The sequence below is a fragment of the Ochrobactrum sp. RH2CCR150 genome (assembly GCA_014138095.1).
In the GTDB taxonomy this organism is placed as follows: Bacteria; Pseudomonadota; Alphaproteobacteria; order Rhizobiales; family Rhizobiaceae; genus Brucella; species Brucella gambitense.
On sequence record JACGXE010000020.1, the window covers coordinates 1 to 57,671 of the forward strand.

Genomic DNA, 57,671 nt, shown 5'->3' on the forward strand with positions numbered 1-57,671 from the left:
GCTCTCTGGTGCCGCTACTGCTATGGCACGACGGACAGCGGGGCGGTCATCGAGCCGAATGATCCGTCATGGGATCGCCTGACCAAACAGGCAGCGCTTGCCAAGGCCGATCCGGCTGCGTGGCTTTCCATGGATGATATTTTCGGGGCGCTTGCTGCCAATCCTGCCTATGTCGCCGCATTCAGTGCAGCACTGAAAGCAATCTGGCAGAATGGTACGACCGAGACACTGGAACGTTACCTTGCAGGTCAGCAGCTCTGACTAGAGAGGAGCGGCAATCAGATGCCCGGTTGCGGCGTGGCGCATGACTTCCATCGGCACGCCGTAAATCTCTTGTAGCCGCTTGGGCTCCATCACGCCTTCAGGTGTCGACTGGGCGATCAGGCGGCCGCTGTGCAGCGCAAAAATGGAATCGCAAAAGCGCGCGGCCATGTTCACATCGTGCAGCACGATGAAAACGCTCAATTCCTTTTCCTGCGACAGCTTGCGTACCAGCGACAGAACTTCGAGCTGATGGGCAATATCGAGCGCCGATGTCGGCTCATCGAGAAGCAGGCACTGCGCATCCTGCGCCACCAGCATGGCCAGCCAGACGCGCTGGCGTTCACCACCGGAAAGCGTATCGACAAGCCGGTCGGCAAAGGGTGCGATGCCGGTCAGCTCGATAGCCTCTTCCACCTTGGCCCGGTCGGTCTCGCCAAACCGGCCCAATGCGCCGTGCCACGGATAGCGACCAAGCGCGACCAGTTCCTTGACCAGCATTCCCGATGCGGATGCCGTTTGCTGCGGCAGATAAGCAAGCTTGCGTGCAAATTCGCGGTCGCCCCATTGGTCGAGACGCTTGCCGGCAAAATGAATTGCGCCGCCCGAAGCGAGCTGCTGTCGGGCCAGGATTTTGAGCAGCGTCGACTTGCCGGAGCCATTATGTCCGATCAAAGCCGTCACGCTTCCTGCCGGTATCGACATGGTCAGGGGCTGCAACAAGGTGCGCCCGGCAACCGAAAAGCTGACATTCTCAAGTTCGAACAAGTTGGAAGTCATCAATCTCTGTCCTTTTGGCAGATGGAAGCCATGCAATAACGCGGCTTTTCGAAAGTTGCCACAAAAACATGAGTGAGTTATACATATTTTGAGCATGTCAAAACGCAAAGCCGTCTCGCATGTGCAGGAAATGCTCGCAATCGTGGCCTTGGGAAAGATCAGTTGGGTTTCCATCCGCATATGAAAAGCCGGATCGAAGACGTCACTTTGCTTGACGATCTTCATTATCGCGTCTGGAACGGCGCGATTGCCGACGTGTGGTCTGTCGAATGCGGTCCCGGCGCGCGCGGCGAATATGTTTCGCAAGCGCCACGCCTGTTTCTCGTCTGCGAAAGTCAGGGCGCGCTCGATATCCGTCCCGGCAGCAAGGGGCGTGCGGTCGCGCAAGGCGTGAACCCGTCGCGCCTCTGCTATATTCCGGCGGGCATGACGATCTGGAGCGAGAGTGCAAGGCCGGGCAAGCTCAAGCATCTCGATCTGCATCTGGACATCAACACGCTTCAGCAGCGCTTTGGCGGTGCGCTCGACAGAGCTGCGATTGAGCGTCCACGACTGTTGTTTTCCAATACCAAGATTGAACAGATCGGCGGGCTTATGGCGGAGGAGTGCCTGTCCAATGCGCCGTTGCACGATCTCTATGGCGAAGGCCTGATCAACGCGCTGGTTGCGGAATTGTTTGGAGCGGAAGTGCAACCGCGGGCGGGGGCGAGCAAGCTTTCTCCGTGGCGGCTGCGGCGCGTGACCGATTTCATCGAGGATAATTACGCGCGCATTATCCGCTTGCAGGAACTGGCCGATCTGGCAGGCTTGTCGGAGACGTATTTTTGCAGCGCCTTCAAGGCATCGACTGGGGTTTCGCCGCACAGCTGGCAGATGGAGCGGCGCATTGCGCGGGCGCAAGTGCTGCTGCTTCAGGCGCACACGCCATTGCCGCATATTGCGGCGCTGGTCGGGTTCTCCGATCAGGCCCATTTCACCCGTGTTTTCAAGAAACAGACCGGCACTACACCTGCCGCTTGGCTGAAGCAGCAATTGTAATATCGCAACAGTCTCGATTGCTTTTTTACCGCGCGCTGAGATGAGCTGAAAATCGTTCAATTTGGCGGAAGAATGAACAATCCCGCCGCATAATCTTGATATAAGCACTCATATTAACGAGCCCGTCTGCGGGGTCGCGGGAGCCTGTGAAGGTTCGCGTTTTTATCCTTTGAGGGGTCACATCATATGCCGTCGATGAAGCATAATCTTCTCGTCCTGCTGGCAAGCGGTACCGCGCTTGCCGCCATTCCTGCATTTGCGCAGGAAGCCGCCAAGCCCCTCGAGCTGAACACGGTTGTCATCCAGTCGGATGGCAATGGCGGCACCACGCGCGCCGAAGCTCTCGGACCGGTCAAGGGCTTTGTCCCGCGTGCGACGACCACCGGTTCGAAAGACAGTGTTGCAATCGACAAGATCCCGCAATCCGTATCGGTTGTCGGTCGCGATCAGATGGATGCGCTCGGCGCGCAGAAGATCGACGAAGCCTTGCGCTATACGCCCGGCGTGCTGGCGCAGCCTTTCGGCGTCGATAACGACACCAACTGGCTTTACATTCGCGGCTTCGATGCGACGGCCAACGGCACCTATCTCGATGGGTTGCAGAATTTCAGCTACGGCTTCGGCGGCTATTTCATCGACAGTTTCGGGATCGAGCGCATCGACGTCCTGCGCGGCCCGGCATCCGCCCTTTATGGCGGCGCCAATCCGGGCGGTATCGTGAACTATATCAGCAAGCGCCCGACCGGAGAGCGTCTGCGCTATCTCGAGGCAGGCATCAACAGCTATGGCAATGGCTATCTCGGCTTCGACATTGGCGACAAGGCAACGGAGACGGTCAATTACCGCGTCAATGGCAAGATTCAGGGCGGCGACAACTACACGGATTTCTCCAAGGAATTTCGCGGCGTCATCTCGCCGAGCATCGAATATAAGCCGGATGAATCGACCAGCCTCACCATTCTGGCCAACTATACTCATCTCGACCTGACACATGATGGCGGCTTTCTGCCTTACTATGGCACGGTGGTGCCGACAGAGTTCGGCAAGATTTCGCGCAAGGCCAATTTTACCGAGCCGGATGTCGATTCCTATGACCGCGAGCAGCTATCGATCGGCTATGAGTTCGAACATACATTCGACAGTGACTGGACGATCCGCCAGAACGTCCGCTACGGCTTTGCGCATGTGAAGGAGCACAGCCTCTATCCATATGGATATGACGGTTTCCTTGATCAGCCGACGGCGGGTAATCCGTATCTGTCTCGCATCAACTTCAAGCACGATACGACGGTAAACACCTTCCAGGCCGACAACCAGCTTGAAGGCAAGGTGACGACCGGGGCCATCGACCACAATCTGCTGTTCGGCGCGGAGTACCGGTATTTCCGCATCGACCAGATGCAGCAGACCGGCGGCGCGACGATCATCGACGCCTATAACCCGGTTTACGGTGAGCCGCAGGGCCCGATGTGGGATCCCTATATCGATCAGGATCTGCGTCGTAATCAGGTGGGTGTCTATGCGCAGGACCGCATGGAATTCGGCGATGGATGGATACTGACGCTGAACGGTCGCTATGATCATGTCTGGACCGAGGCTTCGGGTCTGCCGAGCTTCGAATATGACACGGGCCGTTTTTCGGGTCGTGCGGGTCTCGGCTACGAATTTGAAAACGGCATTACGCCTTATGTCAGCGCCGCGACCTTCTTTAATCCGATCATCGAGACCCTGTATGACGGCAGCTATGCCAAGCCTGAAACTGGTGTTCAGTACGAAGCGGGTGTCAAATATCGTCCGGAATTCTTCGACGGCCTGATCACCGCGTCCTTCTTTGATCTGACCAAGGAAAACTCGCTGACCGGTTCCAGCTTTGCCCGCGAACAGCTTGGCAAGGTTAATTCGCGCGGCTTCGAACTTGAAGTGCAGGCCAATGTTGCCGACGACTGGAAGGTCACTGCGAGCGTTACCGCCTATGATCTGAAGGTCAAGGAAAACGCTTCGGATGAATCGCTTGTCGGCAAGCGCCCTTATCTTCTGCCGGAACAGCAGGCTTCGCTCTTCGTCGAATACAAGGTGCCTGAAGGCGTGCTCAAGGGCGTCACGCTCGGCGGCGGCGTGCGCTATGTCGGTTCGTCCTATGCCGACGAGCAGAACACGCTCAAGGTGCCAGCTGTGGCACTTGCCGATTTGAAACTCGGCTACGAAAAGGATAATTGGGGCATTGATCTCAACGTGACCAATCTGTTCGACAAGGATTATGTCGCTGGATGTCAGGGCGTCTATGTCTGCGGTTATGGCGAAGGCAGGAAGGCTTTGCTCAAGGTGCACACCAAGTGGTGATGCGCCGGTTCTGGCCGCGCGTTCCGTCATGACAGTCACCCGTCGCACGGTTCTCGGTTTTGCAGGCGCCCTTTTCGTGGCGCCTGCACTGCGTTCGGCCCATGCCGCATCAACGCATTTTGCCGTGATCGACTGGGCCATGCTGGAGACCGCGCTGGCCATCGGCGCTGTGCCGGCAGCAGCGTCAGAACTGCGCCAGTACCGGCAGATGCAGCTTGAACCGGTGGTGCCGGAAAGTGTCGCCGATCTCGGTTTGCGCGGCGCACCCAATCTCGAGCTGCTGCGCATGATCGAGCCGGATCTGATCGTCGCGTCCAACTTCTATGAATATCAGCGTGCAGCCCTTGAACGCATTGCGCCGGTCTTCGCGCCGACTGTCTACAGCGCGGGTCAACCGCCCTATGCAATGCTGGAAGAGGCGACACTGAACCTTGGCGAAAAGCTCGGTCTGGCTGCCGAAGCCCGCGCCTTTGTTGCGACGGTCGCGCGCGAGATTGCCGAGGCGCGCCAGCATTTCGCATCAGCTTCCGGGCATAAGGTCTTCGTCATCAGTCTGGGTGATGCCCGCCATTTTCGCGCATTTGGTCGCGATAGTCTGTTTGGCGACGTGCTGGTTCGGCTTGGTTTCGAAAATGCGTGGGCGCAGGACACAAGCTATTCAGCCGCAGCGCCGGTGGGGTTGGAGCAGTTGGCCCAAACGCCGGACGCATCCATCGTGGTCATCGGCCCGACCGATCCCGAAACGCTCTATCGTTTGCCGCAGAATTCCCTATGGAATGCGCTGCCAGCCGTCCGTGATAAGCGCGTGCTGTTCCTGCCACCGCTCGACCATTTCGGCGGACTGCCAGCGGCACGCCGCTTTACCCAGCTTCTCCGTGAATACTGGAAGGCCAGCCTATGACGGAGAATAGATTTGCAGGCATCAAGCCGATCCTGTTCTGGGGGCTGCTCGCCCTTGTCGCGGCTCTTATGGCCGCCTTCGAGTTCACGCGTGCGTTGAATGCCCCTGCCAGTTCGCCTGAATTACTGGCGCTGCATCGGGTCATTGCATTCGACACCGTTCTGCCGCGCAATGCCATGGCGCTGATCTGCGGGGCAGGTCTTGGGCTTTCGGGTTTGCTGTTGCAGCAGGTCTTGCGCAATCCCCTCGCCGAACCTTCGACACTCGGCATTGCTGCCGGGGCGCAGTTCGCCATGACGGCTGGCATGCTCTATCTGCCTGTGGCGTTGATCTCCCGCGAATGGCTGGCACTGGTGGGCGGTCTGGCAGCGGTCAGTCTGGTGCTGGGGCTCAACTGGAAACGCTCGCTGGAACCGGCTTCTGTCATTCTCTGCGGCATGATCGTTTCGCTGACCGCAACGGCGGCAAGCACGGCGCTCATTCTGGCCAATGGCGAATATGTCTTTTCACTGTTCGTCTGGGGTGGCGGCTCGCTGGAACAGCAAAGCTGGGGGCCGGGCGTTTCAGTTGGCCTTCGGGTTCTGATCGGCGGCGGCGTTGCCTTCTTCCTGCTGCGCCCACTGACATTGCTGGCGCTCGACAATGCCAATGCGCGCAGTCTCGGCCTGTCGCTGGCGGCAAGCCGCCTTCTGGTGATTGCCATTGCCGTCTGGCTGGCGGCCAGCATCACCGCCGAGGTTGGCATATTGGGCTTTGTCGGTCTGGTCGCACCCACGCTGGCGCAGCTGTCCGGCGCGCGGCGTCTCAAAACAAAGCTGATCGTAGCACCTGCCATTGGGGCAGTTTTGCTCTGGCTGACTGACGGCTGTGTCAGCCTGTTGCAAACTGTCACCGGCGACCGCCTGCCGGTGGGCGCTGCGACCGCACTGCTTGGCGGTCCATTGCTGCTGTGGATGCTGCCGCGTCTGCGCATGTTCGAATGGCCAGCCGGTCAGAGCGAAACGAACGCGGTTCGCCTGAAACGCACGGGGCTTTTCTTCGCCGTTCTGCTTGTACTTGTCCTACTTGCTGCTGCCATTACGCTCAGTCTCGGTCGGGGGCAGGACGGTTTTGTCCTTGCCCGTGGTGAACTGTTCGACGCGCTTTTCGACTGGCGCTTGCAAAGGCTTGCTCTGGCCGGGCTCTCGGGCGGTATGCTGGCATTGGCCGGGGCCATTCTCCAGCGCATGACCGGCAATTCGCTCGCCAGTCCGGAAATTCTGGGCGTCGGCCTTGGTGCGGGTGGCGGTCTGGCGGTGGTTCTGCTGCTGCCGGTTGCGGGCCTGTCCATGCAATGGTTCGGCGCTTCCATCGGGTCGGTACTGGCGCTGATCTTCATTCTGGCCGTTGCAGCGCGCAGCGGCTTCGGCGCTGAAAAGCTGCTTCTGGCCGGTGTCGGACTTGGCGCGATGGTCAGCTCCATTCTGACAGCCATTATTGCAACCGGCTCTCCACAGGCCTTTGTCCTGCTCGGCTGGTTAAGCGGCACCGGCGCGCAGGCGACGCCGATGCAGCTTTGGCTGGCGGCAATCGCATTGGCGGCGGGGTTTGCCCTTCTGCTCACCCTGTCGCGCTGGCTCGATATTCTGCCGCTCGGTTCGGTGACAATGCGGAGTCTTGGTCTTTCGCTCATCCTGCCGCGTCTTGTGATCGTGCTGATTGCAGCGCTTCTGACGGCCATCGCGTCCATGATGGTTGGGCCGCTCTCGTTTGTCGGGCTGATTGCTCCACATCTGGCGCGCAATGTCGGCCTGCATACGCCGAAGCGCTTCCTGACGGCATCCATGCTGATCGGTGCTTTGATGATGGTCAGCGCAGACTGGCTCGCGCGGATGGTGGCCTTCCCCTATAACCTGCCGCTCGGCCTGTTCGCCTCGCTTCTGGGTGGGGCCTGCTTCATTGCGCTCCTGGCGCGCCGCAGTTCCCTATAAAATGTGATATTTTTGATACATGCGGTTTGGAAAGCTTGGCTGTCCAGCCCCTGTTCGCAGGCTGATGGAACGCTGGCTTATCAGTGGAAGCCTATGTTTTGTTTGTAAAAACATGACTATTCAACACATGATTTTATCTGACTCGTTGGAATACTTCTAAATCACTGTGATTGCATGAGATTTTGCGAAACGCTATTGCCGATGCAGAGCAATATGTCTGCGGGGATCGCGATAGAATGACCTCACGGCTGTGGGATCTGACTGAACTTTACGAGAGCGAACAGGTTGGTCTGCGCGCTTTCGTGCGGCGCATCGTCGGCAATACGGCGACCGCGGAAGATGTCGTCCAGCAGGCCTTTCTCAACATGCTGTCGCGGCCGGATGACGGCTCACGCGATGGTGCTCCGGGCGCGGCCTATGTCAAACGCGCCGCACGCAATCTGGCTCTCAATCACCTGCGCGATGCGCGCCGCCGCTCCGATGTGGAGATTGAAGATGACGCGCCGGAGCGTTATGCCGACAGCACGCCTTCGCCGGAAATCACTGCACTTTATCGCAGCGAGCTGCGCCGTCTTTTGCAGGCCATTGCAGACTTGCCGCCACGTCGCCGTGAGGCTTTCGTCCTCAACAGGATCGAAGGCCTGACTTACGACGAAGTTGCCGAGCGTATGGGAATTTCGCGCAATACGGTTATAACCCAGATTGTGGCGGCTCTAGCCGAACTCGACAAACGGCTCTCCGCCTAGGAAGAGCCAAGGCAGTTGTGGACAGGCATGAAGGATTTCGAGACCGACCCGGTTTTCATGAAGGCGCTGGAATGGTTCGTGCTTTTGCAGGATACCGCCGTCAGCGCTGATGACCGGCGCGCGTTCTCGACCTGGATGGCATCCGATCCGGCGCACCGTGTTGCTTATGAGCGTGCGCAAGTCCTGTGGCAGCGTTTCGATGCTGTAAAACCCGAATATGACAGGTACAAGGGCTCGAACCGCGTCAGCAGGCGTGGGGTCGTTCTGGGCGGGCTTGCGGCGCTGGTGTTGGCGCCGGGCGCCTATATGCTGTCGCGCCCTGGTTTGTTTGCGACCTACAAGACTGGTGTGGGCGAGCGCCGCAGCTTTACCCTTGCCGATGGCAGCACGGTGGTGCTTGGCAGCTATTCCGCCCTTTCGGTCGATTTTTCCGACAAGCGCCGCGATCTGGTGCTGCATCAGGGGCAGGGCTTTTTTCAGGTTGCTGCCGATGCGGCGCGCCCTTTTGTAGTTTCCGCCAAAGGCGGCACCATCACCGCGCTGGGCACGGCCTTCGATGTCAAGCTGGACGAAGATGCGGTTACCGTTTCCGTGGTTGAACATGCGGTGTCGGTGGCCTTTGGCGATACCGCGCCGGTGCGGCTCGACGAAGGCTGGCAGCTGACGTTCGGAGGTGACACTATCGCCGCGCCGCACCGCGCCGACAGTCAGATTGTCGAAGCATGGCGCAATGACCGCGTGATCTTCGAAGATGTGCCGCTGCGCCGTGTGCTGACGGAATTGGAACGTTATCGCCGGGGTAGGATTTTCCTGACCGATGCTGAAATCGGCAATATGCCAGTAACGGCGATTTTCGATACGCGCGATGCGGAAGCGGCGCTTGCCACCATTGCGGAAACCCTTCCCGTCAAGGTTATGAACGCTTCCGGCTGGGTAACAGTCGTCACGCGACGTTAACCTGACAAAAATTATCAAAAATATTTTCCAGTCCGATCATTAGTTTGCGCTTCCGAGGTGTCTAACCATCTGAGGGGCTGCTTGGCGGCCGCCATGAAACGGAGTTTCTCGCCCGTCGGCGGGGGTGTCAGACATTGGGGATTGCAGCATGCGCGTGGATAAGACGAGCGGGATTCAGACAGGGATTGGCCAGGGACGCGCAGCTATTCTTCTCAAATCGAAGCTATCCTTGCATCTTCTGGCAGCAAGCGCGCTGGTTGCCGCCGCTTCGTTTGCGACAAGCCCGGTCTGGGCGCAGGCGGCAGGTGCCGGGCAACAGGTGCAGCGCATTTCCTTCGATATTGCCGCCCAGCCTTTGTCCAAAGCTCTGGTGCAATATTCCAACAATACCGGCGTCCAGCTTTTCTACGATGCCAATATCGTGCGCGGCAAGAACTCGTCCGGTGCGAAAGGCTCGCTCACCCGCTCGGAAGCGTTGAACAGCATCCTGTCCGGCTCGGGCCTCTCCTATCGCCTTCGCGGTAACACCGTGACCATTTCCACCCAGCAAGCAGGTGATACGGGAGCCGTGGCTGTGGACGGTTCGCTGCTTCTCGACACGATCACCCTGCAAGGTGCAACAGCGGGCGATACGTCGGGCAGCGTCGTGGTCGAAAATTCCAGAGGCGCAACCAAGACCGATACGCCCTTGATTGAAGTGCCGCAGTCGGTTTCGGTGGTCAGCCGCAAGCAGATCGAAACCCAGAATGCCCAGAGCGTAACGGAAATCCTGCGCTATGTGCCGGGCGTGACCATTGAAACCTATGGCCCCGACCCGAAGGGCTATGACTGGATCCTGATGCGGGGCTTCAACGCCCAGTCCACCAGTTCCTATCAGGATGGTCTGCGACAGCTCTCCAACAGCTACACCTTCTTCCGCACTGACCCCTATGAGCTGGATTCGATTGAAGTGTTGCGCGGCCCGGTGTCGTCGCTCTATGGCCAGAGCGATGCGGGTGGTCTGGTCAATCGCGTCACCAAGAAGCCGCAGGCCGAAGCCTTTCATGAAGCCTCGGTGGAATATGGCAGCTATAACCGCAAGCAGTTTGGCGTCGATCTGACGGGGCCGGTCAATGAAGACAAGACACTGCTTTATCGCATGATCGGCGTGGTGCGCAAAAGCGATACGCAGTTCGAATATTCCAATGGCGACGAGGTCAAGGACGACCGCTACATGTTCGCACCGTCGCTCACCTGGGCGCCGGATGCCGACACGTCGCTGACTGTTTCCGGCCAACTATTGCGTGACGACAGCGGCGGCAGCGTTCTGCCTGCCACGATCAGCAATCTTTATCCGAACTCCCCGAATATTCTGGTCGGCGATCCCGACTTCAACAGAAGCGTGCAGAAGCAGGGCAGCATCGGCTATGAGTTCGAACATCATCTGAACGACACCTGGACGCTGAAGCAGAACCTGCGTTACGGTCAGGTCAGCTTCCTTCTCGACAATGTGCTGGCGCTTGGTCTTGGACCAACGGGGATTACCCGGCAGGCGCGTCGTTTCGACGAGAATATGAGCGGCTTCGTCGTGGACAATCAGGCAGTAGCCGAATTTGAAACCGGCAATATCGCGCATGAAGCGCTGTTCGGTCTCGACTATTCCTATTCCGACTCCGACGTCTCGCAATATCGCGATCCGGCGCCAAGTCTCAATCCGTTCAACCCGTCTTACGGCATTCCCATCGCCGTGCCGACGACACTGACCCAGAGCTATCGCCAGAAATACAATCAGACCGGCATTTATGCGCAGGACCAGATCAAGTTCAACGACAGCTGGATCGTGACGCTCGGCGGTCGTTATGACTGGCTGAATCTCGACAACCACAATCGTCTCGATGACAGCGATACGGATCAGAATATCGGTAAGTTCAGCGGTCGTGCAGGCATTACCTATGTCACGCCTTGGGGCATTGCGCCTTATGTCAGCTATTCGGAATCCTTCGTTCCAAATCTCGGGACGGACAATAGCGGCAACACCTTCGACCCATCGGAAGGGCGTCAGTGGGAAGCAGGCGTCAAATACCAGCCGAAGGAATTCGACGGCCTGTTCACGATGGCATGGTTCGACATCGTGAAGTCGAATGTGGTTTCCTACAGCTATCTCGATGGTCCGCAGGCAACCGGCGAAGTCCATTCGCGCGGTCTGGAGCTGGAAGGCAAGGTCAACCTTTCCTATGGCTGGGACTTCATTGGGTCCTATACCTACACCCATACCGAAATCACCGAAGACGCCGTCGCCTATATCGGCAAGCAGTCCACAATGGTGCCTGAGCATCAGGCCTCGGCATGGCTCAACTACACGTTCAACAGCGGCGCTTTGGAAGGTTTGAGCCTTGGTAGCGGCGTGCGTTATGTCGGCTCCAGCTATGGTGACAAGGCCAATACGGTCAAGGTTGATGGCCGCACCTTGGTCGATGCCGGTGTGAGTTACAAATACAAGGACATGACCTTCCAGCTCAATGCGACGAACCTCTTCGACAAGAAGTACTTCACGACCTGCGAAGATACCGTGAGCTGCTATGAAGGCGACCGTCGCTCGGTCATTGGCCGGGTGAAGGTCAGTTTCTAAGGCGAATGCTTTGCTGACCCGTCGCCAGATATTACTCGGCTTGTTGTCGGGATCGGGCCTCGCGCTTTGCGCGGGGCCTTCCGGCTTTCTGCATCAGGCACGGGCAGGGGATGCAGCGCGCATTGTGTCGATAGATTGGGCGGCGGCAGAAGCCATGCTGTTTTTGGGCATCGTGCCGGTGGGGCTCTCTGACACAAGTTTTTACCGTCAGCGCATGGCGTCGCCGGTCTTGCCCGACACTGTTGCCGATGTCGGCCCATTCTGGGAAATCAATCTCGAAGCGTTGGCAGAATTGCGACCCGATTTCATCATCGCCACCGACTATAATATGGTCATGACACCGCGCATCGCGGATGTGGCGCGGGTGGAGCTGGTGCCAAGCATTACTACCCCCAATGTTGAGCGCTATCAGCTTGCCGTCGATATTCTCAACCGCGTGGCCCAACTGTGCGGCGTGCCGCGTTCCGGTGCAGATGCGATTACGCAAATGGCAGAGGACCGCTTTGCCGAGGCGCGGACAAAGCTTGCCGGGCACGATCATCCTGTCGGGATCATGCTGCCCGATATTGGCGGGCGCGAGATGACCATGTATGGCGCGGGTACGCTACCAGATGCCGTGCTGCGCAAGCTCGGCCTGGCCAATCTATGGACAGGGCCGGTCAACGGAACCGGCATGGCGCGCGCCGGTCTCGATCGGCTGATGGACAACCCCGATGCGGCATTTCTGGTGGTCGATATTCCATCGCAACGGCTCCAGACGGAGCGTTCGCTGCAACAAAACACCATGTGGAAATTGCTCGCGCCCGTACGCAACAAACGCGTTGCCTGGCTGAACCAGTTCCACCCCTTCGGCGGTGTGGCTTCCGCGGTGCATCTTTCGGGGCTGATCGCGTCTGCCCTGACGCAGATGCCGGAAAAGGCGTGAGGTTTTGGCGATGAGTATCGGCTCCGTTTCATCCGGCCACGAACACGCGCAACGGCGTTTTCCGCTTCGCTGGCCAGTGCTGATTATTGCCTTGGTTCTGGTTCTGCTGCTTGTCGTTCAGGGCTTTCTCAGCATTGCAAAGCCTGCGGAATGGTTGCGCATTTTCATCGCGCCCGATCTTGACGATCCGCGCCATGTGATCGGTTTCTACAGTTTTCTGCCGCGCCTTGCCGTAGGGCTTCTGGTAGGTGGAGTTCTGGGGTTGGGCGGTGCCGTTTTCCAGACTGTGCTGCGCAATCCGCTGGCAGAGCCGGGCCTGCTCGGCGTTGCATCCGGTGCACAGATCGCCCTCGCTTTGGCGCTGGTTTTTGCACCCGGCCTGTGGACCTTCGGCAGCGAACCCATCGCGCTTGGCGGAGCCGCCGTGGCGCTCGGTATTTCCCTGCTGGTTGCTTCGGCAGGGCGGTTCTCATCCACGACCGTCGTGCTGGCGGGGCTGATGGTGGGGCTTTACTGCAACGCTGTTTTCAGCCTGCTTGTCCTGTTCAACCATGATTATCTGATCAATCTTCTGACCTGGCAGGCGGGTTCCCTGCAACAGGGCGGATGGGAGGTCTTCCTCTATCTTCTGCCGCGTTTGCTGCCATTGGCTGGACTGATCCTGTTGTTGCAGCGACCGCTCAACCTCCTGTCGCTGGGCGATGGTCAGGCCAAGGGGCTCGGCGTATCTCCGGCCTTCATGCGGCTGACCCTGTTGGCTGCCGCTGCGGCGATGGCTGCAATCGTCACCAGCAGCCTCGGACTGATCGGGATGGTGGGGCTTGCCGCACCCAATCTGGCGCGCGCTTTTGCACCGAGCTATGACGGGCGGCGTCTGGCATGGTCGGCCATTCTGGGGGCGCTGCTGCTCGTGGGCATTGATCAGCTTTTGCGGGCAATTACGCCCTTTGTCGGCAATATTCCGGCGGGCGCTGCTGCGGGCCTCTTCACCGGGCCTTTTTTGGTGATCCTCGCAACCCGCGTGCGGCTTGGCAGCGCGCCGCAAATGGGAGAACCGGCATCGGAAACCAACGCTCTCAAGCATCCGGGAAGAGCGCTGCTCGTGCTTTGCGGTCTGTGTATTGTGAGTGCAGCTTTGTCATTTCTGGTGACGAAGAACGCGCAAGGCTGGGCTTTCAGCCTGCCCGATGTGTCGGACATGGCGGCAAGCTTCTGGCGCGTACCACGCATTTTTGCGGCGGCCGGTGCTGGCGTGTGTCTGGCTGTTGCCGGGGTGATCCTGCAGGGCACATTGAGAAACCCGATGGCGAGCCCCGATCTGTTGGGTATCGGCTATGGTGCAGGTGTCGGTTTGGCTGTCGCGGTTCTGTTTCTGTCCAATGCCGGTGGCATGTCCAAACTGGCGGTCGCCTCCATAGGAGCATTTGCCGTTCTGGCGGCAATTGCGCTAATCGGCAAGCGCATGGCGTTTCAGCCGGAGCGGGTTCTGCTGGTGGGGGTCGGTCTTGGCAGTGCTTTCCACGCCTTGATGATCCTGCTTCTCGCCAGCGGTAACCCGCGCGTGGCCGGGCTTTTGAACTGGTATTCAGGATCCATGGGCAATGTCGGGAGCAGCGACGCCATTCTGGTTTGTGTCTGTGCGCTGGCCGTTTTCCTCGCGGCGATGCTTTTGAAACGCCCGGTTGAGATATTCCCGCTTGGCGATACCACCACCCGCGCCATCGGATTGAAGGTGCCGCAAAGCCGTGGGATTTTGCTGCTGATAGCCGGTGTGGCGACGACAGCCGCGACACTGACCGTCGGTCCCATCAGTTTCATCGGGCTGATGGTTCCGCATTTCGTGTCGCTGCTTGGCTTCCGCACCATTGGGGTTCGCTTGATCGCAGCGGCGCTGGTCGGCGCGCTGATGTTGATCTTCGCCGACTGGCTGGGACGCAATATCGCCTACCCATGGCCGATGTCGCCGGGTCTCATAGCGTCTCTGTTGGGCGGTATCTGGTTCCTTTGGCTGCTCTATCGCAGGAAAGGGATCGTCAGCTAGACGCGCCTATCTTGGGGGTGACTCGAAGTACGCGCCAACCGAGCAGCGTGAAGCCGATAGATAGCAGTAGGTTGATGATGTTGAAGAAACAAAAGGCCGCATAGGCGGTGGTGCTGACCCCAAGCGCTGCGGCCATATAAGCACCGCAGCTGTTCCATGGTATCAACGGCGAGGTCACGGTTGCGCTGTCGCCGAGCACGCGGGACAGGAGGGCAGGCGCCAGCCCGCGATTGGCAAAGGCCTGTTTGAACATGCGTCCGGGCAGGGCAATCGAAATATACTGATCGGACGTGACCACATTTGTCAGCACGGCGGTCCCGGCAACGGTGGTGACCAGACCTGCATCGGATTTGGTACGGCGGATCATCGGGCCGATCAGGCGATTGAGAATGCCTGCATGTTCGATCACCGCGCCGAAGGCGAGTGCGGTAATGACAAGCCAGATGGTCGTCATCATGCTGGCCATGCCGCCTCGGCTGAGGATGATGTCAATATCGTGGTCACCCACGGAACTCGTATAGCCGGTGGCAAGCGCCAGCCATGCGCCTTTCAACAGCGCGAGCGCGCTGGGCAGCGTGGCGTCATTGGCAAAAGCGATCACGCGCTGCGGGTCCATGATGACGCCTTGCACCGCTCCGGCCAGAGCGCCGCTGAAGATCGCCACGACGGGAGAAACTCGCGCGACCGACAGCACGAAGACCAGCAGCAGGGGCAGGAAAGCCCAGAGAGAAACCTGAATCTGGCTGTCGATCTTTGTGAGCAGAGAACTGGCGTCAAAATCGTTCTGCTCACCCAAAAAGCCAAACAGCACAATCGCCAGAAGCAAGGACGGGATCGATACCCAGAGCGATTCCCTGATGTGGTCGAATATTTCCGAACCGGCGGATGCCGCCGCCAGATTGACCGTATCGGAGAGCGGCGATGCCTTGTCGCCGAAATAAGCGCCGGAAATGACCGCTCCCGCCGTGATGGCCGGTGATAGCTCCATATGGGCCGCAACACCCATCAGACCGATGCCGATGGTGCCCGCGACAGTCCAGGAACTGCCGATGCTGAATGCAACAGCGGCGCAAACGACGGCTGTCGTTGCATAGAAATAATCGGGATTGAGAAGTTTCAACCCGTAATAGACCATGGAAATGATTGTGCCGCTGAGCGCCCATGTTCCGATCAAAGCGCCGACCGCCATCAGGATGAGAATGGCCGGTAAGCCGGCTGAAATCCCGTCGACGACGGATGCGCGGACAGCCGACCATCGCGACCCGTTCTTGTAGGCGACGCCTGCTGCGATCATACCGCAGATGGCAAGGGCGATCTGGTTTGGGCCGGACGAAGCCTCGTCACCGAACAGATAATAGGAGAGGGCAAGGAAGACGATGAGCGCGATACATGGCACCAGAGCATCCAGCATGGATGGAGGACGGACGCCAATTGTTGAACCCTGTTCGCTTTCGCTCACTTCATGGTCTCCCCGATAGCGAATTGAGTGTAGGCTCAAGTGTAAATAAAGAAAACTCCGATCTTTCATCAAAGATCGGAGTTTCAATACTTAATTCAATGCCATGTTAGTTTTGAAAAGCCCGTGTTGACGATCGTACCCTTCTTGCCATCGACAATAGCGGGAATGTCAGCCAGCGCGCCAATGGCGGCGGAGTTTCCCGTCGCTCTGGCGAAGTTGCAGGCGGCATCCACCTTTGGCCCCATCGAGCCTGCGGGAAACTCATATTGAGAGAGTGCTTCCGGTGTCGCTTCGTGAATGCCCTTTTGCGTCGGCTTGCCCCAGTCGGTGAAAACCGCCTCGGCGTCGGTCGCCATGATGAAGAGGTCGGCATTGAGTTCCCGGGCGAGAAGTTCGCTGGCCAGATCCTTGTCGATGACAGCCTCCACGCCACTGAGCGACCGCTCCTTGCCCTTCTCATACATGGTGGGAATGCCACCGCCGCCCGCGCAGATGAGAATGGTGTCCTTTTCAAGCAGCCATTTCAGCGGGCGTATCTCGAAGATCCGCTTCGGCAGCGGCGATGGCACAACCCGCCGCCACTTGTCGCCGTCCTGCTTGAAGGTCCAGCCTTTTTCGCCACGGATGCGGTCGGCATCTTCTTTCGAATAGACCGGGCCGACGAACTTGGTCGGGTTCTGGAAGCCGGGATCGTCACCATCCACCTCAACCATGGTGAGGACGGTGGCAATCGGAATATCAAACGGCAGAACATTGCCAAGTTCCTGTTCCAGCATGTAGCCGATCATGCCTTCCGTCTGGGCGCCAAGCACGTCCAGCGGATAGGCCTCATCGGGCTTGTAGGCTGCGCCTTGCAAGGCAAGCAGCCCGACTTGCGGACCGTTGCCATGGGTGATGATGACCTGATGGTCCTTGGTGACCGGCGCGATGGCCTCGACAGCGGTGCGGATATTCCTGCGTTGCACCTCGGCTGTCATCGGCTCGCCGCGCCGCAAAAGGGCGTTGCCGCCCAATGCGATGACGATGCGCATCCTCAATCTCCAATCGTTGCCACAAGCAGGGCCTTGATGGTGTGCAGGCGGTTTTCCGCCTGTTCGAATGCGATATTGGCGTGGGATTCGAACACTTCGTCCGTCACTTCGAGGCCATCTGAAATGCCGAACTGGTCGGCGATCTGCTTACCCACCACGGTCTCCGTGTCGTGGAATGCAGGCAGGCAGTGCATGAATTTCACCTGCGGATTACCCGCAGCCTTCATCAACGCTGTATTGACCTGGTAGGGCTTCAGAAGCTTGATGCGTTCTGCCCAGACTTCCTTCGGCTCGCCCATTGACACCCACACATCGGTATGGATGAAGTCCACGTCCTTGACCGCAGCCTTGATGTCATCCGTGATGGTCAGCTTCGCGCCCGATGCCTCGGCGAGTTCCTCGGCGATCTTCCGATATTCTTCAGAAGGCCACAGTTCCTTCGGTCCGCAGATACGGACATCCATGCCCATCAGGCAACCGACGATCATCAGCGAATGGCCCATATTGGAGCGCGTGTCGCCGACATAGGCATATTTGATCTGGGGGATCGGCTTGTCGCTGTGTTCCCACATCGTCAGCACATCGGCCAGCATCTGGGTTGGGTGATATTCGTCGGTCAGGCCGTTATAGACCGGAACGCCGGCATATTTGGCCAGTGTTTCCACGCCGGTCTGGGATGAGCCGCGATATTCGATGGCGTCATACATGCGGCCCAGAACACGCGCGGTATCCTTGAAGGATTCCTTGTGGCCGATCTGTGATCCGGCCGGGTCGAGATAGGTGACATTGGCGCCCTGATCGGAGCAGGCGACCTCGAAAGCGCAGCGGGTACGTGTGGAGGTCTTTTCGAAAATGAGGCAGATTTCCTTGCCCGACAGGTGCTTTTGTTCGGTGCGGGCATATTTGGCGCGCTTCAGATCGCGTGCCAGATCCAGCAGGAAGCGAAACTCGCGCGGCGTGTAATCCTGCACCGTGAGAAGCGAACGATTGCGCAGATTAAAGCTCATGATACGTCTCCAAAATTTTATAACGTTGCGATGAGTGTCCGGTGATCAGACCGGATCGCGCCAGATGGGGCAGGTCATGCAATGCCCGCCGCCTCGACCACGGCCAAGCTCCGAGCCGCGAATAGTGATGACTTCAACGCCAGCCTTGCGCAGCAGCGTGTTGGTGTAGGTGTTGCGGTCGTAGGAGACGACCACGCCAGGTTCCAGCGCCACGACGTTGTTGCCATCGTCCCACTGTTCACGCTCGGCCTCATAAGCGTTGCCGCCTGTTGCTACCGAGCGCAGTTTCTTCAGCTCAAGCGCTTCCGCGACCACCTCCAGAAGATGCTTGGTTTCTGGACGGACGACGAGTTTGCCATCGTCGCCGGGATAGATGCTGAAGCAACGGATCTGGTCCACCACTTCGCCGAAAATGGTCACGAGGTCGCGGTCGCAGAAGCTGAACACCGTATCGAGATGCATGGCCGCACGGCTCTTCGGCATTACGCAGGCGATAACGCGGGTCGCGGCGTTTGCGGTGAACAGTGCTTCGGCTACCTGGCCGACGGCCTGATAGGTCGTGCGTTCGCCCATGCCGATCAGCACGGTGCCATTGCCGATCGGCATGACGTCGCCGCCTTCCATCGTGGCATTGCCGTGGTCTGCGTCGAAGTCGCCGCACCAGATCTTGAAATCGCCGTCCTTGAATTCCGGATGATATTTATAGATAGCGCGCTGGATCAGCGTTTCCGGCTGACGTGCTGGCCAGAACATCGGGTTCACGGTCACGCCGCCATAAATCCAGCAGGACGAGTCGCGCTGGAATAGCGTGTTGGGGATTGGCGGGATGATAAATTCCGTACCGCCTAGCACGTCGAGCATCAGTTCCTTGCCCCATATGTCGGGCAGGTCGGAGACGGCCACGCCGCCGATGAGAAACTCCGCAAGGTTTTTCGACGGCAGTTCGTCCAGCCATGGGCGCATGGAATTGGCAACATTGCGTCCCACCTGATTGGGGAGAATGCGCCGGTCGAGTACGAATTGCCGCGCTTCCTTGTCGTTCAGCGTTTCAGCGAGCAGGTCCTGCATTTCCAGAACTTCCACGCCGCGTTCGCGCATTTTGAGCACGAAGTCGAAATGGTCCTTCTGTGCTTCGTGGACCCAGATCACATCATCGAACAGAAGGTCATGGCAATTGGCTGGGGTCAGTCGTTGATGCGCCAGCGAAGGGCTGCAAACCATCACCGTGCGCAGCTTGCCGACTTCCGAATGCACTCCAAATTGTCTCATCTCGATACTCCTGTTTGGAACCAGTGAACTGGGCGGGAAGGCCTTGGCCGGTCCGATTACGTCATCTTGAAAGCCGGCAAAGGATCATTTCCACGGATGAACGTGTCAGAACGGTGTGATGACCCCCGTCCACATCAGATAGATTGCGACCAGGGCCAGCAGGGTGATGCCTGCGGCAATCCCTATCTCGTGTCCTTCGAAGATCGGCTCGCCATGTTCCTTGCGGGCTTTGGCGTAAACCAGAATGCCGGGTGCAAAAAGCACCGTGCACATCAGCAGGAAACTCAGTCCCGCCGCATAGACGAGCCAGACGCCGTAAAGCGTCGCGATCAGGCTTACCCACAGGTCGCGTCGTCGCGCCTTGCTGTTGGCGCCGTATGTTTCGCCGCTGAGTGCAAGTTTCAGGGCGAAAGCGCCTGAGAACACATAGGGCGGCAAGATGGCGACTGATGCGATGAAGTAGAAGAACTGGTAGGCGCTTTCTGAAAAATAGGTGAGCAGCAGGAAGAACTGGATCGCAAGGTTCGTTGCCCACAAGGCGTGGGCGGGCGAGCCGTTCTTGTTCTCCACAGCAAACCATTTCGGAAATGTACCGTCGCGACCGCAGGAAAATGGGATTTCCGCGCAAAGCAGAGTCCATGACAAAAATGCGCCGCCAACCGAAATCAGAAGGCCGACATTGATAAGCAGTGCGCCCCAATGCCCGACAAGCGGCTCGAACACACCGGCCATGGATGGCACTTTCAGCCCGGCAAGTTCCGGCTGGCTCATCAGCCCGGTCGACAGCAGCGAGACCAGCACATAGATGCCGAGCGCGCCGAGAAAGCCGATGACGGTTGCGCGCCCCACATCCTTGCGGTTGGCCGCGCGGGCCGAATAAACGCTGGCGCCTTCGATGCCGATGAACACCCAAAGCGTCACCAGCATGGTGCTTTTGATCTGGTGCGTGATGCTGCCAAGGGTCGCTTCTTCACCGCGACCCCAGAAATTGAAGGTGAACTTGTCCCAGTGGAAGGCAATGATGGCGATCAGGATGAACAGCATCAGCGGCACAAGTTTCGCAATCGTGGTGACGATATTGACGAACGACGCCTGTTTGATGCCGTAAAGGACGAGCGTGTGGATCAGCCAAAGGCAGATGGAAGCGCCAATGATAGATGGCAGGTTGGACCCGTCGCCGAAAACCGGGAAGAAGAATGACAAAGCCGAAAAGATTGCCACCGCATAGGCAACATTGCCGAGAAAGGCGCTGAGCCAGTATCCCCAGGCGCTGTTGAAGCCGATAAACGATCCGAAACCGGCTTTGGCATAGGCGTAAGGACCAGCATCGAGATCAGGACGCCGGTTGGCCAGCGACTGATAGACCTTCGCCAGCATCAACATGCCGATGCCGGTGATTGTCCAGCCGATGATCACCGCGCCGGGCGACGCTGCGCGGGACATGTCCGATGGCAGATTAAAAACGCCCCCGCCAATCATCGACCCCAGGACGAGCGCAATCAAAGGAAATAATGTCAGTTTGTGCGGTTCTTTTTCCACCGCAACCTGTCCGCTGTGCGTATCGGCCATGCAACTCTCCAATCCTGCGCGATTATGAGCATGAAACGAATTTTCGCAGACAATGATATGAGAGCTGGTCTCGCGTCATTGATCTCGATCAAGCGTATAATTATTATTTATCAACTGTTATGAAGCTTGATTTCGCAATGGAAATTAGTACGAATTAAATAAAGTCAAGAAAAGGTGTTAAAATCTTTTATTTAGAATATTTCTATAATTAGAAAATCAATATGATAAACTGTTAATCAGCTAAACAATTCCATGAAATATTTATATCACAGGGTGCTGACTCAAAATATATTTATCGAAGACTGCAAGAATCCAATGAGCGGTGCGGCATTCTAGCCACATACACTCATGCTTCTGGATCAAACTATTTTTTAGATAGCCGACGAGCCGCGAAGTGCGTCCCCGGCTCATTTTCAATAGTGGTTATTTCCCATTTTATCCCCGCGAGACCTAACGAAAACACGCTTCAACCAAATCCCTATTGGCTGCAGAGAGGACAATAAATAAGGCGCCTCTAAAGCAAGAGCTAAAGCAGAAGTACGTTTTATCAATATGGTTTTATTAAAAAAATTCAGGTGGTCTGTCTTGATGGAAGCATCAAGACAGACCACCTGACTTCGCGATACGCGCTTTCGATATCAGCGGTTGCGGAACTGTGGCGGGCGCCTTTCGGCGAATGCGTTCAGGCCCTCGCGACGGTCGTCAAGTGCGAAGGTTGAATAGAGCAGGCGGCGCTCAACATAAATACCTTCCTGCAGATGGGTCTCGTAGGCCTTGTTAACTGCTTCCTTGGCGAGCTGCACGACGGGTCGGGAATAAGCGGCAACCTTGGCAGCGAGCTTCACCGCCTCCAGCACCTGCGACCCCGCCGGAACGACGCGGCTCACCAATCCCATGCTTTGGGCTTCCGCTGCCGAAAGTGCGCGGCCACTCAGAATCATGTCCATGGCCACGGCTTTGCCGACGATCCGGGTCAGGCGCTGTGTGCCGCCCGCGCCGGGAATGATGCCGATGGAGGTTTCCGGCAGGGCAAAGCGCGCTGTTTCGGAGGCGATAATCATGTCGCACATCATGGCGATCTCGCAGCCGCCGCCGATGGCGTGGCCGGAAACGGCGGCAATCGTCGGCTTTCGTACCCGCGCCAGTCCCTCCCATGTCGAGGTGATGAGCTGTTCCTCATAGACTTCGGCGAAAGTCTTGTCCTTGATTTCCTTGATGTCTGCTCCGGCGGCAAAAGCCCGGTCCGAACCGGTGATGACGATGGCGCCAATGGCCGGATCGGCATCGAAGGCGGCTGCGGCTTTTGAAAGCTCGACAGTCAACTGCCGGTTCAGCGCATTCAACGCTTCGGGGCGGTTCAACGTGATAATGCCGACCTGTCCTTCGACTGTGACAAGGATATTTTCATAGGTCATGAGAACCTCTTGGCAATCTCAGGCGATGCGGACCAGAATTTTGCCCATGCGGGCCGGGTCTTCGAGTTGCGCAAAGGCGGCGGGCACATTTTCCAGCGTGACGGTGCTATGGATCAGCGGCTTAAAACCGCCCGTCTCCCAGGCGCGGATCAGGCGACCGAACTCTTCCATGCTGCCCATGGTTGAGCCGTGAATAGAGATCTGGCGCACAAACAGACGCTGTAGATCGGCGGAAGGATGAGCGCCTGTCGTCGCGCCACAGGTGACGAGGTGGCCACCGCGCGCAGCACTGCGCAGGCTTGCGCCCCATGTCCGCTCGCCGACATTGTCGATCACGAGATCGGCCCCTTCGCCGCCGGTCAGGCGCAGAGCAGTCTTCGGTACATCCTCGTTACGATAGTCGATGGTCTCGACGCCGAGATTGCGAAAATGGGCGAGCTTGTCATCGCCGGATGTGGTGACGATGACGCGCGCGCCAGCCATGCGGGCAAGCTGCATGGCCGCATAGGCAACGCCGCCACCTGCACCCTGGATCAACACCACGCTGCCGGGACCGGTTGGTGCTTTGCCGAACACCATGCGCCAGGCCGTCAGATAGGCGACGCCGAGGACGGCGGCCTGATCGATGTCCGCCTCGTTGCCAATCCTGACCAGAGATCGCGCCGGAAGGACCACTTCTTCAGCAAAAGTTCCATGGCGATGTTCGCCGAGAATGCGCGCCGAATGGCAAAGCGGCTGGTCTCCTGCAAGGCAGGGACGACAGGTGCCACAAAATTCGTAAGGATAGAGTATGACGCGGTCGCCTGCGGTAAAGCTGCTGTCCTGCGGGGCTTCAAGCACTTCGCCCACACCATCGACGCCCATGATCAGTGGGAGGTCATGGGTAATGCCCGCGCCATTGTCTCGCATATAAAGATCGACGCGATTGATCGACGCGGCGAGCATGCGCACGCGCGCAAAGCCCGGCGGACAGGTCGGGTTTGGCATATCCATATAGGCGACGCCAGCTGCGCCGCGCTCTTTCAAAACGATGGCTTTCATGATTGATCCTCCCATCGAAGAAGGTAAATATATTTACTCAATTTATCAAGCTTCTTTCGCGATGTCGTCCATAATATGGCGATAAAAGCCTGTTGCCTCAAATAACATATGGGTATAAATGACAATATATTGCCATACATGGGAGGATATCATGGCTATGGATTCCGATACGCTGGCGCAATTTCTGGATACGCTGCGCCGTTTCGTTGATGACAGGCTGATCCCGGCGGAGGCTGAAGTGGCCGAAACCGACGCCATCCCGGTGGATGTTCTAGGCGAGATGCGGGAGATGGGTCTGTTTGGCCTGACTGCGCCGGAGGAGTTCGGCGGCCTGGGGCTCACCATGGAGGAAGAGGTTCTGATCATGTTCGAGCTGGGGCGTGCCGCGCCTGCGTTTCGCTCGATCTTCGCCACCAATGTTGGCATCGGAATGCAGGGCATCGCCATTGATGGTACCGACGAGCAGAAGGCAAAATACCTGCCGCTTCTGGCGTCGGGCGAGCTGACCGGTTCCTTCGCGCTGACCGAGCCGGATGTTGGTTCGGACGCGGCTGCGGTCAAGACGACGGCGCGCAGGGATGGGGATGTCTATGTGCTGAACGGCACCAAGCGCTTCATCACCAATGCGCCGCATGCGGGTTTGTTCACGGTGATGGCGCGAACCGATCCGACGCAAAAGGGTGCGGCGGGTGTGTCGGCCTTTGCTGTCGAGCGCGGTACACCGGGCCTTTCTACTGGCAAGCCGGAAAAGAAGATGGGTCAGCAGGGCGCGCATGTCTGCGATGTGATTTTCGAGGACTGTCGGGTTCCCGCTTCTGCCTTGATAGGCGGCGTCGAGGGGCAAGGCTTCAAAACGGCCATGAAGGTGCTCGACAAGGGGCGTCTGCATATCGCCGCCGCCTGCGTTGGCCTGTCGGACCGGATCATCGACGATATGCTGGATTATGCGGTGGGCCGCCGCCAGTTTGGCAAACCTCTGTCGGACTTCCAGCTTTTGCAGGCGATGTTTGCGGATTCGAAGGCGGATGCCTATGCGGCGCGCTGCATGGTGCTGGATGCGGCGCGCAAGCGCGATGCAAAGCAGAATGTCAGCGTCGAAGCTTCCTGCGCCAAGATGTTTGCCTCGGAGGCTGTGGGGCGTATCGCCGACCGCAATGTGCAGGTGCATGGCGGCAACGGCTATATTCGTGAATATCGCGCAGAGCAGCTTTTCCGCGATGCGCGCCTGTTCCGCATTTATGAAGGCACGACGCAAATCCAGCAGATCGTTATCGCCAAGGCGCTTGTTGCAGGCGCGAAAGAACGGGCTGGTCTGTAATCCCGATGCAGAAGGCGGCGGATTGATCTGCCGTCTTCGTTCTATTCGGCAGCGTCTTCGGTTGAGGTCGCTTCGGGGTCGATGGCTTTGAAATTGTGCAGCATCTTGTCGAGGTAATGCAGCATGTGGATTTTGTCCTCGGTCGAGAATCCGTCCAGCGCTTCCTCGTAATAGCCGGTGATGACGGGGCGCATATTTTCGTCCCAGAGGCTGAGGCCTTTTTCGGTCAACCGGATGAGGCGAGAGCGATTGTCGGTTTCCGATACGGCGCGCTCGATATAGCCGAGGCTTTCCAGTCGCGACAGAACGCCCGCCAGATTTTGACGGCTGACCAGCAGGAAGGTGGCGAGATCGCCAACCGCGACGCCATTTTCAAAATTCGTGCGCGTCAGTGCACCCAGCACGGCCCATTGCTGGGTGGTGATCCCATAGTCTTCGAGCGCGCGCGTGCCCGTTTTATGCAGCATGTTGGCGCATTGATACATCCGGAAGAACAGCCGGTTGCTGAGGCCTAGCGACAGGTCGGTGAATTTTGCGCGCTCTTTTGTGGTCTTTGTCATGTTTTCCGCTTCGGTTGCCGGCGACAGAGTGTACGTCCTTCGACTTTAGGTCAAGAGAGTGCCACATATAAAATAACGTAAATATATTGACATAAATTTCTAGCCGCTGTAACCATTTTAAATGGGAGTTTAATCCGAGGTTCGGGGCAGGATACGGCGATATACACGCGTTTAACGTTTGTTATAAGGCGTTTCGTTGTTGATCTGTTATATGGAAGGAGGACGCCATGCGTGGCCTAAAAGGTAAAGTAGTTGTCGTAACGGGCGGCGGTGGTGGGATTGGCTCGGCCACTTGCCTGCGTTTCGCCGAAGAAGGCGCGCGTGTTGTCGTTGCAGATATCAGCGCGGATGCTGCCGCCAAGGTTGTCGATGCGATCAAGGCCAAGGGCGGCGATGCTACGGCAATGATCGTGGACCTGACGAATTTCGACGCGACGGGTGCGGCAGTTGCCAAGCTTGAGGCCGAATATGGTCCGGTCGATGTGCTGGTCAACAATGCCGGTTGGGACCTGTTCGTGCCCTTCCTTAAATCCGAGCCGGACTACTGGGCGAAGATCATCGACATCAATCTGCGCGCTGTTTTGAACATCACCAAGCCGGTGTTGGCCTCCATGGTGGCGCGGGGCAATGGCGGTAGGGTCGTGTCCATCGGCTCCGATGCGGGGCGTGGCGGCTCGTCGGGCGAGTCTGTTTACTCGGCATGCAAGGCCGGTGTGATCGCTTTCATGAAAACGCTGGCGCGCGAGCATTCGCGCAACAACATCACCTTCAACACCGTCTGCCCCGGTGTGACCGAGACCGCCATGCTGGAAAACTTCATGGAAGCGGCGGGCGAGAAGGAAAAGCTACGCACTGCCTTTGCCAAGGCGGTGCCGCTTGGTCGTCTTGGTCGCCCGGATGATCTGCCCGGCGCGATTGTATTCCTGTCGAGTGACGATGCGGCCTTCATCACGGGTCAGACGATCAGCGTCTCCGGCGGCCTGACGATGCACGGCTGAATGAGGAGGAGGAAGCCATGACTGATTATACCGATATTCTCTATGAGGTTCGCGGCGGTGCGGCATGGATCACCATCAATCGTCCCGACAAGTACAACGCCTTTCGCGGCCACACGATTGACGAGCTGATCCATGCTTTTCAGAAGGCGGGCTGGGACAAGTCCATTGGCGCCATCGTGCTGACCGGCGCTGGCGACAAGGCATTCTGCACCGGCGGCGATCAGTCGGCCCATGACGGGCAATATGACGGTCGCGGCGTGATCGGCCTGCCGGTCGATGAGCTGCAATGTCTGATCCGCGATGTGCCGAAGCCAGTGATCGCCCGCGTCAACGGCTTTGCCATTGGCGGCGGCAATGTTCTGGCCACGGTTTGCGATCTGACCATCGCATCCGACAAAGCGCAGTTCGGACAGGTCGGTCCCAAGGTCGGTTCCGTCGATCCGGGGTTTGGGACTGCTTATCTCGCCCGCGTCATCGGTGAAAAGCGCGCCCGTGAAATCTGGTATCTCAACAAGCGCTATACTGCGCAGCAGGCGCTGGAATGGGGCCTTGCCAATGCGGTTGTCCCGCATGACGAGCTGGATGCGGAAGTGGATCGCTGGGTGGCCGAACTGATGGAGCGCTCACCGACCGCTCTGGCGCTCGCCAAGCTTTCGTTCAACGCCGACAGCGAAAACATCCGGGGCATCGGTGCTCTCGGTATGCGCGCTCTGTCGCTCTATTACGATACCGAGGAAAGCAAGGAAGGCGGCGTCGCCTTCCGCGAAAAGCGCAAGCCCGATTTCCGCAAATTCGCGAAATAAGTCGCTCTAGCTAAGACCGGTCGGCGCGCCTGTTGCAAGGCGCGCCGCATATCCGGCGCAGACAACAAACATATGCAGACGTCTATCTGGGAGGAGGGACCAATGCTGTGCATTTCAGTGCCTCATAAGCGCTTTTGCGCCTCCTCGTTGACGTCCCGGTCAGTGAGGTAGCCATGTATCCGACCATTTTTGATACCGAAGAGATCAACGCACTGCGCGACCTCGCCCGCAAGTTTGCAAGGGATCGTCTCTCACCGGGCTATCAGGCCCGGGAAAAATCCGGCGCCTTCGGCCAGGAACTGGTCCGCGAAATGGGCAGTCTTGGCCTGATCGCCCCTGAGCTGCCGGAAGAATTCGGCGGTCTCGGTTCCGGCGCGCTCTATTCAGGCGTCATCATCGAGGAAATCGCCCGTGGCGATTTCAACATGGGCTATATCAATGTGCTCGCTTCGCTGAACGGGCAGATATTGGCGAAGTTCGCCAATCCCGAGATCAAGCGCGAATGGCTGCCGAAACTCATCGTAGGCGAATTGATGCTCGCCATTGCGCTGACCGAACCGCGCGGCGGATCGGATGCGGCCAATCTTGGTCTCAAGATGGAGCGCGACGGCGACCACTACGTCATCAACGGTGAAAAGACATCAATCTCCGCGGCAGATCAGGCCAAGGGCGCGGTGGTGTTTGCCCGCACCGGCAAGCCGGAAGACAAGGCGCGGGGTATCTCGGCCATTTTCGTGCCGATGGATACGCCCGGCATTTCCACCACGCGTTTTGTCGATGTCGGTCAGCATGCGATCGGGCGAGGCTCGATCTTCTTCGACAATGTGCGGGTGCCGGTGGATCATCTGCTCGGCGAAGAGGGCAAAGGCTTCGTGCAGGTCATGCAGGGCTTCGATTTCTCGCGCTCACTGATCGGCCTGCAATGTCTTGGCACCGCCCGCCAGTCGCTGGATGAGGCGTGGGATTATATCAAGGAACGCAAGGCCTTCGACAAGCCGCTGGCGGCATTTCAGGGCATCACGCATCAGCTTGCCGATTTCGATACCAAGGTGGAGGCCGCGCGGCTTCTGTCGCTCAATGCGCTGTGGCTCAAGGATCAGGGTATGCCGCATGTGGCCGAGGCTGCCATGGCCAAGTGGTGGCCGCCGCTTCTGGCTTATGAGGCAATCCATGCCTGCCTGCTGATCCACGGTCATGCCGCCTATTCCAACGAACTGCCGTTCGAGCAGCGCCTGCGCGATGTGCTCGGTCTGCAGATCGGCGATGGCACTGCACATATCATGAAAAACATCATCGCACGCGAACGTGCGGGAAGGGCCGCTGTCAGCGGCTGACATTGCGCCGACAATGAGTGGGAGGAGGAAACCATGAAATTCGACGCTGTGCTGATCGAGCCACGCCGCGCGAAAATGGAGGCCGAAGGCTTCTGGCCCGGCAAGACGCTGCTGGACTATTTCGAAGACTGCCTTGAAGCCAAGCCCGATGCGCTGGCGATGACGAGCATTGCCGTATCTTCCGGCGCACGACGCGACCTGAGCTGGAAGCAGATGGAAGATCTGTCCTGGCGCGCAGCGGAGGGGCTGCGGCGTCTGGGACTAGGCAAGGACGATGTTCTGGCCTGCCAATTGCCCAATTCATGGGAGTTTGTCGTTCTCTATATTGCCTGTCGTCGTCTCGGCATCGTCTTCAATCCGGTCATGCCGATCTTCCGTGAGCACGAGCTGCGCTTCATGCTGAAGCATGGCGAGGTGAAAGCCTTTGTCGTACCGAAGGTATTCCGCGATTTCGACCATGAAGCCATGGCCGAAGGTTTGCTCCCCGATCTGCCGGATTTGCAGCGTGTGATCGTGGCAGGCGGAGCAGGCGACAATAGTTTCGATGCGCTGCTGATGGACCCTGAGTTCGATAATGCGCCGGGTCTGCGAGACTATTCCCTGACGGTGCGCGGCGACGCCAATGATGTCTGCCAGCTGATCTACACATCCGGCACGACCGGCGAGCCAAAAGGCGTGATGCATACCGCCAATACCATGTATTCCAATCTGGTCGCCTATGCAGACCGTCTTGGGCTAGGCACGGACGATATCGTCCTGATGGCCTCGCCAATGGCGCACCAGACCGGCTTTATGTACGGCTTCCTGATGCCGTTCATGCTGCAAGCGCGCATGGTCCTGCTCGATCTCTGGGACAAGGCGCTGGCCGCAAGGGTGATTGCGGAAGAACGCGTGACCTTCACCATGGCCTCCACTCCTTTCCTGATGGACCTGTCCACGGCGGTTGAGGACGGAGGCACGGATGCGTCTTCTCTGCGTATTTTCCTCTGCGCCGGGACAGCCATTCCGGGTCCGCTTGTCGAGCGTGGCAATCGCATTCTGGGCGCGAAGGTGATTTCTGCCTGGGGCATGACGGAAAACGGCGCGGTGACCGTTGTGCCGCCGGAAGACCCGGATGACCGTTCAGTGAATACTGACGGCCCGGCCTTGCCCGGCATGGAATTGCAGGTGCGCGGGTCCGATGGCAAGCCTGCCCCGGCGGGCCACGAAGGCGAGCTTTTCGTGCGCGGCTGCTCGAATTTCGTCGGCTATCTGAAGCGCCCGCAATGGAACAATACCGATGCCGAGGGCTGGTTTGACACGGGCGATATCGCGCGCATGGATGCGCAAGGCTATATCCGTATCTGTGGCCGTTCGAAGGATGTGATCATTCGCGGCGCGGAAAACATCCCCGTCGTTGAGGTGGAAGCACTTCTCTACAAGCATCCAGCCGTGCAGCAGGTCGCCATTGTCGCTTATCCCGACGAGCGGCTGGGCGAACGTGCCTGCGCTTTCATCGTCGCGCGGTCTGGCCAGGCGATTGATTTCGACGATATGATTTCGTTCCTTGGTGCGCAGCGTCTGGCGCGCCAGTATTTCCCGGAGCGTCTGGAACTGCGTGACCGTCTGCCTGCGACGGCATCGGGCAAGATCCAGAAATTCGCGCTGCGCAACGAGTTGCGTGAAGAATATGAGAGGAATCGCAAGTGACTATCAACAGTGCCAACCGTATCGCCGGACCGCGTGTCGTCGTAACAGGTGCTGGAGGGCCGATGGGCCGCGCCATCATTCGACGGCTCGTCGCGGACGGTGCGCGGCAACTGGCACTGACCGATATTTCCGGCACAAGGCTTGGCGAAACAGCCACCCTGCTGGCGGAGGAATTTCCGGAACTGAATATCGTAACCTTGCGCGGCGACGTGACCGTGACGGCGGAAGCGGAGGCTTTCGCTGCGGAAACGCTGAAAGATTTTGGCGGTATCGATGTGCTGGTGAACACGGTTGGCGGCATCCGCTCGTCCCAGCTATATACGCCCTTTCTGGAAATGGACGAGGCGCGGTTTCGCGCCACGCTGAACCTCAATCTGATGGGCAGTTTCCATCTGATCCGCGCCTTTGCGCCGGGGATGCTGGAGCGCGGGCTTGGGCGGATCGTCAACTTCGCATCGGTGGTTTTCGGCGGTGAGGGCGGGCAGGCGGATTATGCGGCGGGCAAGGCGGCCATCGCATCGCTCACACGCAGTCTGGCGGAAGAATTTGCGCCCGCGATTACCGTCAACGCCGTTGCACCGGGGCTGACACGCACATCCGTCACGCAAACCATGCCTGCCGAAAACGCCGCGCGGCTGGTGTCGAGAGCCTATAACCGGCGCATGGCCGAGCCGGAGGAAATTGCCGAGGCGGTCGCTTATTTCGCTTCGGAACCGGCCCGTTTTGTTACGGGCGAGATCATGGCCGTTTCAGGCGGCTTTCACCCTCATTTGTAAAGAGCCTATCCATGTCCGATCCGGTCCACCTGTCCATCGATGACGGCATTGCGTTGATCACCATCGATAACCCGCCCGTCAATGTCACATCGCGCGCGGTGCGCGAAGGGTTGATGGCGGCACTGGACGGGGCGCAGGCTGCGGGGGTTGGACGTGTTGTCCTGACCGGGGCGGGCAAGACTTTTGTGGCCGGAGCCGATGCGAAGGAATTTTCTGCGGCGCCGCAACCGCCGCACCTGCCGGATATTGTCAGCCGTATCGAGACTTTTCCGGTGCCGGTTGTCGCCGCCATCAACGGTACTGCGCTTGGTGGCGGGTTGGAACTGGCGCTGGCTTGCGCAGCGCGCATTGCCGCGCCCAATGCCACGGTCGGTCTACCGGAAGTAACGCTTGGCGTCGTGCCGGGCGCTGGTGGCACGCAACGCCTGCCGCGACTGGTCGGGCTGGAAAATGCGCTGTCGCTGATTTCCGAGGGTAAGGTGGTGAGCGCCGTCGAGGCGGAAAAGATCGGCCTTGTTGATGCTCTTGCCGATAATCCGGTGGAAGCGGCGCGTCGCTATTCCTGGCTGGAGCGTCCGGCAACCGGCGCATTGCGTGGCCCTGTGCTCAACAACGCTGCAATCGAAGCGGCCCGCAAGCAGGTGGCAAAACGCAGCCCGAACCAGATTGCGCCGCAAAAGGCCATCGATCTGATTGAGGCGTCTTGCACATTGCCTTTGAATGACGGGCTGGCGCAGGAGCGCGCCGTCTTTCTGGAGCTGAAGTCTAGTGATCAGGCGGCCGCTTTGCGCCATGTCTTTTTCGCCGAGCGCGCGGCAATGGGACAGGGCAAGACTGGTGGCGCGGATATCGCCTCCGCCGTGGTGGTTGGCGGCGGCACGATGGGGGCAGGCATAGCCTATGCGCTGGCCGGTCTTGGCATCAATGTGGCGCTGGTCGAAACCGACGAGGCCGGTGCGGTGCGTGCCCGCGCCAATATCGCCAAGCTCTACGGCGAGGCAGTCGCGCGCGGAAAATCCACGCCGGAAAAAGCCGAAGCAGATCAGTCAGCGCGGTTCAGTTTCCATGTCGGTTATGATGTCTTGCCAGCAGCCGATATTGCGATTGAGGCGGTTTTTGAGGATATCGACGTCAAGCGCGCAGTCTTTACCGCGCTCGATGCCGCCTTGCCGGAAATGACCATTCTGGCGACCAACACGTCCTATCTCGACGTCAATCACATTGCCGAAGTGGTGCGCAATCCTGCGCGCTTTCTGGGGCTGCATTTCTTCAGCCCAGCCCATGTGATGAAACTTCTGGAAGTGATCCGCGCCGATGACACCAGCCCGGAAACACTCGCGACGGCCTTGCGCCTTGCCGGGCGGATGAAGAAAATCCCCGTATTGGCCGGTGTTTGCGACGGTTTCATCGGCAACCGCATTCTGACCCGTTATCGCCAGATCTGCGATATCATGCTGATCGAAGGGGCGTTGCCCGCTCAGATTGATGCCGCCATGCGCGGCTTCGGCATGGCCATGGGTCCATACGAGGTGCAGGATCTTTCCGGCCTCGACATCGCCTATGCCAACCGCAAGCGTCTGGGCTGGAAGACCAAAGCGGGTTTTCGCTACATTCCCATTGCTGACCGCATCGTGGATGAGACGGGTCGCCTCGGTCGCAAGACCAATGCGGGCTGGTACGATTACGAGGGCGGCAAGGCAACGCCTTCGGCGCTGATCGACGCCATCGTCATCGAAGAATCAAAGCGCGCCGGTATTGAGCGTCGCGCCTTCAGCGACGAGGAAATCGTTGCCCGCGCGACGGCGGCCATGGTCGAGGAAGGCTTCCGCATTCTGGAAGAAGGCATTGCTGCACGTTCCGCCGATATCGATCTGGTGATGATCTACGGCTATGCATTCCCGCGCTGGCGCGGTGGGCCGATGCATTGGGCGGGGCGTGTCGGCTTGTCGGAAATAGAGCGGCGCATCGCGGAATATGCGACCAAGGACCCGGCCTCCTGGGGTGTGCCGAACCTGCTTGCGCGCGCCGCCACTGAGGGCAAAACACCCGAAGACCTTTAGAACAATTACCTCCCAAGCTTAGCCCTGCACAACGAAGCGTCCGGGCCTTCCGTCTCTGGCGGAAGACCCGCTTTTTTCTGCCGTTCCGCGACAATTAAGATGAGCCGGAACGAACTGGCTTTTTATAGTCTATAAAAAATATAGAAATACTTTTCTTATCAGTCCGCACCGCCCAATCTAGGGTTTGAGCCAGACTGTCCAGGCCATCAAGACCGAAGGCAAGACGACAGAATCCCACCGACCGTCCAACCTTCGAGGCCTTAATTTATGACATCCAGCCTTATCTCCCGCCGCTCGTTTCTTGTGGGCAGCTCGCTTCTCGCAATCACCCTGTCGACGGCTGCCAAAGCCGCATCCAATGCAACATCAAGCGCGACGAAAGCCGCGACGGGCGAGCCTGTTTCCGGCGGCACGCTCGTGGTTGGACAGTATCAGGAGCCGACCTTCTACGATCCCAACCGGCAATATTCCTGGGAAACCTATCGCCTCGACAAGCATATCTATGAATCGCTTCTGGCCGAAGATCTGAGCGTCACCTCGCAGGATGGTCCACCGCCGCTGGTGCCCGCGCTCGCGGAAAGCTACGAAGCCAATGAAGACTTCACCCGCTTCAAGTTCAAGCTGCGGCGTGGCGTGAAGTTCCATGACGGCGAGGATTTCAACGCCGACGCACTGCACTTCAATATCCGTCGCTTTACCGACAAGGATTTCGAGTTCTACGACGTTCGCGCTGGCGCGACGATGAAGAATGTCTATGGCACGCTGACCGCCTTCAACATCATCGACGATCATACGGTCGAATATGTGTTCAGCGAACCGTTCCGCGAATTCCCGCGCATGCTGCCGCAAGGCAATTACGTATCGGGCGTTTTCAGCCCGAAGGCCTTGCGCACCTATGGGCAGGACGGTCTGGCCGAACATCCGACCGGCACGGGTCCGCTGAAATTTGTCGAACGTATTCGCAATGAAAAGACGGTTCTGCAGCGCAACGATGACTATTGGGGCGTCAAGGCGCGTGTCGAGCGCATTATTTTCCGCCCGATCACTGACGATTCCACTCGTCTTTCGGCGCTGCAATCCGGCGAAATCGACATTCTGACACGCACCCCGACCGATGCCGTCGAAACGCTGACCGATGCGGGCTATCAGGTGCTGGACAGCACCGGCGCGGGTCAGCTTTTTCTTGGCTGGCACTTCACGAACAAATATGCCGCGTCGGCGAAGATCCGGCAGGCAATTATACAGGCCATCGACCGTGAAGGCATTGCGAAGACGCTTTTCCGCGGCCATGCGCTGCCGTCTTACAGCATCTTGAATATCGGCAATACTGCCTATGATCCGGCGCAGCGCGACCATGCCTATGATCCTGAAGCTGCCCGCAAGCTTCTGGCCGAGGAAGGCTTCAAGGACGGCGAGATTGCCTTCACCATCATCACCGATGAAGCCAACCAGCCGACAATCGAGTGGATCCAGCGCGATCTGGCCAAGATCGGCATCAAGGTCAGCATCGTCTCGCAGGAATGGCTGACCTATACCGCCAATCTTGGCAAGCTGCCGGATGATGTCGCGCTGTTTGCGATGGAGTGGGGCTTCATCACCCCATATTGGCTCAAGCTGGTCTATCAGGGATATATCCTCGGTCATGGCGGCAAGGACGCAGTCGGCGAGGAAGCAGCAAAGCTCATCGCCGCCGCCACACGCGAACCTGATGAAGCCAAGGCGATTGCACTCTGGAAGCAGGCCAATGGCGCGCTTCAGGAAAAGTCGGCGATCCTGCCGCTGCTGACCTTCACGCGTTACTTCACCGCTGCCGCCAATGTTCGGGGCTTCAACGCACCGGCGCAGAATTTCTACGATCTCAGCACGGTCTGGCTTGAAGCATGACACGTTATATCCTGCATCGCGTCCTACAGACGATCCCGGTCTTCTTCGTCATTTCGGCGCTGGTCTTCGTTGCCGTCCGGCTTGCGCCGGGCGACCCGATCAGCAACGCGCTGCACGGACAGGTCTCGCAGGAATCGATCAATGCCATCCGCGCCCAATACGGTCTGGACCAGCCTCTGCTGGTCCAGTACGGCGTCTGGATCAAGGATCTACTCTCCGGCACATGGGGCAACTCGCTGGCCCTGCGCGTGCCGGTTGCCAGTGTGCTGGGTCGTGCTTTCGCCAATACACTGATCCTGACGGGTGCATCTGTGCTGATCTGCCTTGTGTTCGGCACGCTGATCGGCCTCTTCTCGGGTCTGCGTCAGGGCAGTTTTGGCGATCGCGTCGTCATGCTGCTGGTTCAGGTGGCGCATAATCTTCCGGTATTCTGGCTTGGTCTGATCCTGATCTGGATTTTCGGCGTCCAGCTGCGCTGGCTGCCGGTCTCGGGCATGTATAATGCGCGCGGCGATCAGGGGCTGGCCGACCTGCTGCGGCATCTGGCGCTGCCCGCTCTGTCGGCGGCAATCATTTCAATGTTGATCCTCGCCCGCATGGTGCGGTCCACCGTGATCGACATCATGAACTCGGATTACATCCGCACCTATCGCGCGCTGGGCTTTCCCCAAGCATCCATTGTACGGCGCCATGTCGGACGTAATCTGCTGAGCCCTGTCATCAACATGACCGGCTTGCAGATCGGCTATCTGCTGAGCGGCGTGATTTTCGTCGAAAACGTGTTTGCCTGGCCCGGCATCGGCACGCAGCTCTACAACGCTGCGGCAGGCCGCGATTACCCGATGATTCAGGCGGGCACCATGCTGATTACCGGCTGCTTCCTGGCCGTCAATCTCCTCACCGATATTGCCCTCGACCTTCTGAACCCGCGGCTGTCCCGGACGGCGAGCGGCTCCAACTGATGAAAGGCGACTTCTAATGGCTATCGTGGAAACCACGCAAACCATCCTGTCACGCGAGTTGGGCAGCTCAACCGCATCACTGCGCTGGCATCGCCTGACACGCGACAAGCTGGTCTTGGCCAGTCTGGTGTTCATTCTTGCAGTCGTGGCGGTCTCGGTCGCAGCACCCTGGATTGCACCATACGATCCCAATGTCGCCGATGCGGCACTGCGTCTCGCACCGCTTGGCACGCCCGATCATATCCTCGGCGTGGATGCGCAGGGCCGCGATATTCTGAGCCGGGTGATCTGGGGCGGACGCTCGTCGCTGCTGGTCAGTGTCCTGCCGGTTGCGGCGGCGGTGCTGCTGAGCATCGCGCTAGGTCTTGCTGCGGGTTACAAGGGTGGCAAGCTTGCGGCCTTCATCATGCGCGTCATCGATCTGGCATTCGCCTTCCCGATGGTGCTGCTCGCCATCGGCCTTGCAACAGCCTTTGGCCCCGGCCTGTGGACTGTCGGTCTCACCATCATCTTCAGCGCCACACCCTATCTCACCCGCGTCGTCTATGCCGAAGTGCGGGCGGAACGCGACAAGGAATATGTTGAAGCGGCGCAGGCGCTGGGCGCATCGCAGTTTGAAATCGTGTTCCGTGAAATTTTGCCCAATGTTGCAACCTCGGTACTGGTCTATGGCACCACGATGATTGGCGGCATGATCGTCTTCTCGGCAGGGCTCAGCTTTCTTGGTCTTGGTACGCAGCCGCCGACAGCCGATTGGGGCCGCATGGTGTCGGAAGGCTCAAAGGTCTTGATCCTTGGATCGGCGCATGTGGCCACCGTTCCGGCTCTGGTGATTGTCGCTGTGGCGCTGGCTTTCAATTGGTTGGGCGACGGCCTGCGCGATCTTCTCGATCCGCGCCGATGACGAATTTCTGGAAAGAACTGATATGACGCTTCTGGACGTAAAAGGCCTTACCGTCGCCTTTGCCAATCGCGACCGTTACGATACGGCGGTCGAAAACATCGACTTCCAGATCGAGCCGGGCGAGATCGTGGCCCTTGTGGGCGAATCCGGTTCCGGCAAAAGTGTGACGGCTTCGGCCATCATGGGCTTGCTGCCGCAGCGCAGCACACGGCTTGGCGGCAGCATCCGCTTTGAAGGGCAGGAACTGCTTGATCTTTCCGAGCGTGCGCTGAACAGCGTGCGCGGCGCAGGCGTCAGCATGATCTTCCAGAACCCGCTGACCTCTCTCGATCCCTCATTCCGGATCGGCCAGCAGCTTGAAGAAAACCTGCGTTATCGCAAGCAATCGAGCGCCAGTGCCGCGCGGGAAGAAGCGCTCGGCTGGCTGCACAAGGTCGGCATCCGCAATGCGGAGCGCGTGCTGCGCTCTTTTCCGCATGAATTGAGCGGCGGCATGCGGCAGCGTGTGATGATCACGCTTGCCATCATGAACAATCCGAAGCTGCTGATTGCTGACGAGCCGACGACTGCGCTCGATGCCACGATCCAGAAACAGATTCTCGATCTGCTTCTCGATATCAACCGGGAGTTCGGTACGGCGATCCTGATGATCACCCATGACTTTGGCGTGGTGTCCTATCTCAGCCAGCGCGTTGCCGTGATGAAGTCCGGCAAGATCGTGGAGCAGGGGCCGACGGCGCAACTGCTGACCGAGCCGCAGAACGATTATACGCGCCGTCTCATCAATGCGGTGCCGGTCGTTGGTGACCGAATCGCCAATCCGTCTGCATCGCGCCGCATCGGCGTGCCGACCGCAGCCGGGGCCGATCATGGCGCAGCACATGTGCGTTCCGACGAGGTGGTGCTCAGCCTTGAAGGCATTCACAAGGAGTTCGCCAGCCATTCGGGGTTCTTCGGCGGCAAGGCAGCGCCTATTCCTGCCGTGCGCGATGCCAATCTCGATGTGCGCCGTGGCGAGATATTCGGTCTCATCGGCGAATCCGGTTCCGGCAAATCGACACTGGCGCGCCTTGCGGCCAAGCTTATCCCCGTCACCAGTGGTTCAATTCGCTTTCTGGGAGAGGATATCGGCACGCTGGACGCCGAGGCCAATCGCCGATTCCGCAGCCGGTTCCAGTTCGTGTTTCAGGACAGCACCGCATCCCTCAATCCGCGCAAGACTGTTGGCGAACAGCTGATCGCCGCGCCGCTGCGTCTCAAGCTGGTGCAAAGCCGCAAGCAGGCGCTGGAGCAGGCCGCCGAAACGCTGGAGCGCGTGGGGCTCAGAGCGCAACATCTCAATCGTTATCCGCATGAGTTCTCCGGGGGACAGCGCCAGCGCATCGGCATTGCCCGTGCGCTGGCCGTCAATCCGGAATTCGTCATTCTCGATGAACCAACATCGGCGCTCGACGTGTCGATACAGGCGCAGATTCTCAATCTGCTGCTCGATCTCAGAGAGAGCCTGAATCTGACCTATCTCGTCATCGGCCATAACCTGCCGGTTATCGAGTTTCTCTGCGACCGCGTCGCGGTGATGGAACAAGGCCGGATATTGGAAACCTTCGACGCCGTCGACCTTTTTGCCAGCGGCAAGCACCTATCCACGCGCAAGCTTATCGAATCCGTTCTGCCCATCCGCCGGGTGCAGCAGCCTGCGGACCAAGGCACGCACCTCAATGCAATACAGGAGTTAGCATGACACAGTCCCAACAGGTGGCGCTGGAGCCAATCTGGCCGCACGTGCCGGATGCGCAATTCGAGACGCTGGCAGCCCGGTTCCGGCCGATCTTCGCAAAAATCCGCGCCGGTGCGGTAGAGCGGGATCGCAACCGCATCCTGCCGGTCGAAGAGCTGCAATGGCTGCGCGCTGAAAAGTTCGGCGCGATCCGTGTTCCGCGCGAACATGGCGGCTATGGTGCAAGCCTTGTCACGCTTTTCGCGCTGCTGATCGAGCTGGCGGAGGCGGATTCCAATCTTGCTCAGATTTTGCGCGGTCATTTCGGCTTCATCGAAACACTGCTGCCCGATCCGGCCAACCCCTGGAGCGCACGCTGGCTGACGCTTGCCGGTGATGGTGACTGGTTCTCGCCAGCCCATACGGAGCCGGGAGATTCCCGCCACGGCAGCTTTGCAACCGTTGTGACCGATGGCCCGGAAGGCCCTGAAATTAACGGGCGCAAGTTCTATACGACCGGTGCTTATTATGCGGATTGGATCGGCGTCACTGCGGGGCGAAACGATGCTTGGGTTACAGTCGTCGTTTCCACCAAGGCAGAAGGGCTCACCATCATCGATGACTGGGATGGCTTCGGTCAGGCGCTGACGGCGAGCGGCACTACCATCTTCGACCATGTGAAGCTCGACGAAGCGGATTTCGTTTCGGCGCTTACACGGGCCGAACATCTGTCGGCTGTCTATCAGCTGACGCATCTGGCGACACTGTCCGGTATCGGACGCGCAGCTGCGAGCGAGACGGCCACCTATATCGCTGAACGCCGCCGCACCTATGCCCATGGCAATGCCGATACGGCGCGGGAAGACCCGCAGATTCTGCAAGTCGTTGGCTCGGTCTTTGCCAAGGTCTACGGCGCCAATGTCGCCACTATAACCGCGACGGCGACGATTGAGCGGTTCTTCGAAAGACTGCTGAAGGGCGAAGCCACGGAAGACGATCGCGTGCGGCTCGATGTCGAAGTGTTTCAGGCGCAGGTCGCGACGGCCACCCAGATTCTGGACGCGACGACCTTGCTATTCGGCGGGCTTGGCGCATCGGCGCTCAGCAAGTCGCGCGGTCTGGACCGTCTCTGGCGCAATGCGCGGGCGATTTCCTCGCACAATCCGCTGATCTATCGCGAGCGGCAAATCGGCGATTATGTGGTCAATGGCAATGGGCCGCAGAATATCTGGGGCGCCAGTACTGCAAAGAACACGCAGGCTGGTGAAGAGCGTCAACTAGCAAAGGCGGACGCAGCATGAAAAAGATCATCTACAACGCCTTCGCGCATGTCACACCGAACCACCACAGCCATGGCTATTGGCGGCATCCCAATGGCCGTCATCAGGTGGATTTCAAAAAGCTCCAGCCCTGGATCGAACTTGCACAGGAAGCCGAACGCGGCTTCTTCGATGCGGTTTTTCTGGCAGATGTTGCCGGTGTTTACGACAAGTTTCGCGGCGGAAAGGAAACCTCGATCCGCACGGCGATGCAGTTTCCGAGCCACGATCCGGCAAGTCTCGTTTCGGCGCTGGCCGCCGCCACGAAACATATCGGCTTTGCGGTAACAAGTTCGGTCTTGCAGGAGCATCCTTTCGGCTTTGCCCGCAAGATGTCGACGCTTGATCACTTCACCGATGGTCGTGTCGCGTGGAACATCGTCACGTCCTATCTCGACAATGCCGCCCGCAATTACGGTCTGGAAGCGCTGCCGCAGCACGACGACCGCTATGCCTGGGCCGAGGAGTATCTCGAAGTCGTTTACAAGCTGTGGGAAAGCAGCTGGGAAGACGATGCGCTGCAAGCCGATGCCGAGCGCGAGATTTATGCTGATCCGGCCAAAGTGCACACGATCAATCATGTGGGCGAGCGCTATCGTGTCGAGGGTCCGCATATCGTCGAGCCGTCACCGCAACGCACGCCCTTCCTGTTTCAGGCAGGGGCATCGGAAGCTGGGCGCGATTTTGCAGCCAAGCATGCTGAAGCGACCTTCATTCCTGCCCGGACGCCGGAAGGTGCACGGCAGGACATTGAGGATATACGCGCCCGCGCCATCGCCTTTGGCCGCCAGCCGGACGACCTCAAATTCATCGTTTCTCTGGCGCCGGTGATCGGCGCGACCGAAGAGGAGGCGCATCGCAAGCGCCGTGAGCTGAAGGAATGGTTGAGCATCGAAGCGCTGCAGTCGTTCTGGAGTGGCGGCATGGGCGTCGATCTCTCTGACATCGATCCGACGCGGCGGCTCGATGAAATTCTGGAGACCAATTATGTGCGTGGCAATGTGCGGGCCTTCATTCAGGCCGCACCAAGCGGCATCGTCACCTTCGGCGATCTCCTCAAGGAAACCGTGTCGGGCCGTTTTGCGGGTACACCGGAACAGGTGGCAGATGAGATCCAGCGCTATGTCGATGTGGGTGTCGATGGCTTCAACATTGTCCCGGTGACGACGCTTGGCTGGTGGCCGGAATTCGTGGATGGCGTGGTGCCGGTGCTGCAACAGCGCGGCCTGATCCAGACCGAATATCGCGAAGGGACACTGCGCGAAAAGATCAGCGGAAAGAGCGCACGCCTGCCAGCCTATCATACAGGCCGCAACTGGCCGGTAACGCAAGTCGCCGCCGAATAGAGCATTTCCAGCAAAAGTGCGAAGCGGTTTTGCGTCCGGAAATGCGTAAAAACAAAAACCTAGAGCGGTTCCGACGATTCCGTCAAACAGGAACCGCTCTAGAAATAGCAGAGCGCCGATTGGTCGGCGCTCCGATCATGATGCTTACCGTGCCAAACCTGCGTCCTGCAGGAACTTGACCGATGGCATGATCTTGTTTTTGTCGCGCAGCTCAAGGATCAGGCGCGGATTGCTTTCCAGCTGGGCCAGAGCGGCGAAAACGCCATGCCAGCGGATGGTGCCTTCGCCGATGCCCCAATGACGATCGGCATGGCCATCGGCATCCTGCAGGTGGACATGCTGCAGGCGGTTGCCCGCACGGCGGATGAAATAATCGACCGGATGCGCGCCAAGCGAGCCATAGGTGAAATGGGCATGGCCGGTATCGACCGAAACGGCGACCGATGGCGACTGGAAGCTATCTGCCAGCAGGCAGCGCGCGTCGGTGTCGATGTCCTCGATATTCTCGATCACCAGCGTGCAGCCGATTTCCTCGGCGCGCTTGACGACTGGCGCCAGCGTTTCATGGGCATAGTCCACGATCTGCGGGCCGCTTTCCGGGAAATTGTCGATATTATTATAGGTCCAGAAATTATAGGGGCTGTGGATCACCATCTGCGTTGCGCCGATGAATTCACAGACCTCCAGTCCCTGAAGATAACGCTCAGTGACGATCTTGCGAATGTCTTCGTCCTGATTGGAAAAGTTGAGACCCCAGAATGGACCGTGAATGCCAAGACGGCCCTTATAGCCGTCAAGCAGGGTCTTGATGCGGCTTGCTGGTGTCTTCCAGTCGGCTTTCAGGAGAGCAACATGGACAAAGTCCTGTATCTCCAGATCGCGGTTTTCCGACAGGATGAAATCGAGATTTTCTTCGAGATAAGACAGCGGCACGGCTGCGCCGAGAAGCGGCAGGTCGGACATAATCAATTTCCTGGATTGACCGGAAGCCATAGGGATAGAGCGGCCCTGCCTCGCCTCCGGATTGATGTGCAGGCAAAACCGTTGTTCAGGTGATATGTGTCAGGCTGCGGCTTCAGCCAGTGCCAGGCGCGATGCGATCACCAGATCAGGACTGTCGGAGGTGATGTAGGCGACATCGCGCTCCATCCAGCGGTCGATCAATGCGCGATCATTAAGCGTCCAGACGCCAAGGCGATCCTTGGGAAACAGCGACGTGATGTGGTCGAATTCGGCTTCAAATAGTTCGTGGTGCACGCCGACATAACGGACCAAAGGTTCGACGCTGCGGAAGAAGGTTTCCAGCCCCCCATTGCGCTGCACCCATTGTGCATTGAGCGAAATGAGCCGATCGATTTCCGGCGCGATTTTGGCGCAATGTTCAACCACGCTGCGGTCGAAGGAGTGCAGCACGACATGGTCGCCAATGTTGCGTGCGCGGATGATTTCCACGGCCTTTTCCACGAGGCCCTCATAGGGCTTGCCGTCGGAGCCGGATTTGAGTTCGACATAAAGCAGCACGTCCGGCCGTGTGGCGAAGACATCGAGCACTTCCTCGAAGGTGGGGATGTGATCGGCAGTAACCGTGCCCTGTTCGTCTTTCAAGCGCACCGAACGACGACCGGCATCGTCGAGCATGCGAACGTCACCGGAACCCGTGGTGGTACGGTCGAGCGAGGCGTCATGAATGACGAGTATCTGACCGGCATCGGTCAGGTGAAGGTCGAACTCCACGCTGTCGATGTCGAGGTCGAGAACATTGCGAAAGCCGGTGAGCGAGTTTTCCGCCCACAGGTTGCGAGCGCCACGATGGGCCATGATCTTTTTCATGTCTTGTGTCCTTACTGAACGGTTGGGTCGAGCTTGTCGCGAAGCCAGTCACCCAGAAGCGAAATGGAGAGGGTGGTCAGAACGATCACCAGTGCCGGAGCCAGCATTATCCACGGCGCACGTGTCAGATATTCGCGCGCAAAGCCGACCATGTTGCCAAGCGACGATTCCGGCGGCTGAACGCCGAGACCGAGGAAGGAAAGGCCGGATTCCATCAGGATGATTTCCGGAAATGTCAGTGTCATGGAGACGATCAGCGTCGAGGCGACATTGGGCAGGATATGACGGAAATAGACACGGAACGGTGTTGCCCCCAGCTGCACCACAGCGCTGGCATAGCCTTGCGCTCCGGCGGAAATGGCAAGTCCGCGCGCGATACGGGCATAACGCTCCCAGCCGTAGAAACCCATCAGGCCGATCAGCAGCGGCATGGAATTGCCGAAGAAAGCGAGCACCGCGAGCGCCAGCACCATAAAGGGCAGGGCGGCCTGAAAGTCGGCCAGCATCAACACGATGTGCTCGATCCAGCCGCGAAAACGGGCTGCTAGAAAGCCCAGCAAGGTGCCGAAGACGGCAGAAAGGATCGTTGCGCCAAAGGCAATCACCAGCGAGACGCGAATCGACTGGATCAGACGCGAATAAACATCGCGGCCCAACTCATCTGTGCCGAGCCAGTGTCCGGGCGATCCCACCGGGACAAGCCGCGCCATCAGGTCCATCTTGGTGATGGAATAGGGCCGCAGATAGTCGGCAAAGATCACGACGAACAGCATCAGCGCCAGCCAGAAACAGGCAAAGGCGACGCTCATTGGCATGGTGGTGCGCAGGCGCGTGATGAGCGCGGGCGCCTTGACGGTGGGGCTTGGGTTAAGAGCGGTATCGGTCATTATAGTGTCCTCAATGCGCGGCTTTGGCGCGCAGGCGGGGGTCGAGAACGCCGTAGAGCACATCGACAACGAGATTGGAGATCACCATGCAGCTTGCGATAATCAACAGCAGGCACTGCACCACGGCGAGGTCTCGATTGGCGACAGACACCACCAGAAGTCGGCCAATGCCGGGCCATGAGAAGATGGTTTCGACGACCACCGCCCCGGCAATCAATGCGCCGACCATGAAGCCGACGATGGTGACAATCGGCACGGAGGCGTTGGGCAAAGTGTGTTTCCACACCACATCGTTCCAGCTGATGCCCTTGGCTGATGCCGTGCGGATGTAAGGCTGCCCCAGCACTTCGATCATGGCCGAGCGCGAGAAGCGCGCGAGAATGGCAGTGCCGCCAATCGCGATGGTGAGGGTCGGCAGAATGCCATGGACCCACGTATCGCTGCCGCCGGATGGAAGCACGCCAAGCTGTACCGAAAAGATCAGCACCAGCACCAGACCGAGCACGAAAGACGGCACGGTGAAGCCGAGGATCGACAGGGTGATGACGCCGCGGTCAGCGATGCCCTGACGATGCAGCGCCGCATAGACGCCTGCCGGAATGCCGAGGCAAAGTTTGATGATGAGCGCTGGAATGGTGATCTGAAGTGTGGCGGGCACACGTTGCAGCACCAGATCGATAGCCGGCGCCTTGTCGCGCATCGAGATGCCGAAATCGAAGCTCAATATGCCTTTGAGATAGGACAGATATTGCAGCCAGATGGGGTCATCAAGGCCCCACGCCTTGCGGAAGGCATCGATGGATTCCTGTGGCGCATCGGGGCCGAGCATGATCTGCGCCGGGTCACCGGACATGCGCAGCACCACGAAGGCAAAGGTCATCACCAGAAAGACGGTGATCAGCGCGCGGAAAAGACGGGAGGCTATGAAGGTGATCATGGGTGCCTCACGCAGCGCTTTTTGCTGGCTCAACGAAGTGACAAGCCGTGCGCCGGTCAAAGCCGGTTGATTCCAGATCGGGCATCGTCGTCGGGCATTGAAAGCCCGCCACCGGACACCGGGGGTGAAACACACAACCGCTCGGGCGGTTTGCGGGGTTTGGCGGTTCACCCTTGAGGATCATGCGCTGGTTGAATTTCTTGCCCGGTATGGGAACGGAAGATACCAATGCCTTTGTATAGGGGTGCTGGGGCGTTTCGAAGATCACGCCGGAGCTTGCTTCTTCGACGATCTTGCCGAGATACATGACGGCGACGCGGTCGCAGATATTGCGCACGACTTTCAAGTCGTGGCTGATGAACACCATGGCGATGCCGTGTTTTTCCTGAAGGTCGCGCAGGAGATTGACCACCTGCGCCTGAATCGAAACATCGAGCGCGGAAACCGGTTCGTCGCAGACAAGCAGCCTTGGGCTGGTCGCGAGAGCGCGGGCAATGATAACGCGCTGGCGCTGGCCGCCGGACAATTCATGCGGATAGCGCTGGCCCTGATCGCAGCGCAGCCCGACAGATTGCATCAGCTCGCCGACACGTTCCTTCAGTTCCGCGCCCGAAGCTATCCCATGAATTTGCAGCGGCTCGCCGATCTGTGCCGCTATCGGCAGGCGGCGATCCAGCGCCGCCAGCGGGTCCTGAAAGACGAGTTGCATCTGCGCCCGCAGCTTGCGCCAGCCGGCTGTGTGGCGGCGTGGCAGTGGCTTGCCGTCGAACAGAACCTCGCCTTCGGTGGCGTCGTCTATGCCAAGCAGCATGCGTCCGAGCGTGGATTTGCCACAGCCGGATTCACCGACGATACCCAGCGTCTCGCCGGGCTGAACGCGCAGGCTGACGCCATCCACCGCCTTGACCGGATCGGCTTTCTTGAAGAGCCCGTCGCTTCGGTAAACCCGTACCAGATTGTTTGCTTCAAGCAGGAAACTCATGCCAAAGCGCCTTCTGTCGGGATTGTGCGGCTGTGATAGACATGCGATGCCGCGCTTTCAGCATGGGGATGAAAACAGGCGACCTTCTGGCCGTTTCGCATCTGCAAATCGGGCATCGCCGTGGTGCATGTTTTGCTGGTTTGCGCACAGCGTGGCGCGAAGGCGCAACCGGTCGGCAGATTGCGCGGATCGGGTATAGTGCCGGGAATGGCGCGCAGGCGCTCACGCCCGCCGTCAAGGCGCGGGATGGCTTCGAACAATCCGCGCGTATAGGGATGCTGCGGTCGGTCGAACAGCTCGACCGTCGTTCCGCTTTCAACGATACGCCCGGCATACATGACGCAAACGCGTTCGCATATCTGGCTGACCGCGCCGAGATCGTGGCTGATGAATACCACTGCCATACCGGTTTCGCGGCGAATCTGGTCCAGAAGATCGAGAATTTGCGCCTGAATGGTTACATCAAGGGCGGTGGTGGGTTCGTCGGCGATGAGGACGTCCGGTTGACCGGCGAGCGCGATGGCAATCATCAGGCGCTGGCACTGGCCGCCAGAAAACTCATGCGGATAGAGATCGAAACGACGGGCCGCATCGGGGATACCGACGCGTTCCATCAGCTGGACGGCTTCGCTGCGCGCGGCCTTGTCTTTCAGGCCGCGATGCAACGACAGGGATTCAACGATCTGATGGCCGACTTTCTTGACAGGATTGAGTGACGAACTCGGGTCCTGAAAGATCATCGCGATACGCCCGCCGCGAACGCTTTCCTTGACGGAGCGGGTGGAGCCTACCAGTTCCTGACCGTCCACCTTGACCGAGCCTGACACAGAAGCCTTGCCGGGAAGAAGCCCAAGGGCTGCAAGCCAGGTTACGGACTTTCCGCAGCCGGATTCACCGACGAGGCCCAGCGTTTCACCGCGGCCCACGTCTAGATCGATTCCGTGCAGAACCTGTACGCCGCTGAAAGAGACCTTCAAGTCCCGGATGGAGACGAATGCCACGGTCGTCCCTTTCTGTCGGTCAATCGCGGTCTTTTGCGATTATCGATGCAATTTCATTGAGAATGAAAAGGCTGGCATTGTGAAATGCCAGCCTTGATCAGCGGATCAGACGTTCCAGTTGGTGGAACGGAAATCCATGGCGAATGCCGGTGCGGCCTTCCAGTTCAGTTCCTTCTTCATGCCGGTGAACACGGCATTCTGATGCAGAACATTGTAGGCCGGGTCTTCGCGCTCGCAGATTTCCAGCATGCGCTTGATGGCCTTCTTGCGCTGGTCGCGGTCGGTGGATGTTTCCATGATGACCGACAGCTTGTTGACCTCGTCGTTCGACCAGTCCTTCTTCTGCTGCGCTTCACCATTCGGGCCGAACTGGACCACCAGCGGCGTGATCGGATCGTTGATGTTGTTGGATGCCGACCAGTCGCGAACGCCCTTGATGCCTTCCGGATCGTGGATCTGCGCCCAGTTTTCCTTCATCTCGATCTCGACATTCAGGCCGACCTGCTTCCACATTTCCACCAGAACCTGCGCCGTCGGCGTCTGGTTGGTGTAGTAGTTGTTCAGCAGGCGGTAACGGATAGCATCGCCCTTATAATTGGCCTGCTTCAAGAGATCGCGCGCCAGTTCAGGATCGAATTTAGGCGGCTGCCAGTCATCGATGAACATGTCGGAAGTGCGGAAGCTTTCAAACTGCATGCCGGCCGGTACAACCGTCTGACCGGCCCACAGCGCATCCACAATCGCCTGACGGTCGATCGAATGGGTCATGGCGCGGCGCACGAGCGGATTACGCAGGATTTCGTTCTGCGTGTTGAACACGGTGATGCGGTGGTTCCAGATGGTCGAGCTCTGGATTTCGAGGCCCGGATTGGCAGTCACGGTGCCGATCTGGTCTGGCGGCAGATCGCAGGCAAAATCATACTGGCCGGAGATGAGGCCGTTCACACGGCTTGCAACTTCCGGTACTTCCACAAAGCGGATCTGCTGCAGAGGCGGCTGGCCGCCCCAATACTCGTCGTGAGCTTCAAGCACGAGTTCCACATCCGGCTTGTAGCTGGCGACCTTGTAAGGCCCGGTTGTGACCGGCTTGCGCGCCCATTCGGCATAGGACTTGGCTTCATCCCAGGCGCGCTTGTTGGCGATCTGCGAGCCAAAGGCATAGAGGCGGCCTTCAAGCGTGACGTCCGGCGTCGCATTGTGGAAGCGGACGGTATATTTGTCGACGGCCTCGACGCCGCGCAGCGCTGGCCAGAGACGACGTGAAACGCCAGGAATGGCGGCAGGCAGTTCTTTTTCCGTCTGCGGTTTGAAATTCGCTTCATAAAGCGTCTTGCCGCCAGCAGGCTCGGTGCCAGCAAAAAGACGCTCGTCGGAGAAGGAGAAGACCACGTCTTCGGCGGTCAGTTCATCGCCATTGTGAAACTTCACGCCCTGACGCAGCTTCAGCTCGATGGTCTTGTCGTCGAGGCGCTTCCATTCGGTGGCGAGGCCCGGAACCGGACCCTGATTGCCCATCCAGTCACGCAGGATCAGACCTTCCCACAGGTTCGGGAAGAAAACGCGCTCGCCGACATTCGACTGTTCGTTCCAGATGTCCAGCGTGTTGTTGTTGGTGATCTTCTGAACGGCGACGGTGACCGAGCGGCGCTGATTGGCTCGGACGATCCCCGGCATGATGAACGTGCCAGCGGCAGCGCCCATGAGACCCAAAGCGTGACGACGGTTGATAAGCATGTTTTCCCCGATCCGTAGCGGCTGCTGGAAATCCGGCAGCCAGACTAAAACTGAGGGCGGGGAATAGGCCTCAAATGTAACAGGCTTTTCTCAGTTACTTGAAGCTTTCTTGACACTCTTGTGTATAAGTTGACATTAATGCATATATTTTAAATTGAATATCAATAATAATATTTATTTTTACGTGCATTCACTGTTTTGAACCCGCAATCTGTCGTGGCCTCACTCGGGCCCGCTAAATTTTTTTCGAGCCCGCTTTCCGCCGAGAAAGACCTGCCGTAACTTTCGCCTGCAATCTGATTTGTTCTGCGGGGTTCGAAAGCAGCGTTTATGTCCATCGATAAGGGTAATCTGGAAAAACTTGCCTCGCAGCGCGTCAATGGCGTGGGCGGGCTGACGGTTCGTTTCAAGGACGGACGCTCCCGCATTTCCCGGCTTTATCAGGAAGGCGCCGCCAAAATCCGTATGCCGCAGGTGGCGCAGGATCCGCTGGAAGCCATCCTGATCAACACATCCGGAGGATTGACCGGCGGGGACCGGCTGCGCTGGGATGTGGAACTGCAGGAAGGCGCTTCCGCCGTTATCACCACGCAGGCCTGCGAGCGCATTTATCGCTCGGGCGGCGGTGAAGCGCGCATCGAAACACACATCAAGGTGGAAAAAGGCACGCGTCTTGCATGGCTCCCGCAGGAGACCATTTTGTTCAACCGCTCCGTGCTCTCCCGGGAGCTGGATGTCGAGATGGATGAAGGGGCGGAAGTGCTGCTGGTCGAGGCAAGTGTGTTCGGACGTCTGGCCATGGGTGAAGAGGTCGAACAGGCATCGTTCAGCGACCGCTGGCGGGTGCGGCTCGGCGGGCGTCTGGTTCATGCGGAAGAGTTCCGCCTTGGGCCTGATGTTGCCGCTGAATTGCGGGCCAGAGCGGTCGCGGATCGCGGGCTTGCCGTTGCCACGGTGCTTCTGGTTTCGGCGCAGGCCGAAAGGCAGCTGGAGGCCGTGCGCGCCATCATCGGCGACGAGGGCGGCGCCAGCGTCTGGCAGGTCGGCAGCGCCTCGAAACTTGGCGTGCGGCTCTATGCGCCGGACAGTTATGCCTTGCGCAAGCGCCTCGCTCCTTTGCTGGCGCTGCTCAATGGAAGGGCAGGACTGCCTAAAGTTTGGTCAATTTGAATTTGCGGCCACCGGGCCGTGTTTGTTGAGAAGGTTCGGAACGAAGTCATGAATTTGACGCCCAGAGAAAAAGACAAGCTGTTGATCGCCATGGCGGCGATGGTCGCCCGTCGCCGTCTGGAGCGCGGCGTGAAGCTCAATCATCCGGAAGCCATCGCCCTGATCAGCGACTTCGTCGTGGAGGGTGCGCGGGACGGGCGCACTGTAGCCGACCTGATGGAAGCGGGCGCGCATGTCATCACGCGCGAACAGGTGATGGCGGGCGTTGCCGAAATGATCCACGACATTCAGGTCGAGGCGACATTTCCGGATGGAACCAAGCTCGTCACGGTGCACGAGCCGATCCGCTGATTTTGAATTTCAGTTTTTTAAAAAGGTGCAAGATGAAGAAGATGACGGTTCTGACGGCAGCAGGTTTTGCGCTCATTGCAAGCCCGGCTTTTGCCCATCTCAATCCCGCCGAGCACGGTTCGTTTGCTGCCGGTTTCTCGCATCCGCTTTTCGGTGCGGATCATATTCTGGCAATGGTTGCCGTCGGTCTCTGGGCGACGATGCTGGGCGGGCGAGCACTTTTCATCGTGCCTGCGGCTTTTGTCGGCGTCATGCTGCTGGGCTTTTTGGCGGCACTCATCGGAATGCCGCTGCCTTTCGTCGAGCCGGTGATCCTGGCTTCAGTGGTCGTGCTTGGCTTTCTCGTTGCACTGGCGCTGCCTGTCTCTCCCGTTGTGGGCGCGGCGATTGCCGGTTTCTTCGCTTTCTTTCACGGTCATGCGCATGGCGGTGAAATCGGCGCTGCGGCGTTCTTTGATTATGCGGCAGGCTTTGCGCTGGCCACGGCTCTGCTCCACGCGGCGGGCATCGCCATCGGTCTTGGCGTTGGCCGTCTGGCCGCTGGTCCAAGCGGACGCCTTGCGCTGCGCGTCGCTGGCGGCGCTACGGCGCTCGGCGGTCTGATGCTGATGGCTGGTTGAGGTGCACCATGATCCCCGGCGAAATCTTCACGCTTGATGGCGAAATAGAGCTTAATGAGGGGCAGCCCACCGTCACGATCAAGGTCGCCAATACCGGCGACCGGCCGATCCAGGTTGGCAGCCATTATCATTTCTACGAGGCGAATGCGGCGCTGTCGTTCGACCGGCAAAAAGCGCGCGGTTGCAGGCTGGATATTGCCGCTGGCACCGCCGTGCGCTTCGAGCCGGGACAGGAACGCGATGTGACGCTGGTTCCGCTTGGCGGCAAGCGTGAGGTCTACGGGTTCCGCCAGAAAATCATGGGTAAGCTCTAAGCATTTTCAGCAAAAGTGCGTAGCGGTTTTGCGCAGGATAATGCGTAAAAACAAGTCGCCAGCGCCGACGGAGAATTTCATGCCAGCCAAGATCAGTCGCGCCACCTATGCGCAGATGTTCGGCCCGACCACCGGCGACAAGGTGCGCCTTGCCGATACGGAACTCGTCATTGAGGTCGAGCACGATCTCACCACCTATGGCGAGGAGGTCAAATTCGGGGGCGGCAAGGTTATCCGCGATGGCATGGGCCAAAGCCAGCTTTCGCGGGCGCAAGGTTCCGTCGATACGGTCATCACCAATGCGCTCATTCTGGATCACACCGGCATCTACAAGGCTGATATCGGTCTGCGCGATGGGCGCATTGCGGGCATCGGCAAGGCGGGCAATCCTGACACGCAGCCGGGCGTCACGATCATCATCGGCCCGGGTACCGAAATTATTGCTGGCGAGGGCAAGATCGTCACGGCGGGCGGCATCGACTCGCATATTCATTTCATTTCGCCGCAGCAGGTGGATGAGGCGCTGAATGCGGGCATCACCTGCATGGTGGGCGGCGGCACCGGCCCCGCGCATGGCACGCTGGCGACAACCTGCACGCCGGGGCCATGGCACATTGCGCGGCTGATTGAATCCTTTGACGGTATGGCGATGAATTTCGGCGTGTTCGGCAAGGGTAATGCTTCATTGCCGGGTCCGCTGGAGGAAATGGTTCTGGCAGGCGCTTGCGGCCTCAAGCTGCATGAAGATTGGGGCACGACGCCTGCGGCTATCGACAACTGCTTGTCTGTTGCTGACCATTTCGACGTGCAGGTGGCGATCCACACCGATACGCTCAATGAAAGCGGCTTCGTGGAAGATACGCTCAATGCCTTCAAGGGGCGGACGATCCACTCTTTCCATACCGAAGGTGCGGGCGGGGGGCATGCGCCGGATATTATCCGCGTCTGCCAGTATCCGAATGTTCTGCCCGCGTCGACCAATCCGACGCGGCCCTATACGATCAATACGGTCGCGGAACATCTCGACATGCTGATGGTCTGCCACCACCTGTCACCGGCCATTCCCGAAGATATCGCCTTTGCGGAAAGCCGTATCCGCAAGGAAACCATTGCTGCCGAAGACATCCTGCATGATATGGGCGCTTTCTCGATCATTTCGTCCGATAGTCAGGCCATGGGCCGCGTTGGCGAAATGATCATCCGCTGCTGGCAGACGGCGGACAAGATGAAGCGCCAGCGCGGCAGCCTGCCGGATGACAAGCCGGGCAATGACAATTACCGCGCCCGGCGCTATGTGGCGAAATATACCATCAATCCGGCCATTGCCCATGGCATGTCGCATGAGATCGGTTCGATTGAAGTCGGAAAACGTGGCGATCTGGTCTTGTGGAACCCGGCCTTCTTTGGCGTCAAACCGGATATGGTTTTGCTTGGCGGCTGGATTGCGACGGCTCCGATGGGCGATCCGAACGGTTCCATCCCGACGCCGCAGCCGATGCATTACCGCCCGATGTTCGGCTCCTTTGGCAAGGCGCGGACCAACACTTCGATCACCTTCGTTTCGCAGGCGGCAATCGATGGCGGCTTGCGTGAGAGGCTGGGCGTCGACAAGCAGATGGCAGCGGTCGTCAATACGCGGGGCGGCATCGGCAAGCAGTCGATGATCCTCAACAATGCCATGCCGCAAATGGAAGTTGACCCGGAAACCTATGAAGTGCGCGCCGATGGCGAGCTTCTGACATGCGAACCGGTGGACGTGGTGCCAATGGCGCAGCGTTATTTCCTGTTCTGAGAACTGAGGTAGAAAATGTTTCGAGCAGTAGACATCATCCGCGCACATGAAGTGATCGACGCTGTCCCGGCAGCGCATGCCGTGCTGGAGCGTGACGAGCGCCATCTGCGCCGCAAGGCAATCACGCTCGATAATGGCGAGAAGGTGCTTGCCGATTTTGCCGATCCGGTGGTGCTGGAGCATGGCGACCGGCTTGTTCTGGACGATGGGCGCGAGATTGAAATCCGCGCCGCCAGTGAAGAGCTTTATGAAATCCACGGGCGCGACCCGCTGCATATTGCGCAGCTTGCGTGGCATATCGGCAATCGTCATCTGGCGGCGCAGATCGAAACAGACCGCATCTTCATTCTGCGCGATCACGTCATCAAGGCGATGCTGGAAGGGCTGGGCGCAACCGTGACCAATGTGGTCGCGATTTTCAGCCCACTGCGCGGGGCCTATTCGGGTGGTCATTCGCAACATGAGCACGATCACGGGCACCATCACCACACGCACGACCATGACCATCACCACCACCATCACGACTGACCCCAACACCGCTCTTTTGCGGTTGATGGCGTGGCTGTCGCCGGTCTTTCCGGTCGGCTCGTTCAGCTATAGTCACGGGCTGGAACGGGCGGTGCATGACGGCTTCGTCACCGATGCCGCGGAGCTGAAGGACTGGCTGTACTGGCTCGTCACACGTGGTTCCGGCTGGAACGATGCGGTCCTGTGCGCAGCAAGCTGGCGGCGGGTGATGGCGGGCGAGGATTTGCGCGAGATTGCCGATCTGGCGGAGGCGCTGGCAGGTTCGCGGGAACGACATATGGAAACCATGCTACAAGGCGGAGCATTCCTGTCCGCTGCGCGCAGCTGGCAGTCGCCGGTTTTCGATCAGTTGCCGGGCGACTGTGCTTATCCGGTGGCGGTCGGCGCAGTGGCAGGGGCGCATGGCGTTCCGCCCGACTCAACACTGGCTGCCTTCCTGCAGGCTTTCTGCATCAATCTGTTGCAGGCGTCGATCCGCCTGTCGGTCACGGGGCAACGCGGCGTGACTTCCACCATGGCCACACTGGAAACCACGCTGGCGGAAACCGCCTTGCGCGCCGGACAGTCCAGTCTGGATGACCTTGGTTCGGCGACTTTCATCGCCGATATCATGGCCATGAAACATGAAACACAGCATTCGAGGCTTTTTCGCTCATGACACAGAAGAATGGACCGCTCAGAATTGGAATTGGCGGGCCGGTCGGCTCCGGCAAGACGACGCTGACTGAAAAGCTCTGCAAGGCGCTGCGCGACACATATTCGGTCGCCGTCATCACCAACGATATCTATACGCAGGAAGACGCCTATATTCTGGCGCGCCATCAGGCGTTGTCGGAAGACCGCATCATGGGCGTGGAAACCGGCGGCTGCCCGCATACGGCAATCCGCGAGGATGCGTCGATCAATCTTCAGGCTATTGCCGAGATGAACCGGCGCTTTCCCGATCTGGATATCGTGTTCATCGAATCCGGCGGCGATAATCTGGCGGCGACCTTCTCGCCAGATCTGGCTGATCTGACGCTTTATGTCATCTCCGTCTGTCAGGGTGAGGAAATCCCCCGCAAGGGCGGGCCGGGTATCACGCGGTCGGACTTTCTGGTCATCAACAAGAGCGATCTTGCGCCCTATGTGCATGTCGACCTGGAGGTGATGGAAGGTGACGCGGCACGCATGCGTGGCAAACGTCCTTTTGGTTTCACCGATCTGCATCGTGGCCAGGGTGTGCAGGAGGTGATCGATTTCATCGTCGAAAATGGCGGTCTGGATATTCGCGCCGCCTGAAAGGCGGCGTTTCGTTATATCTGAACCAGCGGTGTGTCTTCCTCGAAGAGGTCGGAGAGATTGTGCAGCGGGTCGTTGAGCGACCGCTTGCGGATGGTCAGAAGCGTGTTGAGCCCGTTTGCGATGCGTCTGGCATAGCCAAGATCGTTGAGAAGCGAGCTGAGCTGCAAGCCGCTGACTTTCTCCTGCCGGTTCGCCTCGAACAGCTTTGCGCCGAAGTCGCGCTCGAAGTCTTTGACCTTCTCGATGAAAGCCTGCTGGTGGGCGTCCCATTTGTCGCTGGCGGCATCGGCGCGGCTCAGCACGCGGACCTCATGCAGCACATTGACCAAATGTTCGCGCAGTTCCACATAGGCGTCCCGTGCCGGTGAATTGGTCTGCCGGAGATAGAAGCCGAGATTCTTCTGGAGATGCTTGGCGTCCTTGACGATTTCCGCCATTTGCAGCGCGATGACCTGACCGGTCATCCAGAAATTCTGCTGGTCCGCGTTGTTCCCGGGATCGACCTTGCCGATGAAGCTCAATATGTCGCCATAGACGCCCTTGATATAGAGCCGATAGAGCAGATCGGCATCGACATAATCGACGTCGGGGGCGGCGCGCATGATGGCCTCATCATGCCTGGCGCGATTGATTTCGCTGACCGGCAGATAGAGCGCGTGGCAGATAACCTCGACGCTCAGGCGGCCAAGATGCTGCAACTCATGCACGAGCGCCTGCGCAGCTGTTTCGGGCGAACTGAGCGCCGACTTGTCGAGGTAACGGGCGCGCAGCGCGTTTTCAGGAAGATCAGGCGAGCCTGCCGGAATGAGAACACGCGGCTCCGGCCTGTCCGGCAGCACGCGTTCCAGAAACCGGGTGAACGGGACAAGGGCAGGCCAGAAGATCAGCACGCCCAAAATGTTGAACTCGCTGTTGAAGATCGCGAGCTGGATTAGCTGATTGTCACCGACGCCCATTGCCTGCGAAAGCCATACCGCAAGGCGAACCAGCATGCCCATCAGGATCAGCGAAATACAGGCGGTGATGACATTGAAAATCACATGCGCCAGCGCAAGCCGCTGACCGCTGCGGTTGCCGCCGAGTGCACCGGCAATGCCGGTGGTGACGCTGCTGCCGACATTGGCCCCGATGGCGATCGCAGCCGATTGCCAGAGATCGACTTGCCCCAGACCAAGTGCTGCAAGCGTTAGCATCAGGGTCGCATGGGTCGATTGCAGCAGTAGGGTCAGCACGAGGCCGATACCTGCGAAGATGACCTGACCAAGCCAGCCGTCGATCCTGTATTGGGCGAGATCGAAATTTTCGGTGACGACGGAAAACCCCTGCTTGATGCCGTCAATGCCGAGGAAAATGAAGGCGATGCCGAGCAGAATGCGCCCGATGGCCTTGATTTTCGGGCCGAAGAAACTCGCCAGCACGCCGAACACCATCAGCGGCAGCGCCAGCGACGACAGGCTGAAATTTTGTCCGGCCAGCGACAGCAGCCATATTCCGGTTGCCGAGCCCAAATTTGCGCCGAAGATGATGGATATGCCCGCGGCGAGTGAGATGAGGCCGGTGGTAATGAAGGCGATGGTCATCAGCGAAACAAGCGTGCTCGATTGCATCACCGTTGCGCCGACCAGCCCGACCAGCAGACTTTTCCACGAGGTGGACGTACCGCGCGCCAGCATGCGTTCCAAGGCGCTGCCTGCCAGATTGCGCAAGCCTTCTTCAAGACATTGCATGCCGAACAGGAAAATAGCCAGTCCAGCGCAGAGCGTCAGCCAGCTTTCATTGAGCCAGAAACTATAGCCGAGAATGGCGATGAGTATCAGACCAAGAAAGCGCGCTGCCTTCTGACCCACTCCATTTTCCGACGACACGAGAGCTGCCATGGTTGCTGTCTTTGTTTCCTTCGTGCGGGGAGATGTTTCGGTATTGCAGCCCGTCGGTTAATTTCCGCGCCTTCGGGTGAAGTATTGATTGATGATAGGCAGCTCGTCCCGAAAGCGCTATCCGAAAAATTTCGACATGAGAATTCCGATGGTGAAATTCGTTTCAACTGAATTAATTTGAATTGCAAACCAAATTAATTCATGCTCTATTGCAGCTATGCAATCCAATTCATTTTCTCCACGATCCCAGTTCGGGATCCGCTTTTCGTTGCTTGCCCGGCGCTGGCGGCGTGCGCTTGACGCGCGGCTTGCCGAAGCGGGGCTGTCCGATGCCACCTGGGTGCCGCTGATTCATCTTCAGGCCACCGGGGGTGGCGTGACGCAGAAGGAACTCGCCGCACTGGTCGGCATCGACGGGTCGAGCCTTGTGCGACTTCTCGACATTTTGTGTCGTCAGGAACTGGTCGAACGCCGGGTCGATGAGAACGACAACCGCGCGCGGTTGATCTTCCTCACGCCGAAGGGGGAGCAGCGGGTGGCCGAAATCCGGCGCGAACTGGCCAAGGGTGAGGAAGACATGCTGGCGGATATTTCCGATGCGGATCTGGCTGCCATGCTTGACCATTTTGACTCTATCGAGAAGCGCCTCGCGGCCAACCAGCTGAGACGCGCACAGGAAACCGGAGAATGAGCACTGAAACCTCCATGGCGGAGTCGGCCCGCAGGCTGGACGCCGCACGCCAGCTTTTGAAGCGGCAACAGTTTCAGGAGAGCATTGCGCTTTCGCAGCAGCCTTCCATTCGCAATTCGTCGCTCGCGGGGCTTCAGTCGGCAGCCACGGCAGTCATCGCCCTGCCGCTCGTCTATCTCTCGCCGTGGTCGCACCTGATCGGCTTTGCTTCGCTTGGCGCTCTGGTTGCTCTGTTTGGACGCTTCGCACCGCAGGCAAGCCGCAACCGTGTCGTGCTGCTATGCGCGATCTGTCAGACATTGGCCGTGCTCAGCATGTCGCTGGTCGCCGCAGCGGGCGCGCCGCTGGCCGTGCAGCTGATGCTGCTGGCCATTCTGTGCGGCGTCTTCTGTTTCGTGACCACCACCGGAAAGTTTGGCCCTCCCGGAGCGTTGATTTTCATTTTCGCAGCCGGTGCATCGATGAGCCATTCTGTCACCGTGCAGCAGACCATGGAACGCACAGCTGCAACTGCACTTGTTGCGCTGCTGGCCTGCTTGATCTGCATGCTGACGGAATATTTCCGCCATAAGGCCAGCCCGGACAAGCCTTTCCCTGCCGAACCGTTGCGGCCGGTCCGTCACCGGTTGATCGCGGCCACGCGCG

Annotated in this window: 49 protein-coding genes and 1 pseudogene (1 of these 50 running past the window's edge); 33 read left to right on the forward strand and 17 right to left on the reverse strand. The window is 58.9% G+C overall.

Annotated elements, in window-relative coordinates; genetic code table 11:
- Positions 1-261, forward strand: a pseudogene (locus FHW03_RS23615) (mannitol dehydrogenase family protein); the annotation flags it as partial.
- On the opposite strand, the gene FHW03_RS23620 reads toward FHW03_RS23615, so the two are convergent.
- Positions 262-1,041: an ATP-binding cassette domain-containing protein gene (locus FHW03_RS23620; protein ID WP_182522882.1), complete on the reverse strand. Its 780-nt coding sequence runs from the start codon at positions 1,039-1,041 to the stop codon at positions 262-264.
- A gap of 162 nt (positions 1,042-1,203) precedes the next feature.
- Between FHW03_RS23620 and FHW03_RS23625 the strand changes: the two genes are divergently transcribed.
- The 9 genes from FHW03_RS23625 (at position 1,204) to fhuB (FHW03_RS23665) (ending at position 14,567) form a co-directional block, all read left to right on the forward strand.
- Positions 1,204-2,079 carry an AraC family transcriptional regulator gene (locus tag FHW03_RS23625; RefSeq protein WP_182522883.1) on the forward strand — a complete coding sequence of 292 codons (876 nt, stop codon included), beginning with the start codon at positions 1,204-1,206 and terminating at the stop codon, positions 2,077-2,079.
- Between the two features lie 186 nt (positions 2,080-2,265).
- The gene (locus FHW03_RS23630; RefSeq protein ID WP_182522884.1) at positions 2,266-4,419 is read left to right on the forward strand and encodes a TonB-dependent siderophore receptor; all 2,154 of its coding nucleotides are present in this window, start codon (positions 2,266-2,268) and stop codon (positions 4,417-4,419) included.
- Positions 4,420-4,447: 28 nt separating this feature from the next.
- Positions 4,448-5,320 carry an iron-siderophore ABC transporter substrate-binding protein gene (locus FHW03_RS23635; RefSeq protein WP_182522885.1) on the forward strand — a complete coding sequence of 291 codons (873 nt, stop codon included), beginning with the start codon at positions 4,448-4,450 and terminating at the stop codon, positions 5,318-5,320.
- Positions 5,317-7,290 carry a Fe(3+)-hydroxamate ABC transporter permease FhuB gene (fhuB, locus tag FHW03_RS23640; RefSeq protein WP_182522886.1) on the forward strand — a complete coding sequence of 658 codons (1,974 nt, stop codon included), beginning with the start codon at positions 5,317-5,319 and terminating at the stop codon, positions 7,288-7,290. Before FHW03_RS23635 ends, fhuB (FHW03_RS23640) begins: the two co-directional genes overlap by 4 nt.
- Positions 7,291-7,526: 236 nt before the next feature.
- Positions 7,527-8,036, forward strand: a complete 510-nt coding sequence (locus tag FHW03_RS23645; RefSeq protein ID WP_182522887.1) for a sigma-70 family RNA polymerase sigma factor — start codon at positions 7,527-7,529, stop codon at positions 8,034-8,036.
- Positions 8,037-8,063: 27 nt separating this feature from the next.
- Positions 8,064-8,993 (forward strand): FecR family protein, encoded by a 930-nt coding sequence (locus FHW03_RS23650; protein ID WP_182522888.1) that lies wholly within the window; start codon positions 8,064-8,066, stop codon positions 8,991-8,993.
- Between the two features lie 148 nt (positions 8,994-9,141).
- Complete coding sequence (locus FHW03_RS23655; RefSeq protein ID WP_182522889.1) at positions 9,142-11,601, forward strand: TonB-dependent siderophore receptor; 2,460 nt, start codon at positions 9,142-9,144, stop codon at positions 11,599-11,601.
- Positions 11,602-11,611: 10 nt separating this feature from the next.
- Positions 11,612-12,526 carry an ABC transporter substrate-binding protein gene (locus FHW03_RS23660; protein WP_377515601.1) on the forward strand — a complete coding sequence of 305 codons (915 nt, stop codon included), beginning with the start codon at positions 11,612-11,614 and terminating at the stop codon, positions 12,524-12,526.
- A gap of 10 nt (positions 12,527-12,536) precedes the next feature.
- A complete protein-coding gene (gene fhuB / locus FHW03_RS23665; protein ID WP_182522890.1) occupies positions 12,537-14,567 on the forward strand; it encodes a Fe(3+)-hydroxamate ABC transporter permease FhuB in 2,031 nt (676 codons plus the stop codon).
- Here the strand turns inward: fhuB (FHW03_RS23665) and FHW03_RS23670 are convergent.
- From FHW03_RS23670 to FHW03_RS23700, 7 genes are all read right to left on the reverse strand, one after another.
- The gene (locus FHW03_RS23670; protein ID WP_210277407.1) at positions 14,560-16,026 is read right to left on the reverse strand and encodes a Na+/H+ antiporter NhaC family protein; all 1,467 of its coding nucleotides are present in this window, start codon (positions 16,024-16,026) and stop codon (positions 14,560-14,562) included. The two genes, fhuB (FHW03_RS23665) and FHW03_RS23670, sit on opposite strands and share 8 nt — an antisense overlap.
- Before the next feature lie 95 nt (positions 16,027-16,121).
- Positions 16,122-17,057 carry a carbamate kinase gene (arcC, locus tag FHW03_RS23675; protein WP_182522892.1) on the reverse strand — a complete coding sequence of 312 codons (936 nt, stop codon included), beginning with the start codon at positions 17,055-17,057 and terminating at the stop codon, positions 16,122-16,124.
- Between the two features lie 2 nt (positions 17,058-17,059).
- Positions 17,060-18,064: an ornithine carbamoyltransferase gene (locus FHW03_RS23680; RefSeq protein ID WP_182522893.1), complete on the reverse strand. Its 1,005-nt coding sequence runs from the start codon at positions 18,062-18,064 to the stop codon at positions 17,060-17,062.
- Positions 18,065-18,109: 45 nt separating this feature from the next.
- Entirely contained in the window at positions 18,110-19,333 is a 1,224-nt protein-coding gene (gene arcA / locus FHW03_RS23685; RefSeq protein ID WP_182522894.1) for an arginine deiminase, read from the reverse strand.
- 105 nt (positions 19,334-19,438) lie between these two features.
- Entirely contained in the window at positions 19,439-20,902 is a 1,464-nt protein-coding gene (arcD, locus tag FHW03_RS23690) for an arginine-ornithine antiporter (protein WP_182522895.1), read from the reverse strand.
- A gap of 638 nt (positions 20,903-21,540) precedes the next feature.
- Positions 21,541-22,317, reverse strand: a complete 777-nt coding sequence (locus FHW03_RS23695) for an enoyl-CoA hydratase-related protein (protein WP_182522896.1) — start codon at positions 22,315-22,317, stop codon at positions 21,541-21,543.
- 18 nt (positions 22,318-22,335) lie between these two features.
- Positions 22,336-23,358 (reverse strand): zinc-binding dehydrogenase, encoded by a 1,023-nt coding sequence (locus tag FHW03_RS23700; RefSeq protein ID WP_182522897.1) that lies wholly within the window; start codon positions 23,356-23,358, stop codon positions 22,336-22,338.
- A 151-nt stretch (positions 23,359-23,509) separates the two neighbouring features.
- Between FHW03_RS23700 and FHW03_RS23705 the strand changes: the two genes are divergently transcribed.
- On the forward strand, positions 23,510-24,676 hold the full coding sequence (locus tag FHW03_RS23705) for an acyl-CoA dehydrogenase family protein (RefSeq protein WP_182522898.1): 1,167 nt from the start codon (positions 23,510-23,512) through the stop codon (positions 24,674-24,676).
- Positions 24,677-24,717: 41 nt separating this feature from the next.
- On the opposite strand, the gene FHW03_RS23710 is transcribed toward FHW03_RS23705, so the two are convergent.
- Positions 24,718-25,236 carry a MarR family transcriptional regulator gene (locus tag FHW03_RS23710; protein WP_182522899.1) on the reverse strand — a complete coding sequence of 173 codons (519 nt, stop codon included), beginning with the start codon at positions 25,234-25,236 and terminating at the stop codon, positions 24,718-24,720.
- A gap of 227 nt (positions 25,237-25,463) precedes the next feature.
- On the opposite strand from FHW03_RS23710, the gene FHW03_RS23715 reads away from it, so the two are divergent.
- From FHW03_RS23715 to FHW03_RS23770, 12 genes are all read left to right on the forward strand, one after another.
- Entirely contained in the window at positions 25,464-26,234 is a 771-nt protein-coding gene (locus FHW03_RS23715; protein ID WP_182522900.1) for a glucose 1-dehydrogenase, read from the forward strand.
- 17 nt (positions 26,235-26,251) lie between these two features.
- Positions 26,252-27,037 carry a 2-ketocyclohexanecarboxyl-CoA hydrolase gene (gene badI / locus FHW03_RS23720; RefSeq protein ID WP_182522901.1) on the forward strand — a complete coding sequence of 262 codons (786 nt, stop codon included), beginning with the start codon at positions 26,252-26,254 and terminating at the stop codon, positions 27,035-27,037.
- 173 nt (positions 27,038-27,210) lie between these two features.
- A complete protein-coding gene (gene aliB / locus FHW03_RS23725) occupies positions 27,211-28,371 on the forward strand; it encodes a cyclohexanecarboxyl-CoA dehydrogenase (RefSeq protein ID WP_182522902.1) in 1,161 nt (386 codons plus the stop codon).
- 33 nt (positions 28,372-28,404) lie between these two features.
- The gene (aliA, locus tag FHW03_RS23730) at positions 28,405-30,060 is read left to right on the forward strand and encodes a cyclohexanecarboxylate-CoA ligase (protein ID WP_182522903.1); all 1,656 of its coding nucleotides are present in this window, start codon (positions 28,405-28,407) and stop codon (positions 30,058-30,060) included.
- Positions 30,057-30,836: an SDR family oxidoreductase gene (locus FHW03_RS23735; protein WP_182522904.1), complete on the forward strand. Its 780-nt coding sequence runs from the start codon at positions 30,057-30,059 to the stop codon at positions 30,834-30,836. Before aliA ends, FHW03_RS23735 begins: the two co-directional genes overlap by 4 nt.
- A gap of 11 nt (positions 30,837-30,847) precedes the next feature.
- Positions 30,848-32,896: a 3-hydroxyacyl-CoA dehydrogenase NAD-binding domain-containing protein gene (locus tag FHW03_RS23740; RefSeq protein WP_182522905.1), complete on the forward strand. Its 2,049-nt coding sequence runs from the start codon at positions 30,848-30,850 to the stop codon at positions 32,894-32,896.
- A gap of 267 nt (positions 32,897-33,163) precedes the next feature.
- Positions 33,164-34,780, forward strand: coding sequence for an ABC transporter substrate-binding protein (locus FHW03_RS23745; RefSeq protein ID WP_182522906.1), 1,617 nt, complete (start codon positions 33,164-33,166; stop codon positions 34,778-34,780).
- On the forward strand, positions 34,777-35,742 hold the full coding sequence (locus FHW03_RS23750) for an ABC transporter permease (protein WP_182522907.1): 966 nt from the start codon (positions 34,777-34,779) through the stop codon (positions 35,740-35,742). Before FHW03_RS23745 ends, FHW03_RS23750 begins: the two co-directional genes overlap by 4 nt.
- Before the next feature lie 16 nt (positions 35,743-35,758).
- Positions 35,759-36,646: an ABC transporter permease gene (locus FHW03_RS23755; protein ID WP_182522908.1), complete on the forward strand. Its 888-nt coding sequence runs from the start codon at positions 35,759-35,761 to the stop codon at positions 36,644-36,646.
- Positions 36,576-38,387 carry an ABC transporter ATP-binding protein gene (locus tag FHW03_RS23760; protein ID WP_182522909.1) on the forward strand — a complete coding sequence of 604 codons (1,812 nt, stop codon included), beginning with the start codon at positions 36,576-36,578 and terminating at the stop codon, positions 38,385-38,387. The genes FHW03_RS23755 and FHW03_RS23760 overlap by 71 nt, the downstream gene beginning before the upstream one ends.
- The gene (locus tag FHW03_RS23765) at positions 38,384-39,664 is read left to right on the forward strand and encodes an acyl-CoA dehydrogenase (RefSeq protein ID WP_182522910.1); all 1,281 of its coding nucleotides are present in this window, start codon (positions 38,384-38,386) and stop codon (positions 39,662-39,664) included. The genes FHW03_RS23760 and FHW03_RS23765 overlap by 4 nt, the downstream gene beginning before the upstream one ends.
- Positions 39,661-41,028 carry an LLM class flavin-dependent oxidoreductase gene (locus tag FHW03_RS23770; protein ID WP_182522911.1) on the forward strand — a complete coding sequence of 456 codons (1,368 nt, stop codon included), beginning with the start codon at positions 39,661-39,663 and terminating at the stop codon, positions 41,026-41,028. The genes FHW03_RS23765 and FHW03_RS23770 overlap by 4 nt, the downstream gene beginning before the upstream one ends.
- A 144-nt stretch (positions 41,029-41,172) precedes the next feature.
- Here the strand turns inward: FHW03_RS23770 and FHW03_RS23775 are convergent, their stop codons facing one another.
- The 7 genes from FHW03_RS23775 to FHW03_RS23805 form a co-directional block, all read right to left on the reverse strand.
- Complete coding sequence (locus tag FHW03_RS23775; protein ID WP_138787042.1) at positions 41,173-41,991, reverse strand: sugar phosphate isomerase/epimerase; 819 nt, start codon at positions 41,989-41,991, stop codon at positions 41,173-41,175.
- A 99-nt stretch (positions 41,992-42,090) separates the two neighbouring features.
- Positions 42,091-42,858: a glycerophosphodiester phosphodiesterase family protein gene (locus FHW03_RS23780; protein WP_182522912.1), complete on the reverse strand. Its 768-nt coding sequence runs from the start codon at positions 42,856-42,858 to the stop codon at positions 42,091-42,093.
- A gap of 11 nt (positions 42,859-42,869) precedes the next feature.
- Complete coding sequence (locus FHW03_RS23785) at positions 42,870-43,745, reverse strand: ABC transporter permease (RefSeq protein ID WP_182522913.1); 876 nt, start codon at positions 43,743-43,745, stop codon at positions 42,870-42,872.
- 10 nt (positions 43,746-43,755) lie between these two features.
- Positions 43,756-44,682 carry an ABC transporter permease gene (locus FHW03_RS23790; protein WP_182522914.1) on the reverse strand — a complete coding sequence of 309 codons (927 nt, stop codon included), beginning with the start codon at positions 44,680-44,682 and terminating at the stop codon, positions 43,756-43,758.
- A gap of 7 nt (positions 44,683-44,689) precedes the next feature.
- Positions 44,690-45,664 (reverse strand): ABC transporter ATP-binding protein, encoded by a 975-nt coding sequence (locus FHW03_RS23795; RefSeq protein ID WP_182522915.1) that lies wholly within the window; start codon positions 45,662-45,664, stop codon positions 44,690-44,692.
- Positions 45,661-46,665: an ABC transporter ATP-binding protein gene (locus FHW03_RS23800; RefSeq protein ID WP_182522916.1), complete on the reverse strand. Its 1,005-nt coding sequence runs from the start codon at positions 46,663-46,665 to the stop codon at positions 45,661-45,663. The genes FHW03_RS23795 and FHW03_RS23800 overlap by 4 nt, the downstream gene beginning before the upstream one ends.
- A 105-nt stretch (positions 46,666-46,770) precedes the next feature.
- Positions 46,771-48,399: an ABC transporter substrate-binding protein gene (locus tag FHW03_RS23805; protein WP_182522917.1), complete on the reverse strand. Its 1,629-nt coding sequence runs from the start codon at positions 48,397-48,399 to the stop codon at positions 46,771-46,773.
- Positions 48,400-48,729: 330 nt separating this feature from the next.
- Between FHW03_RS23805 and FHW03_RS23810 the strand changes: the two genes are divergently transcribed.
- From FHW03_RS23810 to ureG, 8 genes are all read left to right on the forward strand, one after another.
- A complete protein-coding gene (locus FHW03_RS23810) occupies positions 48,730-49,569 on the forward strand; it encodes an urease accessory protein UreD (RefSeq protein WP_182522918.1) in 840 nt (279 codons plus the stop codon).
- A 48-nt stretch (positions 49,570-49,617) separates the two neighbouring features.
- Positions 49,618-49,920 carry an urease subunit gamma gene (locus FHW03_RS23815; RefSeq protein ID WP_078338387.1) on the forward strand — a complete coding sequence of 101 codons (303 nt, stop codon included), beginning with the start codon at positions 49,618-49,620 and terminating at the stop codon, positions 49,918-49,920.
- Positions 49,921-49,952: 32 nt separating this feature from the next.
- On the forward strand, positions 49,953-50,540 hold the full coding sequence (locus FHW03_RS23820; RefSeq protein WP_182522919.1) for a HupE/UreJ family protein: 588 nt from the start codon (positions 49,953-49,955) through the stop codon (positions 50,538-50,540).
- 8 nt (positions 50,541-50,548) lie between these two features.
- Positions 50,549-50,854 carry an urease subunit beta gene (locus tag FHW03_RS23825; protein ID WP_182522920.1) on the forward strand — a complete coding sequence of 102 codons (306 nt, stop codon included), beginning with the start codon at positions 50,549-50,551 and terminating at the stop codon, positions 50,852-50,854.
- A 79-nt stretch (positions 50,855-50,933) separates the two neighbouring features.
- The gene (gene ureC / locus FHW03_RS23830) at positions 50,934-52,646 is read left to right on the forward strand and encodes an urease subunit alpha (RefSeq protein WP_182522921.1); all 1,713 of its coding nucleotides are present in this window, start codon (positions 50,934-50,936) and stop codon (positions 52,644-52,646) included.
- Between the two features lie 15 nt (positions 52,647-52,661).
- Positions 52,662-53,174: an urease accessory protein UreE gene (gene ureE / locus FHW03_RS23835; RefSeq protein WP_182522922.1), complete on the forward strand. Its 513-nt coding sequence runs from the start codon at positions 52,662-52,664 to the stop codon at positions 53,172-53,174.
- A complete protein-coding gene (locus FHW03_RS23840) occupies positions 53,146-53,832 on the forward strand; it encodes an urease accessory protein UreF (RefSeq protein WP_182522941.1) in 687 nt (228 codons plus the stop codon). The genes ureE and FHW03_RS23840 overlap by 29 nt, the downstream gene beginning before the upstream one ends.
- Positions 53,829-54,455 carry an urease accessory protein UreG gene (ureG, locus tag FHW03_RS23845; RefSeq protein ID WP_182522923.1) on the forward strand — a complete coding sequence of 209 codons (627 nt, stop codon included), beginning with the start codon at positions 53,829-53,831 and terminating at the stop codon, positions 54,453-54,455. Before FHW03_RS23840 ends, ureG begins: the two co-directional genes overlap by 4 nt.
- Positions 54,456-54,469: 14 nt before the next feature.
- Here ureG and FHW03_RS23850 read toward each other — a convergent pair whose 3' ends face one another.
- Positions 54,470-56,335 (reverse strand): Na/Pi symporter, encoded by a 1,866-nt coding sequence (locus FHW03_RS23850; RefSeq protein ID WP_182522924.1) that lies wholly within the window; start codon positions 56,333-56,335, stop codon positions 54,470-54,472.
- Between the two features lie 268 nt (positions 56,336-56,603).
- Between FHW03_RS23850 and FHW03_RS23855 the strand changes: the two genes are divergently transcribed.
- Positions 56,604-57,026, forward strand: coding sequence for a MarR family winged helix-turn-helix transcriptional regulator (locus tag FHW03_RS23855; protein ID WP_377515615.1), 423 nt, complete (start codon positions 56,604-56,606; stop codon positions 57,024-57,026).
- Positions 57,023-57,671 carry the 5' portion of an FUSC family protein gene (locus FHW03_RS23860; protein ID WP_182522926.1) on the forward strand. Its footprint extends 473 nt past the window's final position, so 649 of the gene's 1,122 nt are visible here — the first part of the coding sequence; its start codon is at positions 57,023-57,025; its stop codon lies off the right edge, out of view. Before FHW03_RS23855 ends, FHW03_RS23860 begins: the two co-directional genes overlap by 4 nt.

Bases quoted from the DNA above. Each gene is read 5' to 3' on its own strand.
- FHW03_RS23785 (WP_182522913.1), bottom strand. From the start codon at position 43,745: ATGACCGATACCGCTCTTAACCCAAGCCCCACCGTCAAGGCGCCCGCG.
- FHW03_RS23655 (WP_182522889.1), top strand. From the start codon at position 9,142: ATGCGCGTGGATAAGACGAGCGGGATTCAGACAGGGATTGGCCAGGGA.
- FHW03_RS23715 (WP_182522900.1), top strand. From the start codon at position 25,464: ATGCGTGGCCTAAAAGGTAAAGTAGTTGTCGTAACGGGCGGCGGTGGT.
- arcA (WP_182522894.1), bottom strand. From the start codon at position 19,333: ATGAGACAATTTGGAGTGCATTCGGAAGTCGGCAAGCTGCGCACGGTG.
- FHW03_RS23750 (WP_182522907.1), top strand. From the start codon at position 34,777: ATGACACGTTATATCCTGCATCGCGTCCTACAGACGATCCCGGTCTTC.
- badI (WP_182522901.1), top strand. From the start codon at position 26,252: ATGACTGATTATACCGATATTCTCTATGAGGTTCGCGGCGGTGCGGCA.
- arcD (WP_182522895.1), bottom strand. From the start codon at position 20,902: ATGGCCGATACGCACAGCGGACAGGTTGCGGTGGAAAAAGAACCGCAC.
- FHW03_RS23765 (WP_182522910.1), top strand. From the start codon at position 38,384: ATGACACAGTCCCAACAGGTGGCGCTGGAGCCAATCTGGCCGCACGTG.
- FHW03_RS23795 (WP_182522915.1), bottom strand. From the start codon at position 45,664: ATGAGTTTCCTGCTTGAAGCAAACAATCTGGTACGGGTTTACCGAAGC.
- FHW03_RS23745 (WP_182522906.1), top strand. From the start codon at position 33,164: ATGACATCCAGCCTTATCTCCCGCCGCTCGTTTCTTGTGGGCAGCTCG.
- fhuB (WP_182522890.1), top strand. From the start codon at position 12,537: ATGAGTATCGGCTCCGTTTCATCCGGCCACGAACACGCGCAACGGCGT.
- FHW03_RS23635 (WP_182522885.1), top strand. From the start codon at position 4,448: ATGACAGTCACCCGTCGCACGGTTCTCGGTTTTGCAGGCGCCCTTTTC.
- FHW03_RS23620 (WP_182522882.1), bottom strand. From the start codon at position 1,041: ATGACTTCCAACTTGTTCGAACTTGAGAATGTCAGCTTTTCGGTTGCC.
- FHW03_RS23700 (WP_182522897.1), bottom strand. From the start codon at position 23,358: ATGAAAGCCATCGTTTTGAAAGAGCGCGGCGCAGCTGGCGTCGCCTAT.
- FHW03_RS23695 (WP_182522896.1), bottom strand. From the start codon at position 22,317: ATGACCTATGAAAATATCCTTGTCACAGTCGAAGGACAGGTCGGCATT.
- FHW03_RS23825 (WP_182522920.1), top strand. From the start codon at position 50,549: ATGATCCCCGGCGAAATCTTCACGCTTGATGGCGAAATAGAGCTTAAT.
- FHW03_RS23780 (WP_182522912.1), bottom strand. From the start codon at position 42,858: ATGAAAAAGATCATGGCCCATCGTGGCGCTCGCAACCTGTGGGCGGAA.
- ureE (WP_182522922.1), top strand. From the start codon at position 52,662: ATGTTTCGAGCAGTAGACATCATCCGCGCACATGAAGTGATCGACGCT.
- FHW03_RS23805 (WP_182522917.1), bottom strand. From the start codon at position 48,399: ATGCTTATCAACCGTCGTCACGCTTTGGGTCTCATGGGCGCTGCCGCT.
- FHW03_RS23790 (WP_182522914.1), bottom strand. From the start codon at position 44,682: ATGATCACCTTCATAGCCTCCCGTCTTTTCCGCGCGCTGATCACCGTC.
- ureC (WP_182522921.1), top strand. From the start codon at position 50,934: ATGCCAGCCAAGATCAGTCGCGCCACCTATGCGCAGATGTTCGGCCCG.
- FHW03_RS23840 (WP_182522941.1), top strand. From the start codon at position 53,146: ATGACCATCACCACCACCATCACGACTGACCCCAACACCGCTCTTTTG.
- FHW03_RS23630 (WP_182522884.1), top strand. From the start codon at position 2,266: ATGCCGTCGATGAAGCATAATCTTCTCGTCCTGCTGGCAAGCGGTACC.
- arcC (WP_182522892.1), bottom strand. From the start codon at position 17,057: ATGCGCATCGTCATCGCATTGGGCGGCAACGCCCTTTTGCGGCGCGGC.
- ureG (WP_182522923.1), top strand. From the start codon at position 53,829: ATGACACAGAAGAATGGACCGCTCAGAATTGGAATTGGCGGGCCGGTC.
- FHW03_RS23650 (WP_182522888.1), top strand. From the start codon at position 8,064: ATGAAGGATTTCGAGACCGACCCGGTTTTCATGAAGGCGCTGGAATGG.
- FHW03_RS23770 (WP_182522911.1), top strand. From the start codon at position 39,661: ATGAAAAAGATCATCTACAACGCCTTCGCGCATGTCACACCGAACCAC.
- FHW03_RS23815 (WP_078338387.1), top strand. From the start codon at position 49,618: ATGAATTTGACGCCCAGAGAAAAAGACAAGCTGTTGATCGCCATGGCG.
- fhuB (WP_182522886.1), top strand. From the start codon at position 5,317: ATGACGGAGAATAGATTTGCAGGCATCAAGCCGATCCTGTTCTGGGGG.
- FHW03_RS23775 (WP_138787042.1), bottom strand. From the start codon at position 41,991: ATGTCCGACCTGCCGCTTCTCGGCGCAGCCGTGCCGCTGTCTTATCTC.
- FHW03_RS23705 (WP_182522898.1), top strand. From the start codon at position 23,510: ATGGCTATGGATTCCGATACGCTGGCGCAATTTCTGGATACGCTGCGC.
- FHW03_RS23820 (WP_182522919.1), top strand. From the start codon at position 49,953: ATGAAGAAGATGACGGTTCTGACGGCAGCAGGTTTTGCGCTCATTGCA.
- FHW03_RS23850 (WP_182522924.1), bottom strand. From the start codon at position 56,335: ATGGCAGCTCTCGTGTCGTCGGAAAATGGAGTGGGTCAGAAGGCAGCG.
- FHW03_RS23740 (WP_182522905.1), top strand. From the start codon at position 30,848: ATGTCCGATCCGGTCCACCTGTCCATCGATGACGGCATTGCGTTGATC.
- aliB (WP_182522902.1), top strand. From the start codon at position 27,211: ATGTATCCGACCATTTTTGATACCGAAGAGATCAACGCACTGCGCGAC.
- FHW03_RS23810 (WP_182522918.1), top strand. From the start codon at position 48,730: ATGTCCATCGATAAGGGTAATCTGGAAAAACTTGCCTCGCAGCGCGTC.
- FHW03_RS23680 (WP_182522893.1), bottom strand. From the start codon at position 18,064: ATGAGCTTTAATCTGCGCAATCGTTCGCTTCTCACGGTGCAGGATTAC.
- FHW03_RS23645 (WP_182522887.1), top strand. From the start codon at position 7,527: ATGACCTCACGGCTGTGGGATCTGACTGAACTTTACGAGAGCGAACAG.
- FHW03_RS23710 (WP_182522899.1), bottom strand. From the start codon at position 25,236: ATGACAAAGACCACAAAAGAGCGCGCAAAATTCACCGACCTGTCGCTA.
- FHW03_RS23755 (WP_182522908.1), top strand. From the start codon at position 35,759: ATGGCTATCGTGGAAACCACGCAAACCATCCTGTCACGCGAGTTGGGC.
- aliA (WP_182522903.1), top strand. From the start codon at position 28,405: ATGAAATTCGACGCTGTGCTGATCGAGCCACGCCGCGCGAAAATGGAG.